This window comes from Nocardia sp. NPDC006630 (genome assembly GCF_040611495.1).
GTDB lineage: Bacteria > Actinomycetota > Actinomycetes > Mycobacteriales > Mycobacteriaceae > Nocardia.
On sequence record NZ_JBEXOK010000017.1, the window covers coordinates 57,672 to 115,342 of the forward strand.

48 protein-coding genes and 1 riboswitch (2 of these 49 cut by a window edge) are annotated in these 57,671 nt (G+C 67.8%); of the genes, 28 read left to right on the plus strand and 20 right to left on the minus strand.

The window, feature by feature from the left end:
• Positions 1 to 1,038, plus strand: partial view of a BTAD domain-containing putative transcriptional regulator gene (locus ABZX86_RS37140; protein ID WP_297623671.1) — the 3' portion only. The gene continues 81 nt to the left of window position 1, outside the view; 1,038 of the gene's 1,119 nt are visible here — the last part of the coding sequence; its start codon lies beyond the left edge, outside the window; the stop codon is at positions 1,036 to 1,038.
• Positions 1,039 to 1,045: 7 nt separating this feature from the next.
• Here ABZX86_RS37140 and ABZX86_RS37145 read toward each other — a convergent pair whose 3' ends face one another.
• On the minus strand, positions 1,046 to 1,324 hold the full coding sequence (locus ABZX86_RS37145; protein ID WP_355130655.1) for a hypothetical protein: 279 nt from the start codon (positions 1,322 to 1,324) through the stop codon (positions 1,046 to 1,048).
• A 177-nt stretch (positions 1,325 to 1,501) separates the two neighbouring features.
• On the opposite strand from ABZX86_RS37145, the gene ABZX86_RS37150 reads away from it, so the two are divergent.
• The gene (locus ABZX86_RS37150; RefSeq protein ID WP_355130657.1) at positions 1,502 to 2,968 is read left to right on the plus strand and encodes a DUF4185 domain-containing protein; all 1,467 of its coding nucleotides are present in this window, start codon (positions 1,502 to 1,504) and stop codon (positions 2,966 to 2,968) included.
• A gap of 69 nt (positions 2,969 to 3,037) precedes the next feature.
• On the opposite strand, the gene ABZX86_RS37155 is transcribed toward ABZX86_RS37150, so the two are convergent.
• Together ABZX86_RS37155 and ABZX86_RS37160 are read right to left on the minus strand one after the other, a co-directional pair.
• Positions 3,038 to 4,087, minus strand: coding sequence for a fused (3R)-hydroxyacyl-ACP dehydratase subunits HadA/HadB (locus ABZX86_RS37155; protein WP_355130659.1), 1,050 nt, complete (start codon positions 4,085 to 4,087; stop codon positions 3,038 to 3,040).
• Between the two features lie 243 nt (positions 4,088 to 4,330).
• The gene (locus tag ABZX86_RS37160) at positions 4,331 to 4,798 is read right to left on the minus strand and encodes a hypothetical protein (RefSeq protein WP_355130661.1); all 468 of its coding nucleotides are present in this window, start codon (positions 4,796 to 4,798) and stop codon (positions 4,331 to 4,333) included.
• A gap of 2,520 nt (positions 4,799 to 7,318) precedes the next feature.
• Here ABZX86_RS37160 and ABZX86_RS37165 point away from each other — a divergent pair.
• Positions 7,319 to 7,753, plus strand: coding sequence for a DUF3151 domain-containing protein (locus tag ABZX86_RS37165; protein ID WP_355130663.1), 435 nt, complete (start codon positions 7,319 to 7,321; stop codon positions 7,751 to 7,753).
• A 61-nt stretch (positions 7,754 to 7,814) separates the two neighbouring features.
• Positions 7,815 to 8,909: an FUSC family protein gene (locus ABZX86_RS37170; RefSeq protein WP_355130764.1), complete on the plus strand. Its 1,095-nt coding sequence runs from the start codon at positions 7,815 to 7,817 to the stop codon at positions 8,907 to 8,909.
• Here the strand turns inward: ABZX86_RS37170 and ABZX86_RS37175 are convergent.
• Together ABZX86_RS37175 and ABZX86_RS37180 are read right to left on the minus strand one after the other, a co-directional pair.
• Positions 8,906 to 9,688, minus strand: a complete 783-nt coding sequence (locus tag ABZX86_RS37175) for a site-2 protease family protein (RefSeq protein WP_355130664.1) — start codon at positions 9,686 to 9,688, stop codon at positions 8,906 to 8,908. The genes ABZX86_RS37170 and ABZX86_RS37175 overlap by 4 nt on opposite strands.
• 43 nt (positions 9,689 to 9,731) lie before the next feature.
• Positions 9,732 to 10,391, minus strand: a complete 660-nt coding sequence (locus tag ABZX86_RS37180; RefSeq protein ID WP_355130666.1) for a hypothetical protein — start codon at positions 10,389 to 10,391, stop codon at positions 9,732 to 9,734.
• A 298-nt stretch (positions 10,392 to 10,689) separates the two neighbouring features.
• On the opposite strand from ABZX86_RS37180, the gene ABZX86_RS37185 reads away from it, so the two are divergent.
• The gene (locus ABZX86_RS37185) at positions 10,690 to 11,979 is read left to right on the plus strand and encodes an adenylosuccinate synthase (RefSeq protein ID WP_355130668.1); all 1,290 of its coding nucleotides are present in this window, start codon (positions 10,690 to 10,692) and stop codon (positions 11,977 to 11,979) included.
• 372 nt (positions 11,980 to 12,351) lie between these two features.
• Here ABZX86_RS37185 and ABZX86_RS37190 read toward each other — a convergent pair whose 3' ends face one another.
• A complete protein-coding gene (locus tag ABZX86_RS37190; RefSeq protein WP_355130669.1) occupies positions 12,352 to 13,848 on the minus strand; it encodes a PLP-dependent aminotransferase family protein in 1,497 nt (498 codons plus the stop codon).
• Positions 13,849 to 13,909: 61 nt separating this feature from the next.
• Here ABZX86_RS37190 and ABZX86_RS37195 point away from each other — a divergent pair, with 61 nt between their 5' ends.
• Both ABZX86_RS37195 and ABZX86_RS37200 read left to right on the plus strand, forming a co-directional pair.
• Complete coding sequence (locus tag ABZX86_RS37195) at positions 13,910 to 14,212, plus strand: hypothetical protein (protein WP_355130671.1); 303 nt, start codon at positions 13,910 to 13,912, stop codon at positions 14,210 to 14,212.
• A gap of 53 nt (positions 14,213 to 14,265) precedes the next feature.
• Positions 14,266 to 14,826: a methylated-DNA--[protein]-cysteine S-methyltransferase gene (locus ABZX86_RS37200; protein WP_355130673.1), complete on the plus strand. Its 561-nt coding sequence runs from the start codon at positions 14,266 to 14,268 to the stop codon at positions 14,824 to 14,826.
• A 109-nt stretch (positions 14,827 to 14,935) separates the two neighbouring features.
• Here ABZX86_RS37200 and ABZX86_RS37205 read toward each other — a convergent pair whose 3' ends face one another.
• From ABZX86_RS37205 to ABZX86_RS37215, 3 genes are all read right to left on the minus strand, one after another.
• Positions 14,936 to 15,976, minus strand: a complete 1,041-nt coding sequence (locus ABZX86_RS37205; RefSeq protein WP_355130675.1) for a hypothetical protein — start codon at positions 15,974 to 15,976, stop codon at positions 14,936 to 14,938.
• 513 nt (positions 15,977 to 16,489) lie between these two features.
• Positions 16,490 to 19,114 (minus strand): LuxR C-terminal-related transcriptional regulator, encoded by a 2,625-nt coding sequence (locus ABZX86_RS37210; protein ID WP_355130677.1) that lies wholly within the window; start codon positions 19,112 to 19,114, stop codon positions 16,490 to 16,492.
• A 65-nt stretch (positions 19,115 to 19,179) separates the two neighbouring features.
• Positions 19,180 to 20,001: a helix-turn-helix transcriptional regulator gene (locus ABZX86_RS37215; RefSeq protein WP_355130679.1), complete on the minus strand. Its 822-nt coding sequence runs from the start codon at positions 19,999 to 20,001 to the stop codon at positions 19,180 to 19,182.
• A 101-nt stretch (positions 20,002 to 20,102) separates the two neighbouring features.
• Here ABZX86_RS37215 and ABZX86_RS37220 point away from each other — a divergent pair, with 101 nt between their 5' ends.
• A complete protein-coding gene (locus ABZX86_RS37220; protein WP_355130681.1) occupies positions 20,103 to 20,645 on the plus strand; it encodes a YceI family protein in 543 nt (180 codons plus the stop codon).
• Between the two features lie 73 nt (positions 20,646 to 20,718).
• Here ABZX86_RS37220 and ABZX86_RS37225 read toward each other — a convergent pair whose 3' ends face one another.
• The 4 genes from ABZX86_RS37225 to ABZX86_RS37240 all read right to left on the minus strand — a co-directional run bounded on the left by ABZX86_RS37225 (position 20,719) and on the right by ABZX86_RS37240 (position 25,162).
• The gene (locus tag ABZX86_RS37225; protein ID WP_355130683.1) at positions 20,719 to 21,369 is read right to left on the minus strand and encodes a hypothetical protein; all 651 of its coding nucleotides are present in this window, start codon (positions 21,367 to 21,369) and stop codon (positions 20,719 to 20,721) included.
• Positions 21,370 to 21,575: 206 nt separating this feature from the next.
• Complete coding sequence (locus ABZX86_RS37230) at positions 21,576 to 22,673, minus strand: CaiB/BaiF CoA-transferase family protein (RefSeq protein WP_355130685.1); 1,098 nt, start codon at positions 22,671 to 22,673, stop codon at positions 21,576 to 21,578.
• A gap of 103 nt (positions 22,674 to 22,776) precedes the next feature.
• Complete coding sequence (locus ABZX86_RS37235; protein ID WP_355130687.1) at positions 22,777 to 23,643, minus strand: amidohydrolase family protein; 867 nt, start codon at positions 23,641 to 23,643, stop codon at positions 22,777 to 22,779.
• A 76-nt stretch (positions 23,644 to 23,719) separates the two neighbouring features.
• Positions 23,720 to 25,162 carry an FAD-dependent oxidoreductase gene (locus ABZX86_RS37240; protein WP_355130689.1) on the minus strand — a complete coding sequence of 481 codons (1,443 nt, stop codon included), beginning with the start codon at positions 25,160 to 25,162 and terminating at the stop codon, positions 23,720 to 23,722.
• A 285-nt stretch (positions 25,163 to 25,447) separates the two neighbouring features.
• Here ABZX86_RS37240 and ABZX86_RS37245 point away from each other — a divergent pair, with 285 nt between their 5' ends.
• The 5 genes from ABZX86_RS37245 (at position 25,448) to ABZX86_RS37265 (ending at position 29,012) form a co-directional block, all read left to right on the plus strand.
• On the plus strand, positions 25,448 to 25,882 hold the full coding sequence (locus ABZX86_RS37245; RefSeq protein ID WP_355130691.1) for a hypothetical protein: 435 nt from the start codon (positions 25,448 to 25,450) through the stop codon (positions 25,880 to 25,882).
• A gap of 84 nt (positions 25,883 to 25,966) precedes the next feature.
• Positions 25,967 to 26,082, plus strand: a riboswitch (SAM riboswitch).
• Positions 26,083 to 26,096: 14 nt separating this feature from the next.
• A complete protein-coding gene (locus ABZX86_RS37250) occupies positions 26,097 to 26,519 on the plus strand; it encodes a rhodanese-like domain-containing protein (RefSeq protein WP_327142644.1) in 423 nt (140 codons plus the stop codon).
• Positions 26,520 to 26,556: 37 nt separating this feature from the next.
• Positions 26,557 to 27,771 (plus strand): O-succinylhomoserine sulfhydrylase, encoded by a 1,215-nt coding sequence (locus tag ABZX86_RS37255; protein WP_355130693.1) that lies wholly within the window; start codon positions 26,557 to 26,559, stop codon positions 27,769 to 27,771.
• A gap of 106 nt (positions 27,772 to 27,877) precedes the next feature.
• Positions 27,878 to 28,519, plus strand: coding sequence for a type 1 glutamine amidotransferase family protein (locus ABZX86_RS37260; RefSeq protein ID WP_355130695.1), 642 nt, complete (start codon positions 27,878 to 27,880; stop codon positions 28,517 to 28,519).
• Between the two features lie 49 nt (positions 28,520 to 28,568).
• A complete protein-coding gene (locus ABZX86_RS37265) occupies positions 28,569 to 29,012 on the plus strand; it encodes a MarR family transcriptional regulator (RefSeq protein WP_355130697.1) in 444 nt (147 codons plus the stop codon).
• Positions 29,013 to 29,201: 189 nt separating this feature from the next.
• Here ABZX86_RS37265 and ABZX86_RS37270 read toward each other — a convergent pair whose 3' ends face one another.
• On the minus strand, positions 29,202 to 30,002 hold the full coding sequence (locus ABZX86_RS37270) for an HAD-IIA family hydrolase (RefSeq protein ID WP_327142640.1): 801 nt from the start codon (positions 30,000 to 30,002) through the stop codon (positions 29,202 to 29,204).
• A gap of 237 nt (positions 30,003 to 30,239) precedes the next feature.
• Between ABZX86_RS37270 and fgd the strand changes: the two genes are divergently transcribed.
• Positions 30,240 to 31,250 carry a glucose-6-phosphate dehydrogenase (coenzyme-F420) gene (gene fgd, locus ABZX86_RS37275; protein ID WP_327142639.1) on the plus strand — a complete coding sequence of 337 codons (1,011 nt, stop codon included), beginning with the start codon at positions 30,240 to 30,242 and terminating at the stop codon, positions 31,248 to 31,250.
• A gap of 116 nt (positions 31,251 to 31,366) precedes the next feature.
• On the opposite strand, the gene ABZX86_RS37280 is transcribed toward fgd, so the two are convergent.
• A complete protein-coding gene (locus ABZX86_RS37280; RefSeq protein WP_355130699.1) occupies positions 31,367 to 33,268 on the minus strand; it encodes an ABC transporter ATP-binding protein/permease in 1,902 nt (633 codons plus the stop codon).
• A gap of 140 nt (positions 33,269 to 33,408) precedes the next feature.
• Between ABZX86_RS37280 and pta the strand changes: the two genes are divergently transcribed.
• Positions 33,409 to 35,490, plus strand: a complete 2,082-nt coding sequence (pta, locus tag ABZX86_RS37285) for a phosphate acetyltransferase (RefSeq protein WP_355130701.1) — start codon at positions 33,409 to 33,411, stop codon at positions 35,488 to 35,490.
• Positions 35,487 to 36,683 (plus strand): acetate kinase, encoded by a 1,197-nt coding sequence (locus ABZX86_RS37290; RefSeq protein ID WP_355130703.1) that lies wholly within the window; start codon positions 35,487 to 35,489, stop codon positions 36,681 to 36,683. Before pta ends, ABZX86_RS37290 begins: the two co-directional genes overlap by 4 nt.
• A gap of 186 nt (positions 36,684 to 36,869) precedes the next feature.
• Here ABZX86_RS37290 and ABZX86_RS37295 read toward each other — a convergent pair whose 3' ends face one another.
• The 3 genes from ABZX86_RS37295 to ABZX86_RS37305 are packed head-to-tail and all read right to left on the minus strand — an operon-like array spanning position 36,870 to position 41,645.
• Positions 36,870 to 39,296, minus strand: a complete 2,427-nt coding sequence (locus tag ABZX86_RS37295; RefSeq protein ID WP_355130705.1) for a tetratricopeptide repeat protein — start codon at positions 39,294 to 39,296, stop codon at positions 36,870 to 36,872.
• A gap of 1 nt (position 39,297) precedes the next feature.
• The gene (locus ABZX86_RS37300; protein WP_355130707.1) at positions 39,298 to 40,317 is read right to left on the minus strand and encodes a glutamate ABC transporter substrate-binding protein; all 1,020 of its coding nucleotides are present in this window, start codon (positions 40,315 to 40,317) and stop codon (positions 39,298 to 39,300) included.
• Complete coding sequence (locus ABZX86_RS37305) at positions 40,314 to 41,645, minus strand: hypothetical protein (protein ID WP_355130709.1); 1,332 nt, start codon at positions 41,643 to 41,645, stop codon at positions 40,314 to 40,316. Before ABZX86_RS37305 ends, ABZX86_RS37300 begins: the two co-directional genes overlap by 4 nt.
• A 134-nt stretch (positions 41,646 to 41,779) precedes the next feature.
• Between ABZX86_RS37305 and ABZX86_RS37310 the strand changes: the two genes are divergently transcribed.
• Both ABZX86_RS37310 and ABZX86_RS37315 read left to right on the plus strand, forming a co-directional pair.
• Positions 41,780 to 42,454, plus strand: coding sequence for an NUDIX domain-containing protein (locus tag ABZX86_RS37310; RefSeq protein WP_355130711.1), 675 nt, complete (start codon positions 41,780 to 41,782; stop codon positions 42,452 to 42,454).
• A 3-nt stretch (positions 42,455 to 42,457) separates the two neighbouring features.
• Positions 42,458 to 44,638, plus strand: a complete 2,181-nt coding sequence (locus tag ABZX86_RS37315) for a molybdopterin-dependent oxidoreductase (protein WP_355130713.1) — start codon at positions 42,458 to 42,460, stop codon at positions 44,636 to 44,638.
• A 100-nt stretch (positions 44,639 to 44,738) separates the two neighbouring features.
• Here ABZX86_RS37315 and thiE read toward each other — a convergent pair whose 3' ends face one another.
• On the minus strand, positions 44,739 to 45,443 hold the full coding sequence (thiE, locus tag ABZX86_RS37320) for a thiamine phosphate synthase (protein WP_355130715.1): 705 nt from the start codon (positions 45,441 to 45,443) through the stop codon (positions 44,739 to 44,741).
• A 137-nt stretch (positions 45,444 to 45,580) separates the two neighbouring features.
• On the opposite strand from thiE, the gene thiO reads away from it, so the two are divergent.
• From thiO to ABZX86_RS37350, 6 genes are all read left to right on the plus strand, one after another.
• Positions 45,581 to 46,699: a glycine oxidase ThiO gene (thiO, locus tag ABZX86_RS37325; RefSeq protein ID WP_355130717.1), complete on the plus strand. Its 1,119-nt coding sequence runs from the start codon at positions 45,581 to 45,583 to the stop codon at positions 46,697 to 46,699.
• Positions 46,696 to 46,908, plus strand: a complete 213-nt coding sequence (thiS, locus tag ABZX86_RS37330) for a sulfur carrier protein ThiS (RefSeq protein ID WP_355130719.1) — start codon at positions 46,696 to 46,698, stop codon at positions 46,906 to 46,908. Before thiO ends, thiS begins: the two co-directional genes overlap by 4 nt.
• On the plus strand, positions 46,901 to 47,665 hold the full coding sequence (locus ABZX86_RS37335) for a thiazole synthase (RefSeq protein ID WP_327142627.1): 765 nt from the start codon (positions 46,901 to 46,903) through the stop codon (positions 47,663 to 47,665). Before thiS ends, ABZX86_RS37335 begins: the two co-directional genes overlap by 8 nt.
• 143 nt (positions 47,666 to 47,808) lie before the next feature.
• The gene (locus tag ABZX86_RS37340) at positions 47,809 to 48,753 is read left to right on the plus strand and encodes an ATP-binding cassette domain-containing protein (RefSeq protein ID WP_355130721.1); all 945 of its coding nucleotides are present in this window, start codon (positions 47,809 to 47,811) and stop codon (positions 48,751 to 48,753) included.
• On the plus strand, positions 48,753 to 49,511 hold the full coding sequence (locus ABZX86_RS37345; RefSeq protein ID WP_327142625.1) for an ABC transporter permease: 759 nt from the start codon (positions 48,753 to 48,755) through the stop codon (positions 49,509 to 49,511). Before ABZX86_RS37340 ends, ABZX86_RS37345 begins: the two co-directional genes overlap by 1 nt.
• 543 nt (positions 49,512 to 50,054) lie before the next feature.
• A complete protein-coding gene (locus ABZX86_RS37350) occupies positions 50,055 to 50,831 on the plus strand; it encodes an adenylate/guanylate cyclase domain-containing protein (protein WP_355130766.1) in 777 nt (258 codons plus the stop codon).
• 27 nt (positions 50,832 to 50,858) lie between these two features.
• Here the strand turns inward: ABZX86_RS37350 and ABZX86_RS37355 are convergent, their stop codons facing one another.
• Positions 50,859 to 51,014 carry a hypothetical protein gene (locus tag ABZX86_RS37355; protein WP_327142624.1) on the minus strand — a complete coding sequence of 52 codons (156 nt, stop codon included), beginning with the start codon at positions 51,012 to 51,014 and terminating at the stop codon, positions 50,859 to 50,861.
• Positions 51,015 to 51,168: 154 nt separating this feature from the next.
• Between ABZX86_RS37355 and ABZX86_RS37360 the strand changes: the two genes are divergently transcribed.
• From ABZX86_RS37360 to ABZX86_RS37375, 4 genes are all read left to right on the plus strand, one after another.
• Positions 51,169 to 52,884, plus strand: coding sequence for an acyclic terpene utilization AtuA family protein (locus ABZX86_RS37360; protein ID WP_355130724.1), 1,716 nt, complete (start codon positions 51,169 to 51,171; stop codon positions 52,882 to 52,884).
• A gap of 79 nt (positions 52,885 to 52,963) precedes the next feature.
• Positions 52,964 to 54,112 carry an acyl-CoA dehydrogenase family protein gene (locus ABZX86_RS37365; protein ID WP_355130768.1) on the plus strand — a complete coding sequence of 383 codons (1,149 nt, stop codon included), beginning with the start codon at positions 52,964 to 52,966 and terminating at the stop codon, positions 54,110 to 54,112.
• The gene (locus ABZX86_RS37370; RefSeq protein ID WP_327142622.1) at positions 54,109 to 55,713 is read left to right on the plus strand and encodes a carboxyl transferase domain-containing protein; all 1,605 of its coding nucleotides are present in this window, start codon (positions 54,109 to 54,111) and stop codon (positions 55,711 to 55,713) included. Before ABZX86_RS37365 ends, ABZX86_RS37370 begins: the two co-directional genes overlap by 4 nt.
• Before the next feature lie 8 nt (positions 55,714 to 55,721).
• On the plus strand, positions 55,722 to 57,671 hold the 5' portion of the coding sequence (locus ABZX86_RS37375) for a biotin carboxylase N-terminal domain-containing protein (protein WP_355130726.1). 45 nt of this gene lie beyond the right edge of the window; only the first 1,950 of its 1,995 coding nucleotides appear in the window; it begins with the start codon at positions 55,722 to 55,724; the stop codon falls past the right edge of the window.

The following is a 57,671-nucleotide window of genomic DNA, read 5'->3' on the forward strand; positions in this document are numbered from 1 at the left end:
CGCGCACTGCTGGCGGCATTGACGGTGAACCGGCGGCGTGCGGTGTCCTCGCAGGCCCTGGCCGATATCGTCTGGAACGACGAACCGCCGGACTCCTATCAGGCCAGCCTGCAGGTGTTCGTCTCGAATATCCGGAAGACGCTCCGCAATGCGGGCATCGATCCGGCCGCCGTGCTGCGCACCGAATCTTCCGGGTACCGGCTCGAAATCCCCGATGAGAATTGCGATATCGGGCGTTTCGAGAGCATTCGCCGATCCGGTACCGAGGCCGCCAATGCGGGCGATCACGAGGGCGCGGCGCGACTGTACGCGGCGGCCCTGGCCGAGTGGACCGGGCGCGCGCTGGACGATCTGCCGGGGCTGTCCTTCGCCGAAAGTTTCGCCACCGCAATGGATGAGGAGCGGCTGCTGGTCGCCTCCGCCCGGGTCGATGCCGAAATTGCCTGCGGGCGAGCCTCATCGGTGGTCGGCGAGCTGGTGTCCATGACCAATGCGCATCCGCTGCGGGAACCGCTGTGGGCGCAGCTGATCACGGCGCTGTACCTATCGGGCCGGCAGGCCGACGCGCTGGAGGCCTGCCGCCGGGTGCGCGGTGTGCTCTCCGATGAGCTCGGCATCGATCCGGGTCCGGCGCTGGTGGCGCTGGAACAGCAGGTGCTGCGGCAGGAACCCTTGCTGACCGGGCAGATCGCCGAGGTCGAGCGGTTGGCCAAGGCCATGACCGAGACGGTCACCGAAATGCCGCGGGCGGTGCGGGCGGGCCAGTTGCTCACCGCGGAGGGCCGGGTGCTGCCCATTGCGGTGGGCGGTATGAAGATCGGCCGGATGACCGACAACGATCTGGTGCTGGACGATCCCAAGGCCAGTCGGTACCACGCGCACATCACGCCCAGCCGGGCCGGATTGCTCATCAAGGATCTGCATTCGGCGAACGGGGTGTACATCAACGAGGCGGCCATCGAGAGTGCCGCGGTGCTCGCCGACGGTGACGCCATTCGGATCGGCGCTACTGTCTTCATCTTTCAAGCCACGCGCTGACGGGCGGTCAGGCGGCGCCGGCTTTGGCCAGCAGATCCACCGTTTCCCGCAGCGCCTGCCGGTCTTCCATATCGGGTGGCCGGTAGCCGCCGCTCACGGTGACGGTGATGGTGTCGCCCGCGCACAGCTCCAGATCGTCGAGGCACAGCGGCAGCATGCCGACGAATAGCCGGTGTTCCTTGCAGGTCAGAATGATGTGCGAGGTATGGCAGCTGGTGAGCTGAGCGAGTTCCTCGGCCAGTTCCACGCTGATCGGCCCGGTCAGGGTTACGTCCTCCACGTACACGACCCCACTGTATTACGCTGCTGCCCAGTTGGTTTCGGTTCGTATTTATCCGCGCGGCGATCCGCTGGATATCGATTCGATCGATCTTGGGCGAGTGCCGGTCGTTCGCCGGGGGCGGCGGGTAGGGTCTGCGGCCGGATGTGTCCGGTGGGCCCGAATTGGCGAGAGGTTGTGTGCATGGCCGAGCGGCTGCTGGCCGCGGTGGGAGCGGTGGTGTTCGGGGCAGGTGTGCTGGTGTCCGCGAACCCGTCGATCGCCGTGGCTGCTCCGGCGGAACCCGGTGCGGTAGCGACGATTCCCGGTATCGGGGCGTGCCACACCGACCCGAAACCAGCGCATGAATCGCTGGTGCCCAAAACCGTGGAGGTGCCGGTCTCGTATCCGGTGGTCACGGTGGATCCCGGGCCCGCGGTGGAGAGCACCAAGCGGGTCAAGATGGAGCTGCCGACCGATCCGTGCATCAATCCGTGCCCGGATCTCACCGATCAGCCGGTGCCGCCGCCCGGTCCGGCTGAGCAGCTGGGGATTCCGCGGCTCATCATTCATCCGCAGCCGTTCAATTTCGCCTTCCCCGACCCGAATCCGCCCGCGGTGCCGCCCGGCCCCGATCCGGTGTTCCCGAGCATCGAGGCCGCGGCGCAGTCCCCGGCCCGGCCCGCGCCGCAGGTATCGGACGTGCACGAGGTCGCCAAGCTGACCGGGGCAGATTCGGTCAACCGCACCGATAAGCGCTGGCAGGTGCAGGGCACCGATCTGGGCATCATGTGGGAGAGCGCGCCCGGGGAGGTCGCCGTCGCCTTCGGTGACACCGTGGGCCGCGACTTCCATCCGCCGGGCGGTATGGGTGAGGACTGGCGCAGTAATCTGCTGGCCTTCAGCACCAATCGCAATCTCGCCGACGGGGTGGTCTTCGACCGCATGGTCACCGACGACCGCTGCCACGCCAGCGAACTGCTGAGCAGCCGCAAAATGGACAATATCGAGATCACCACCATCCCGACCTCGGGCTTCGCCATCGGTGATCGGCAGTACATGAGCTATATGTCCATTCGCACCTGGAACAGCATTCCGGGCACCTGGTACACCAACTACGGCGGCCTCGCCTACTCCGACGATCACGGTGAAACCTGGACAAAAGACCCACATGCCAAGTGGGACAATATCTTCGGCGTCTCGAACTTCCAGGTGGCGGCCATGGTGCCGCAGGGCGATTTCGTCTACATGTTCGGCACGCCCAATACCCGGCTGGGGTCGGTCGGGCTGGCCCGGGTGCCCAAGGATCAGGTTCTCAACACCACCGCCTACCAGTACTGGCGGGACGGCCAGTGGACGCCGGTCGGCGGATACGCCGCTGCCACACCGATTGTCGACGCACCCGCCGGCGAACTGTCGGTCCGCTACGACGCCGATCGCAAGATCTGGCAGATGAGCTACCTGGACACCGCCAAGGCATCTCTCGTTGTGCGCGAATCGGATTCACCCCAGGGCGTCTGGTCCGACAGCACCGCCACCGTCAGCGCCCTCCAATTCCCGGAACTCTACGGCGGTTTCATCCACCCCTGGTCCACCGGCAAAGACCTCTACTTCACCATGTCCACCTGGAGCGACTACAACGTCTACCTGATGCACGCCACCCTGGAGTGAGGCGCGCACAGAAAACGGGCGGCCGCGCGAAATGCGCGGCCGCCCGTTGTGGTCAGACCGAGGGGGAGTTCAGGACAAGCGCACGTCGGCGACGGCGCGGCCGAAGAGCTTCTTACCTTCCGAGGTGGCGCCGAGAACGATGGTGGCGGAACCGGTTTCGGCGTTCACGGACTTCACCTTGCCGGTGAACTCCACGAAGGTGGGCGCCGTCTGCTCGACCGGGACGAAGCCGGAGAAGCGCACGCTGAACTTGGAGAGGGCGGCCGGATCGCCCAGCCAGGACACCAGGTAGCTCGCGGTCAGGCCCATGGTGAGCATGCCGTGCGCCACCACGGTCGGCAGGCCGACCAGGCGTGCGGCGGCGTCGCTGAAGTGAATCGGGTTGGGATCGCCGGAAACTCCGGCGTAGTTCACCAGATCGCCACGGGTGACGGGCATTTTGGCGGCAGGCAGTTCGGTCCCGGCCACCAGGGTCGCGGCGGTGGGTGTGGTGTGCACCGGGCGGGCCGGGGCGGGGTCGCGGAAATCGGTGACCTCCTCCGGCGCGAGCAGGATGAGCCCGGTCGGATCGGTGGCGCCGGAGTCGTCGGGGACGTGGCCGTGCATGACCACGCCGATCACCGTCTCCGCGCTCGCCGGATCGATCTCCACGCCGCGGCGGGCCACGATGGTGGTGGTAGCCACCAGCACCGGCAGGGCGTCGGCGTCGGTCAGCGTCACCTTGACGGTGATGAAGTCGTTGTCGCCGTAGGAGCGGATCTGCTCGATGCCCACATCCACCGACAGCAGGTCACCGGCCAGAATCGGGCGGTGGTACTCGAAGGTCTGATCGGTCTGCAGGAACTGCGAGACGTCGTACTCGGTGAGCACGGTGCCGATCAGTGCGCGGGTGGTGGCGGCGCCGATCACCGAGGCGAAGGTCGGCGAGGCGATCAGACCGGAGTAGCCGATCGCGAGGGCATCGTCTTCCCGGTGGTGGGCGGGGTGATCATTTCGTACGGCGCGCGCGAATTCGCGGACCTTCTCACGGCCCACGTCATAGTGATCGCGGACGCGGAAGTGCCGTCCGACCAGATCGGTGGCGGTGGTGGCGGCTAGCGCCTCGGCCGTCTCCGGCATGGTGTTCAGCTCCCTGCAAAGTTCGAAACCTGGTGGGCCGGTGGCGGATCGGTGTCAGCGCAGCCGACGGCCGAAGCCGCGCATGCGCCGACGTGCCGTCATGGCTGGCCCAGACAATCCGCGCTATATTACCGGCGTGTTGGTCTGCTGACCAGGTGTTTGTGATGTTCATCGCGGGCAGGTGCGCGAATGCGTCACCCGCCCACAGGGAACATCTGCAGGTCGATGTGGAGCGTTAGCAGATCAGTGTGGAGTGTTGGCTGGATCGCAGACTTTCCAGCCGTCGGTGGTGTGCTGCAGATTGAACGTGCGCGATGACGTTTTCGCCGGATCCGCCTCGGTGTACACCGTGGCCTGCGCGATCGCGGAATCTCCGGTGATCTTGACGGCGTCCACGCTCTTCACCACCGGAATGCTCTTCTGCTCCTTCGACGTTCGGTACACCCCGGCGAACTGATCCGCCGAAATATTCTGGTAGAAGTCGTGCTGCGTGCCGCAGGTGATACCGCGCAGCTTGTCCAGATCACCGGCCGCCAGCCCCGCCGTGTACGTCGAAATCGACGCCGTGACCTGCGAGTCCGGCGAATTGTCCGACGAACCCTTCGCCACTGCGATCACCACGCCGATCACCACGAGCACCGCCACGGCCGCCGCGGCGATAATCCAGACCCGCTTCTTGGATCCGCCACCGGCCGCCGCAGGCTCCGCCACTTCACCGGCAGCAGGCACCCGCTGCGGCGCGGCAATGACCCGAGTCGCGTCCTGTCCTGGCCCCTGAACACCCGCAGCGCCCTGCTGGCCGCCACCGGGACCCTGCGCGCCCTGGCCGCCACCGGGACCCTGAGGCGCGCCCTGGCCACCGGCGGCCTGAGGGCCAAGGCCACCCTGGCCGCCACCGGGCCCTCGAGGTCCACCCGGGCTCTGAGGTCCGTTCGGACTTTGAGGTCCGCCGAGGCCCTGAGGTCCATTCGGACCTTGAACTGGACCGGCACCCTTGGGTCCGTTCGGACCCTGTGGTGCGCCGGGACCCTGGGGTCCGTTCGGACCTTGGGGTGCAGCGGGACCTTGAGGTCCGTTCGGACCTTGCAGTGCACTGGGTCCCTGAGGTCCGTTCGGACCCTGCGGCGCGCCCGCCCCGACCCGCTGCGGGCCCGGCGGAACGGCGCGCGGTCCGCGAACCGGATGTGCGGGCATGGTCGGCTGCATATCGGCAGGCGAAGGCGCACTTGCCGGTTGGCGCGGCGCATTCGGCCGCGGCGGCGGCGAAGGCCGCGTCTCCTCGACCCCGCCCACCTGCTCCGGCGCATTCCCGCGCGGACCGACATTGCGCGGCCCCGCATTCAAGCGCGGCGACGCCGGCGGCTTGCTCACCGCCCGCCCCTGCGGCCCCGAAACCCGAATCTTCTCGGTAGCCTGCTCACCCGTAACGATCGGCAGCAGCGTAGTGGCGTCCCCGGACCCATCCGGAACCTTCGACAGCGCAACGGTTTCCGAATCCGCCGCCCTCGAATCCGCACCGCCCCCGGCATTCCCGCCCGTGCCATCCGAGTCGGCAGCCCCGTCCGGCCCCGTGCCCTTCGCATCGCCGGACCCCGGCGCACCATCACCGGTCCCGCCCGCACCTGACGCACCGCCCTGCGCCGCCGCAGCCGGTTGAGCTACCTCGCCCGCCGCGCCACCCGCCTGGCTGGAATCGCGCCCGCCCTGCGTCCCAGCACCGGCGACATCGCCACGTGAGCCACCCTGCCCACCACCGGCATTCCCCCCGGAACCGGTGGCCGCAGTATCGGACTGACCGCCCGCATCTTGCTTTCGATCATCACCGGGCGCATCCGAAGGGCCCCGCCCAGCTGCTCCAGCCGCCGCGCCCGCCGCCGCCGCAGCCGCCGACTTCCCGCCCGCGCCAGCGCTATCCGCCTGTCCGGCGGCACTATTCGCCTGCTCACCCACACCGCGCGCCGACCCGGTCGGCGCATCCTGCCGTTGAACAACTTTGAACTGCGTAGTGACATCCGCAGACGGAGGCGGATTCCCCGGCCCCGCCGGCGTAGTCGACCGCCCAACCTGCCGCGCCCCGAAAACCTGCGAAGCCCCCTGCTGCCCGCCGCCGCCCTGCGCGGCCGGGCCACCCTGCGGGCCCGAACCACGCTGCGCGGCAAAGTCACTCTGCGAGCCTGGGCCGCCCTGCGAACCGGAACCGCCTTGAGAACCGGGCCCACCCCGCGGCGCCGAACCGCCTTGTGCGACAGAGCCACTCTGCGAAGCGGGGCCACCTTGCCGCGCGGGATCACCCTGCGAGCTCGGGCCGCCCTGCGACGTGGGACCACTCGCCGACGCCGGGTTGCCACCCTGCGGAGCCGAGCCACGCTGTGCGGCAAAGCCACTCTGCGAAGGACCGCCATCCTGCCGCACGGGATCACCCTGCGCTGCGGGGCCACCCTGTGAGCCGGGGCCGCCCTGTGAGCCGGGGGCGCCCTGTGAGCCGGGGGCGCCCTGCTGGGCGGGACCGCTTGCCGACCCTGCGTTGCCACCCTGCGGGGTCGCGCCGCGCTGGGGGATCGAACTACCTTGTGCGGCAAAGCCACTCTGCGATGGTCCGCTACCTTGCCGCGCGGAATCAGCCTGTGCGGCGGGGCCGCCCTGCAACGCCGGGCCACTCGCCGACCCGGCGTTGCCACCCTGGGAGGCAGCGCCGCGCTGCGGGATCGAACCACCTTGTGCGGCAGCGCCACTCCGAGAGTCGGGGGTGCCCTGCTGGGTGGGACCGCTCGCAGACCCGGCGTTGCCGCCGGGGGTCGAACCACCTTGCGGGGCCGGACTACCCGGCGCGGCGGGGTTGCCGCCCTGGCCCGGGCCGCTCGGCGGGGTTGTGCCCGCGCGGGGGGTGGTGGGGATGCGGGTGGTGGGGCCTTCGGCCGGTTCGTACTTGATGGTGGCGAAGTTGGATTTGCCCTGCGGGGTCGGGGGCAGGGGGGAGGGGGCGACGCCGCGGGTGCGGATGATTTCGGTGGCGGCGGTCGGTGCCGGGTTCGACGATGCGGGCGGCTGCTTGCCGGCCGGCGCCTGGGGAGTGTCCTGTTCGGCGCCCGTGCCCGGGGCTGCCGGGCGGGCAGGGTCCTGTGGCTGCTGGTCGTCGTTCGAGTCGGACACGCGCTACCCCTCGCTTCGGCGGAACTGTGATTCGACGGTCAGCCTACTGAGCATTTCGATGGTCGGTGCAGAATGATCGGCATGACGTCCTTCGGTGATCTGCTCGGACCGCAACCGGTACTCCTCCCGGAAAACTCGGATGCGGAGGAAGCGCTGCTGGAGAACCAGGATCCGGTGCTGGTCGCAGCCGCGCATCCGACGGCCTCCATTGCCTGGGCGTACCTCGCCGAGGCCGCTCTCATCGCCGGCGCCGGCGAGGTGAACGCCGACACGCTGGCGGCCTACGCCTTCGCCCGCACCGGCTACCACCGCGGCCTGGACCTGTTGCGCCGCAATGGCTGGAAGGGCTTCGGCCCGGTGCCGTGGAGCCACGAACCCAACCAGGGTTTCCTGCGTGCCGTCGCGGTGCTGGCCAAGGCCGCCCGCACCATCGGCGAGAACGACGAATACGCCCGCTGCCTGGACCTGCTCGAGGATTGCGACCCGCGCGCCGCGGGCGAACTCGGGCTCGACTGACACTTTGACCAGTGGCCTGGGCACCACCTTCGACGCCGCCAAGGACAGCGGTGTGGCACGCATGCGCACCGCAGCCGCCCGGGTTCGTCTCTCGCTGCTGCCGATCGTGCAGTGCGCGGTCGGGGCGGGCCTGGCCTGGTTCATCGCACATAAGATAATCGGTCACCCACAGCCGTTTTTCGCGCCCATGGCCGCCATGATCTCGATCGGTGTGTCGTTCGGCGCCCGTCTGCGCCGGGCGGTCGAGTTGATCGCCGGTGTCTCCGTCGGCATCGGCATCGGCGACCTGTTCGTCTCCTACTTCGGCACCGGCGTCTGGCAGATCTCGCTGCTGGTGATCTTCGCCATGTGCGCGGCGGTGTTCCTGGACGGCGGACCGGTCATCACCATGCAGGCGGCGTCCTCGGCGGTGCTGGTCGCCACCCTGATCCCGCCGCACAGCGGAGCTTCGCACTTCCGCATTGTGGATGCCCTGGTCGGCGGCATGGTCGGCATTGTCGTGGTGGCGGCGATCCCGCTGCATCCGGTGCGCCGGGCCAGACAGCAGGCGGCCGACATTCTCGGTGTCATGGGCAAGGCGCTCACCGATGCCGCGGACGGACTGCTGGAGCACGACGCCGACAAGATCAAGGCGGCGCTGGAGGCGGTGCGCGGCACCCAGACTCGTCTCGACACCCTGCGCAGCACTCTCGCGGGCGGCCGGGAGATCAGCAGAATCTCACCGCTGTACTGGAATTCGCGCGCCCGCCTGGAGCGCATTCAGGACACCGCGGACCCGATCGACAATGCCGTCCGCAATACCCGCGTATTGCTGCGCCGCGCACTGTCTCTCGTGCGTGACGACGAGGTCCTCAACCCGAGCCTGACCCTCGAGGTGGAGCAGCTCGGCAAGGCCGTGGAGGTGGTCCGCGAAATGGTCCTCGCCGATCCCGGCGAACAACCCGATGCCGCGGAGGCCACCCGCGTCCTGCGTTCGGTCGCCAAGGGCGCCACCAAGGACATGGTCGAGGGCGCGGGCATTTCCGCGCACGTGGTGTTCGCTCAGATCCGTTCGATCCTGGTAGATCTCATGCAGGTGTGCGGTATGCGCAGGCTCTCGTCCATCGCCCTGCTGCCGCCGACCGTGCCGAATCCCTATGTGACGCCGATCGATTAGGTCCAGAAGCGCGTCAGCGATCCGCCCCAGCTCGACCAGATCGACGGCACGCCCGACAGGCCGAACAGCGCGCGAATGCCGTCGAAGAACGCGATATTGATCTGCGGCACGAACAGCAGCGCGATCAGGATCAAGAGTCCGTACGGCTTGATCTGATCCATGGACCGCCGCGTCTCATAGCTCAGCGACGGCTCCAGAATCCCGTAACCGTCCGTGCCCGGCACCGGGATCAGATTCAGCACGGTCGCCATGATCTGCAGGAACGCAAGGTAACTCAGGCCGAACCAGAATGCGGCGTGCGAGGACGAACTGCCCCACAGCCGCACGATGATCAGCAGCACGATCGCGCACGCGGCATTGACCGCCGGACCCGCACCGCTCACGGTCCGCTGCGTCCGGGCGTTGAAGGCCCCCGAATTCACGTACACCGCACCACCCGGCAGCGCGAACCCGCCGATGGCGATGAACAGGATCGGCAACCCGATCGACAGCAGCGGATGACTGTATTTCAGCGGATTCAGCGTGAGATACCCGCGCAATTCCACATCCCGGTCCCCGGCCCGCCACGCCACATACGCGTGCGCGAACTCGTGCAGGCAGAGCGAGACGATCCAGCCCGCCACCACCATGACGAAAACGCCGAACTGGGCCTGGCGCGAGAGCAGATCGGAGATCCACGCCACCACGCCACCCGCCACGGCAATCGCGATGACCAGCAGGAAGATCGGGCTCGGCCGCACGGCCCCCGGGGTTCGGCCGAGCGCGCGGGGAGAGCTCATCGGACTCCTTGTATGAGAACCCCGGTGCGCCACCGGGAGCGGATCAGCGGACCAGCAACCACGGTTCGTGATGCCGGTAGAAAGTGGAGCGCCGCACCGGCTTATCGGTGGTGATGCCGTCGCGGGTGACGATGGCGCCGCGGGTGCCGAGCTGCATGGCCCGGCCTTCCACCCAGCGCTTCTTCCGCAATCCGCGGTGCACGCTCGCGTGCAGGCCGGGCAGCTCCAGTGTGGGGGAGACCAGCAGGGCGGCGACCTTTCCGGTGAAGAGCCGCGTGTCGTCCACGTACGCTTCGCCTTCCAGCTTGCCGCCGTCCTCGGCGACGAGGGTGGCGCGGCCGATGAGCACCTTGCCGGTGTCGTCGCGAATCAGCGGGGTCTCCTGTGGCTTGCCGTCGAGCGCGCGTTTCGCGGCGGCGCTGCCGGTGCCGGTCTCGTAGGCCCGGGAGCCGTAGGTGCGGTCCACGGGTACGTAACCGATCTCGACGCCGAGCCGCTCGGTGCGCATCAGGTGGGTCAGCACGGCGGCCAGGCCGGCGTCCTCACCGAGCACGATCAAGCGGGGGAGACTGTCGGCGGCCATGACGGGCAGCAGCTCGTCCAGCACCGTGGTGTCCGGAATCGCCGAGGTCTGGGTGAGGGGGAGAGAGGCGAGAGCGATCGGTACCGGTGCGCCGTCGCAGCGGAGAACATGGGTACTCAACTGCCGTACACCCTCCTCTGACCTGACAACACCATCGCCTCGCTGCGTTCTCGCGGACCCCCTGCCGGTCCGGCTACCCGTGCCACCATAGCCCCGGTTCCAGGGCCGTGCCGCGTGCCGTGTCCAATTTGCGACACCGGTCCGTTCTGGACGGCGATCGCCCGGTGAAGCCCGTGGGTCGGGCGTTAAACCGGTGGTCGAAGGGCATCTATTAGACTGTGCGTCCGGCCACCGCCTTCTGACGGCGGGTAGCTGCAGCATCACCGGTGCTGCGCGTCGAACCCGTAGGAGACTCCTAATGCCGGCAATCGTGCTGATCGGCGCCCAGTGGGGCGACGAGGGCAAGGGCAAAGCGACCGATCTGCTCGGTGGCCGTGTCCAGTGGGTAGTGCGGTACCAGGGCGGTAATAACGCGGGTCACACCGTGGTGCTGCCCAATGGCGACAACTTCGCACTGCACCTGATTCCCTCCGGCATCCTCACCCCGGGTGTGACCAACGTCATCGGCAACGGCGTGGTGGTCGATCCGGGCGTGCTGCTCGACGAACTCGCGGGCCTGGAACAGCGCGGCGTGGACACCTCCCGCCTGCTGCTGTCGGCCGACGCGCACCTGATCATGCCGTACCACGTGGCCATCGATAAGGTCACCGAACGCTTCCTCGGCAACAAGAAGATCGGCACCACCGGCCGCGGCATCGGGCCCTGCTACCAGGACAAGGTCGCCCGCGTCGGCGTCCGCGTGGCCGATGTGCTGGACGAGAAGATCCTCACCCAGAAGGTCGAGGCCGCACTGGAATTCAAGAACCAGGTGCTGGTGAAGATCTACAACCGCCGCGCGCTCGACCCGCAGCAGGTGGTCGACGAGGTGCTCGAGAAGGCCGAAGGCTTCAAGCACCGCATCGCCGACACCCGCCTGCTGCTGAACCAGGCCATCGAGGGCGGTGAGATCGTGCTGCTGGAAGGCTCGCAGGGCACCCTGCTCGATGTCGACCACGGCACCTACCCGTACGTCACCTCCTCCAACCCGACCTCGGGCGGCGCGGCGGTCGGTTCGGGCATCGGCCCCAACAAGATCGAGACCGTGCTCGGCATCCTGAAGGCGTACACCACCCGCGTCGGCTCCGGCCCCTTCCCGACCGAACTCTTCGACGAGTCCGGCGTGTACCTGGCCAAGACCGGCGGCGAGGTCGGCGTCACCACCGGCCGCGCCCGCCGCACCGGCTGGTTCGACGCCGTGATCGCCCGCTACGCCACCCGCGTCAACGGCATCACCGACTACTTCCTCACCAAGCTGGACGTCCTCTCCAGCCTGGACACCATCCCGATCTGCGTGGCCTACGAGGTCGACGGCGAGCGCGTCGAGCAAATGCCCACCACGCAAACCGATTTCCACCACGCCAAGCCCATCTACGAGGAAATGCCCGGCTGGTGGGAAGACATCTCCGGCGCCCGTACCTTCGAGGAACTACCCCCCAACGCCCAGGCCTACGTCCTGCGCCTGGAAGAACTCTCCGGCGCCCGCATGTCCTGCATCGGCGTAGGCCCCGGCCGCGACCAGACCATCGTCCGCCACGACATCTTGAGTTGAATTTCACGGAGATCACTTCTCCCTGAATGACTTTCGCCCCTGCTGCCTGAAAATGCAGCGGGGGCGAGTCATTTCGGACAAGCACTCCAAACCGACCTTCGTGAGCCGTCCCTCGATGGCCGCGCAACCGGACAGCCTGTGCCCCTATCGAACAGCACGCGTCGCTATCGAACAGCCACTACATGGGTTGTTCAGCCGGCGTGCGGGCTGCATGGTGCGATCGCGGCCGGGCGCATCCTGTGTCGCGACCGTGCGGCCTGTGTCGTCGCCGAATATCCGGCGTCGACATCGAACAGCGGGCGTCGCTGTCGAACAGCCGCTGCCTGGGCTGTTCGGCTGGTATGTGGGCGGTGTGGTGCGATCGGGAGTCGGTCAGTAGCAGGTCAGTGGTGTCAGCGGCTCTACGGCGTGGGGGGTGAGGGAGTTGTAGGCGGCTGCCAGGCACTTGACGCCGATTCGGATGTCGGCTTCCTCGTGGGTGAAGGGGAGGCGGAGGAAGCGTTCGAAGGCGCCCTGGACGCCGAAGCGGGGGCCCGCGGCGAGGAGGACGCCGTGGTTGGGGGCGGTGGCGGCGAGGGCGGTGGAGACGGGGGCGGGGAGTTGGGCCCAGAGGGACATGCCGCCGGCGCCGGGGGAGACGCGCCAGTCGGGGAGATCCTCGGCGAGGGCGTCGAGGAGGGTGGCGCGGCGGGAGCGGAGCTGTTGCCTTCGGACGGTGAGGATTTCGTCGGCGTGCTGGAGCAGGTGGACGGTGGCCAGCTGGTCCATGACGGGGGTGCCGAGATCCATGGTGGAGCGGGTGCCGAGGAGTTTGGTGATGAGGGATTGGTTGGCGCGGACCCAGCCGACGCGCAGGCCGCCCCAGAAGGATTTCGACGCCGAGCCGATGGTCACGATCTCCGAGCCGCGCGCGAATGCCGCTACCGGAGGCATGATTTCGTCATCGGTGAGGTGCAGATCCACCATCGATTCGTCGACGATCACCGTCATGCGGGTTTCGCGGGCGATGGCCGCCAGCTCGGCGCGGCCCTCGGCGGACAGCAGCAGTCCGGTCGGATTGTGGTAATCCGGCACCAGGTACGCGATGCTCGCCGCGGTTTGCCTTGCGGCACTGCGGATTCCGTCCAGATCCCAGCCGTCCGGGCGCAGCGGCACCGGCACCGGCCGCGCGCCCACATCGCGAATGGCCTCGATGGCATTGGGATAGCTGGGGTGATCGATGAGCACCCGCTCCGCCGGAGTGGTGAGCACATTCAGCAGTAGCCGCAATCCGTGCTGCGCGCCGAGGGTGACCAGGATCTGATCGGGATCGGTGGGCAGCCCGCGCTCGGTGTACCGCCGGGCCAGCGCCTCGCGCAGCATGAGCATGCCGACCGGGTCCATGCCGTGCGTTCCGAGATACGTCGGAAGTCCTTGCAGCGCAGTGGTGTACGCATCCATCATCTCCACCGGAGCGGACATGGCGGCATATGTCATATCGATGGTCGGCAGCTCCGGCTGCGCCATCATGGCGAGCAGGCTGCGCGCCGGTTTGGTGCCGTCGTGCACCACCGTCGGCGGCAGCGCCACCGTGCTGCGCGAACCCTGCCTGCTGATCAGATAACCGTGCTCGCGCAGCAGCGAGTACGCGGAGGTGACGGTGGTGCGGCTGACGCGCAGGCTGGTGGCCAGATCGCGTTCGCTGGGCAGGGCCACGCCCAGCGGCGCGCGCCCGTCGTGAATGAGCAGCCGGACGCTCTCGGCCAGCGCGACATACGCGGGCCGGGTGGTGCGCCTGCTGTCGGTCGCCGGGGCGGCGCCGGGTTCGTCGTGCCGCCACCGGCCCAGGTCGCGGGTAAGGCTGGCCGCGCCGATCACTCGTATCGCCATAAAGGCCAGTATCCGGGTACTGGATATTTTCTTCAAGTCCAGACCGGACCACTATGGGGTGATGATCGTAATGCTCGCTTCGCTGCTGGTTGTCGCGGCCTTCGCCGGGATCGTCTACCGATTCGCTCCCAAGCCGGACGAGCGCTGGGGCGTGCTGCTGGAGCGGTACCGTCCGCATGCGCCGATGTCAGACTGGTCGGTCGCGGAATATGAAGGGGCACGGCAATACTCCGACCTCTCCGCGGCGGCCGCGCACCAGGATGTCCTCGAACCCGAACGTCCGGTGCGCCGTGTTCGCCGCCATGCGCCGGCCCGCCCTGATCTCGCGAATATCCCGTGCCGTGGAGAATCAGTCCAGTTCTAGAGAACTGGACTGATGCAACTGGACTTGTCGGTACCTCGGTGCACACTGGCTCTATGTCGCAACCCGACCGCCCGCTCGCCTCGGCGGCGCTCTTCGACACCGCCATCGGTACCTGCGCCCTCGCCTGGAGCGCCGCCGGAGTGCTGCGCTTCGCCCTCCCCGAGGCCGATCCCGCGGCCACGCTCGCGTACATCCTGCGCCGCCACCGCACCTTCGATGTCCGGGAAGCCGCGCCCACTCCCGACATCGCCGCGGTCATCGAGAAAATCCGCGCCCACCTCGCCGGTGATCTCGACGACCTGCACTGGATCCCGCTGGATACCAGTCCTTTCAACGATTTCGACCGCGCCGTCTACGCCGTGGCCCGCGCCATCGACCCCGGCCACACCCTGAGCTACGGCGATATCGCGCACCGCATCGGCGCCCCCGGTAGCGCCCAGGCCGTAGGCCAATCCCTGGGCCGCAACCCCATCCCCCTGATCATCCCCTGCCACCGCGTGCTGGCCGCCGATCACGCCCTGCACGGCTTCTCCGCTCCCGGTGGCCTGGACACCAAACAGCGCCTACTCGAAATCGAGCGCACCCCAGGCTTCGGCGAACCCACCCTCTTCTGATCTCGCTCGGCAGATTCCACGATTCAGGCGAGAATGCCGATGGCATGAAAAAGCGCCTGTGCCATACGAATTCGTATGACACAGGCGCTGTGGTTCGCGCTGGATGTAGCTAGAACGCGCCACCGAGGAAGCCGCCGCCGGCACCGCCCGCGGCACCACCGACAACGCCGCCGACCACGGCTGCGGGAATGCCGACGATGGCGGCTCCGGCCGCTCCACCGACGCCTGCGCCGATCAGCGCGCCACCGATCGGGCCGCCGACAGCGTCGATGGGCAATGTCCACGGCAGGACGGTCGCCCCGATCGCGCCGAGGCCGGCCCCGATGCCTGCGCCGATAGCCGCACCGACAATCGCGCCCGGTACTGCACCCATGATCGCGGCCGGAACACCGGCGATCAGGGCGCCGCCGGTGGCGCCCGCTGCTACGCCGGCGAGGGTGCCGCCGGCGATGCGGTCGGAGCGGGTGGGGTTGATGCCGATGGAGTTGAAGCCGGTGGCGATGGCGGCTTCGGCGGTGGCCGCGGTGGTGTTCACCGGGTTCAGGATGTTGTCGGGGAGTTGATCCGGGGCGGTGGTGGTGAAGTTGCCCAGGCGCAGGGTACGGGGCGGGGGTGCGATGGGGGCCACGGGGGTGACGACGGTGGGCGCGTGCAGTTCCTGCCAGTTGATGGCGGGGGCGGCCTCGGGCTGGGGGATGGCGCGGAAGTTCGGCGGGACAGCGTAATTCGCGCTGGTGCCGCCGCTCGCGCCCGGTGCGGCGGGCTGGGGCACGGTGGTGACGCCGGGCTGGATCGGTCCGGGGCGGGATTGCAGGCGGTCGGCATTGGTGGCGGGTGCGGCCACGCCAGGCTGCGCGGTGCGCGGATTGGCGAATTGTGGTGCGGTCGCACCGTTTCCGGGCGCCTGCGCTAAGCCCTCACCGCGCGATTGCGCACCAGGGGACTGCGCGGCGCCGGGAGCCTGTGCCCCGCCCGGTGTCTGCGAGCTGCTCGACGGCCCGGTGACGGTGCCGTTGGCGCTACTCGACGGTGCGGCGCTCTGCGGTTCGGTGGCACTCGAGCACGCCACGGCGAGGGCGAGCGGAAGCGTGCCCACCATCATCGCGCGCCGTGCCGCGCCGGTCTTCCTATCGAAATTCCGACGAGTCACGCCGGATCACCACCCTCATCAGTAATCGGATCTACATCTGTTGATCAATGCGCACATCGACTTCCCGCCCCATCCGATTCGATGGTGCGCGCCGCCGATCGCCGCTGTACCCGCCTCCGGAACTTCGCACCCCCTCGCCTGCGCGAGTCGCGATCGGCCGCCGGAGTCAGGGTCGAAACCGCACACGCCACCGGTCGCAGAGCGGACCCGATGACTGCGGCGATGCCGAAGCATCCGCGCCATAGGTTCCCGAGGGGCTTGCCGGACTCTGGCCCGGGCGAGGGAATGGGAAGCTCAGTCGCAAGATCCGCTGCCTACGACTCATGCCGAAACACCACCCTCATCAGATTGGAACCGTCACCCGGAGACCGGGCTCGGTCACCTTCGCGGGGGATGGTAGCTGATGAGAAACCAGTAATTCCAGATCGGAATCAATCGATCCGATCGATGACGTCATGCGGCGAGACAAATCCCACAAACGCTGGTAGAAGCTTTTTACGGGCGCTGTACTGGTCAGCTTTCCGATTTGCCCACAGATGACCCGCCACGCATGAGCTCGGCCAGCGCCTCCCGATCGGTGACGTCGAGCTTGATGCAGGCGCGATAGAGGTGACCCTCCACCGTGCGCACCGAGACGGTGAGCCGATCGGCGATCTGCCGATTGGACAGCCCGGCGGCAACCAGGCTCGCGATCTCCCGTTCCCGCGAAGTGAGCGGCAACGGCTGCGCGGACTGCCGCAGCGCGGGCGTACTGGCCCCGCCGCACGCGGCGGCGAGCCGGTTGGCGGTGGCCGCGGATTCCAGCAGCCGGCGGCGATCACCCGCGCGCTCGTGTGCGGACGCGGCCTGCGCGGCGGCGTCGGCCGCCGACAGCAGCACCCCGATCTCCTCGAATTCGGCTGCGGCAGTGTCCAACCCGGCCCCGTCGTGCGCCGCGACCGCCACCGCGTGCCGGGACTGGACCTGCACCAGCCGCCCATCCACCCGAGCGGCCAGATCCGCGAGCCGGCCCGCCACCGAATGATCACCGAAGCGGGCCGCGGTGTGCAGCGCCATGGCCTCGATGGCGTGCTGATGTGAGCGCGCCGCCGCATCGGCCGCACCGAGCGCCAGCCGGATCGCGGGGGTCACGGTGCCCTCGGCGCCGGCCTGCCAGGCCTTGGCGATCTCCAGCATCGGTTCGTACACGGCACTGTGCCGCCCGCCGCGCTCGATGGCGGCCGCAATGGATTCGGCCGCGTCGGCGGCGCGCCCCACCGCCGAATACGCCTCGGCCAGACGAAGTCTCGCGGGGAACATCCAGGCGGCCGCACCCTCGGTGGTGAGCGCGGCGAGCGCCTGTTCGAGATTGTCGATGCCCTGCGGGAACCTGCCCTGCGCCACATCGACGGTGCCCTGCAGGATCTTCGTCATACCCCAGGCGAGGTACTGGCCGGGCGAGGAATAGGTGTAAGGGCTACTGGCACAGCGCCTTGCGGCATCCAGATCCCCGGTGAAGGTGAGCGCCAGCACTTCCGCGTGCGCGGACATGAACCGATTGAGCCCGTCGATATGCGATTCGATGGCATGCCCGCGCTGCGCGTACTGCCGGGCGGCATCACCACGTCCCATGAGCGCCAGGGCGAGTCCGCCGCCGAAGGCCGCCCACCAGACCGCCCACGGCGGCGCGTCCTCGGCGGCCATGACGGGTTCGGCCAGCGCGAAAGCCTCGTCGAGCTTGTTCTCATTGACCGCGCACGCGGAGGCGAGCCCGTCCAGCGTCGCCACGATCTTGGGATGCTTCGCCCGGCTGCGCACCGAGTCCAGCACTTCGTCCGCGCGATCGGCATCGCCCATGGACCACAGCAGATTCGAGACGCGGGTACTGCCCCAGCGGGCCAGTTGCACCTCGTTCAGCTGATCCGGATCGAAGACCGCGAGCGTGCGCTCGGCCTCGATGCGATGCCCCTGCCACAGCAGTGCGCGCGCCAGCAGATCGGCGGCCTCGACACCACCGCGCCGCTCCACCGCAGCCCGCGCGAACCGTTCTCCCAGAGGCAGATTCGCCAACCCGATGGCATCGGCGGCCGCGGCCTCGAACAGCTCGAGATCGGCGGATTTGTCACTGTCCAAAGCCAATTCGGCGAGCCGGATGCGATCGGGAGCGGAATTGATGGGCCGTTCCCGCAGCGACGTGTACAGCCGCCCGCGCAATCGCCGCGCCGAGGCGATGCCGAGCCGCCGCCGGATCACCTCGCCGAACAGCGGATGGTTGTACCGCACCAGCAATTGCCTGCCGTGCTCGACAATCCTTATGACACCGCGTGATTCGGCGGTCTCCACGGCTTCCTCGCCCGCGAGTTCGGCCAGCACATCCAGATCGATCGGCTCACAGAAGGTGAGCAGCTCCAGCACCCGCAGCACCGATTCGGGCAGCTGCTCCACCCGATCCTCCAGCAGCGCAGCCAATTCCGAGGTGACGGCCGCCCGCCCGCGCAACTGCCACACGCCCTTGACCTGCCGCAGCGTGCCCGCCTCCAGCGCGCCCTCGACCAGATGCCGCAGGAACAGCGCGTTCCCGCCGGAGGATTCCCACATGAGATTGGCGGTGAAGCCCTCCAGCTGCCCGCCGAGCATATTCTCGACCAGCTCCACGCTCTGCCGCTGACTGAACGGCGACAGATCGATGCGCAGCAGATGCCCGTCCTTCCACAGCGAGGTCACCGCATCCGGCACCGGCACCCCGCTGCGCACGGTCGCCACAATGTGCGCGGCCTTGTCGATGGCGAGCTGCAGCAGCAGGGTGGCGGACAGCTGATCGAGCAGGTGGGCATCGTCGACGCCGATGATGGTGTGCCCGTCCGCGAGCAGCGCCTCCCGCGCGGCCGCCATGAAGGTCACCGGATCGTGCGCGGTGTACACGCCGACCATATGCGCGAACACACCGAGCGGAATGCTGCGTGCGGATTCGGTCCCCGCGACCCAGCGAATATTTCCGGCACTGCCGTTCACCGCGGCCGTGGCCAGCCGGGCCAGCGTGGTTTTGCCGACCCCCGCGTCTCCGGTGAGGACCGCTCCGACGAAATCAGTGCCGGTCAGCGCGGACGTGATCGTTTCGAGCTCGTTCTCGCGTTCGACCATCGGCCAATTCCGAGCCATAGGTCAACTGTAGTTCGCCCGCCCTTGGTGAGCGGGGGGAACGAACGGGCCCACAATGCCGAGATTTATTCGTTGACCAGCCGCAATCCGGGCGCCTGCACCTTGCGGCGATCGACCAGCCACACCTGGATGCTCAGGTCGGCGGCCGGGTCGAGGGTTTCGATTTCCACCTCGACGTGCCCGCGCAGCGGATGCTCGATGAGCAGCACCCGGCTGCGATAGTCGATAACCCGGTGTTCCCGCCAGCGCCGATCGAATTCCGGATAGCGCTGCAGGGCGGTGATCCGCGCTTCGAGACTGCGGTCATCGGTGAATCGGGTCTGCGCATTGCGCAGTGCGGAGGCGGCGATATCGGCGGCATCTGACCAATTGCTGAAATAGCGCTGCGCGTCGGGGTGTGCGAAGAGATAGTTCGCGAAATTGCCGCCCGCGGATTCGTCGAACAGGCCGAGGGGTTCGGCGAAATCACGCCAGGACGGATTCCAGGCCAGCAGATCCATCCAGCGCCCGAGCACGAAGGCCGGTGTGGGGTGCATGGAGTCGATGACCGCGCGCAGCGTCTCGGAGACCTGTTCGCCGGCCTGGCCGGCGGTGGGGCAGGTCTCCTTCTGCTCCATGCCCAGGGCGAGCCTGCCGAAGTGATGCCGTTCGACTTCATTGAGCCGCAGTGCGTCCGCGAGCGCGCCCAGGACCGAGGTGGAGGGATTGGTATCCCGGCCCTGCTCGAGGCGGGCCAGATAGTCTGCGCTCACCCCGGCTAGCGCGGCGACCTCTTCACGGCGCAGTCCTGGCGTGCGACGACGCCGGCCGGAGGGCAGGCCGACCTCTTCGGGCTGCAGTTGCGCGCGCCGCGCAATGAGAAACTCGGCGAATTCGGATCGGGACACCCCTCCATGGTGCCCTGTCCTGGTCCCGTTAGCCCCGCCCTGCCAATGCCAGGATCAGGACGGTGTGGATATCCGGACTGAAGTCCGGTTAGGCTTCCGGCATGACGACTTCTGAGCAGACCGTGATCGCCCCCGGCTCCTGGACCCTGGATACCGCCCACTCCTCGGTCAACTTCACCGCCCGCCACCTGGGAATCTCCAAGGTTCGCGGCCGTTTCAACAAGTTCGAGACCAGCTTCGTCGCCGACGATGCCGGCAAGGCCGTCATCGAGGCCACCATCTACCTCGACTCCTTCGACACCGGCAACGAGCAGCGGGACGGCCACGTCCGCAGCGCCGACATCCTCGACACCGCGAACCTGAGCACGCTGCACTTCAAGGTCACCGAGCCGGTCGCCGTCGCCGCCGAGTTCGAGGTCACCGGCGAGGTCACCCTCGGCAATGTGACCAAGCCCGTCACCCTCGACGTCGAATGGGGCGGCGTTCAGGTCCACCCCGGCGACCAGAAGCAGCACGCCGGCTTCAATGCCACCGGCACCATCAAGCGCAGCGAGTTCAATATCGCCGCCGGCCTCCCCACCGCCATGCTCGGCGACAAGATCGCCATCGAGCTCGACATCCAGCTCGTCGAGCCGTCCGCCTGATCCCTCCGGCGTAAATCAGCGAAATGCCAAGCGGCGGCACCCATTCGGGTGCCGCCGCTGGATTTTGTTGTGATTACGGGGTGACTCCGGCCGCGCCGGCTCCGGCACCCACCGCGGCACCGATGCCCGCGCCCACCGCTGCGGCGGGCAGGCCCAGTGCGGCCGCGCCGAGCGCGCCACCGCCAACCGCGCCGAGTGCCGCGCCGACGGCAATGCCACCGGCCGCGCCGGCGGCCTCGGCGGCCAGCCCGGCCACCAGCACCGGTCCGTCGATGGTGCACCAGGTGGTGACACAGCCGACGACCGCAGCGGTCAGCGCCGCGACGCCGGGTGCGCCGATGCCGACCAGGAATCCGGCGCCCGCCCCGACCACGCCACCGGCGACGGCTCCACCAGCGCCGCCGATGAGGGCGGCGGGAACACCGGCGGCGAGTGCGCCGATCCCCGCTCCGGCCAGGGCGGCATTACCGACCTTCACCGGATCCGGGCCGGGCGCATCGACCGGTGCGGCCGGAACCGGCTGGGCGGCAATCGGTTCGGCGGAAATCGGTGCGGCGGCTGCCGGCTGCACCGGCAGCGGTGCGGATACCGCGGCGGGCGCGCTGATCGCCCGATCGATCGGTGCGGCCTGTGCCATACCGGCGCACACGACCGCGACGGCGACAGGCATGGAGAGAACGGCCGCGGTGCGACCGGCGAGCAGCGTCGAACGACGTGAGAACAAAATTACCCCCGAGTAAGTTTTGCAGAGGGCTCCGACGCTATCGGTTGGCAATCTAGATACTCAAGCTAAAGACCGGATTAAGACCTGTGATCTGTGCCGAATCCCGCTCCGGATCATGTAAATCGGCTATCACCCTCGTGGTTCAAATCCACAGCGGCGAAACCCAATCGGGTTTCGCCGCTGCTAGTTCGATGTGACTCGAAAAGCTAGTCCGCCCAGACGCTTTCGATCGGGGTGCCCTCGTTCGGCGGCGGGGTCGGGATGCCGCCCGGTGTGCGGGAGAAGCGGGGCGCGGGTGCGTGCTGCACGACGCCGTCGATCTCGATGAGGCCCGAGCGCGCCACGATGTGCGGATTCTGTTCCGCCTCGGTGAAGGTCAGCACGGGGGTGGTGCACGCGTCGGTGTGCTCGAAGATGGCCCACCACTCGTCGCGGGTCTTGGTCTTGAACTTCTCGGTGAACAGCTTGCGCAGCTGGTCCTGGCCGTTGGGGTCGATCTGGTAGGGCAGGCCCTCCGGATCGATCTCCAGGCCCTTCAGCATCTCGGCGTAGAACTGCGGTTCGATGCAGCCGACCGCCATGTACTTGCCGTCGGAGGTCTCGTAGGTGTCGTAGAAGGCCATGCCGGTGTCGAGCAGGTTGGTGCCGCGCTCATCGGACCACAGGCCCATGCCCTTCATGCCCCAGATCATGTGCGAAAGGGCAAGCGCCCCATCGATCATGGCGGAGTCGATGACCTGACCCTTACCCGAGTTCTGCCGTTCCACCAGCGCGGCCAGAATGCCGAAGACCAGGAACATGGAGCCGCCGCCGAAGTCGCCCACCATGTTCAGCGGCGGCACCGGGCGTTCGCCCTTGCGGCCGATGGCATTCAGCACACCGGTCAGCGAGATGTAGTTGATGTCGTGCCCGGCGCGATCGGCCATCGGCCCGTCCTGGCCCCAGCCGGTCATGCGGCCGTAGACCAGTCGCGGATTGCGCGCGAGCGCCGCATCGGGACCCAGGCCCATGCGCTCGGTGACGCCCGGCCGGAAGCCCTCGATGAGCACATCGGCCTTCTCGACGAGCTCGAGCACCTTCTCGATATCGGCCGGATCCTTGAGATTCGCCTCGACGATGGTGCGGCCACGCCACTGCGGCCGTTCCATGAGTCCGGGGAACTGGTTCGGCCGCTGCACCCGGACCACGTCCGCGCCGAGATCCGCGAGCAGCAGCGCCGCATGTGGACCGGGGCCGATCCCGGCCAGTTCAACAACCCGGACGCCCGCGAGCGGGCCCTGCTTGGCGGTGGATAGAGTGCTCACGACCTACCTCGGTTCATCGTCGATCCAGTGCGCACCGGCTCACAACACCGGTGTTGACGGTATGACAATAACGCGAGGGTGCGGACGGACGGCAAGCCCGGTACTAGCGCTCGATCTTCGGCAGCGGCATGGTGTCCGGCGGCGGGGGCAGTTCGGAGCGGTGCAGGCGCAGCGTCGGCGATTGCGGGGTGAACAGCGGCAGCGTCGGCGTCGGATCCGCGAAGCGGGGTTCCTTGGCGGGCAGCCGGTAGAAGGCGCGCGCATTGTCTTCCAGCACCCGGTGCAGGTCGGCACCGACCGCATCGGCGATCACCTTGATATCCCGGTCCAGGAACGGCCGCCCGGCGCGGGTGCCGGGCAGATCGGAGCCGAACATGAGCGCCTCCGGATTCACCGCGTGAATCCGGCGCAGCGCGGCGCCCACATTCATCGAGACGCGGCCGAATCCGGACGCCTTCACCTTCGCCCCGCGATTGACAAGATTCAGCAGGTACGGCAGGCAGTCGTCGGACATGCCGAGGTGATCGATGGACAGCGTCGGCAGTTTGGTGATGACCGGTTCCAGCGATCCGAGCATGGACCCGTCGATATACAGCTCCACATGCCAGCCGACCAGCTCATAGGCCCGCAGCGCCAACATGGTGAGCCCGACGATATCGCCGCCCGCGCGCTTGAAATTGAACCGGATCGCACGCACGCCGGCGCGGTCCAGCTCGATGATCTCCTCGTCGGTGGCGTCCTCGCTCAGATTCGCGACGCCGACCCAGCCCTCGCCCAATTCGGCGAGGGCGGCCCGGAGAAAAGTGTGCTCGTTGCCCTGGAAGGAACCGGCGACCACCGCGCCACTGTCGATATCGAAGCGCTGCATGCGCCGCCGATAGTCGGCAATGGTGTACGGGTCGGGCAGGTAGCCCTCGTTCTCGGCCAGCGGGAACCGCGGGTCGAAGATGTGGAGATGGGCATCGAACACGTGATCAGCATGCCTCACAACGGTGACAAGTGCGGAAGACCTTGTCCACCTGGCGGATTCAGCCAGGTCAGGGCTATCAGGAAACCTTGTCCGGCTCGCTCGCGCGAATCATGTCCTCGCGCTCGACAACCTTCACCCGCTCGCGGCCTTCCGGCTCGCCCAGGGCGCGCTCGTGCGCGTCCAGGCGGTACCAGCCGGCCCAGGTGGTGAAGGGGACGCCCTTGCTCTCCAGGAACGAGGTCACCGCGTCCAGCTCCGGCTCGGCAGCCGGGGTGAAACCGGCGGCGTCGTCGAGCAGGCAGGCGATGGTCTCGTTCGCGTCGCCCTTGGTGTGGCCGATGAGGCCGACCGGGCCGCGCTTGATCCAACCGGTGACGTAGGTCTGCGGCATGAAGCGCGCCGCGCCGTCGGCATCCTCGTCGAGGAGGACGCGCCCGGCCTCGTTGGGGACGGTGCCGGCCTGGTCGTCGAACGGCAGGGCCGGAATGTTCTGCGACAGGTAGCCGACCGCGCGGTACACGGCCTGGACGTCGAAGTCCTTGAAAGTGCCGGAGCCCTTGACGTTTCCGGTGCCGTCGAGCGCGGTGCGCTCGGTGCGCAGGCCGATGACCTTGCCGTCGGCGTCACCGAGGATCTCGGCGGGGCTCTCGAAGAAGTGCAGGAACAGCTTGTGCGGGCGGTCGCCCACATCGCGAATGGCCCACTGCTCGAGGGTGTTGCAGATCATGTCGACCTGCTTCGAGTGCCGGCGTGCGGCCTCTGAACCCTCGTCGTAGTCGATGTCCTCGGGGTCGACGATGACCTCGATGGTCGGGGAGTGGTCCAGTTCGCGTAGCTCGAGCGGGGTGAACTTGGCCTGTGCGGGGCCGCGGCGTCCGAAGACGTGCACCTCGAGCGCCTTGTTCTCCTTCAGGCCCGCGTACACGTTCGGCGGGATCTCGGTGGGGAGCAGTTCGTCGCCGGTCTTGGCGAGCACGCGCGCCACATCCAGGGCCACATTGCCGACGCCCAGCACGGCAACCTTTTCGGCGTCCAGCGGCCAGGTGCGCGGCACGTCCGGATGCCCGTCGTACCAGGAGACGAAGTCGGCGGCGCCGAAGCTGCCCTCGAGCTCGATGCCCGGGACCTCGAGCGCGCGGTCGGCGTTCGCGCCGGTGGAGAAGATGACCGCGTCGTAGAAGCGCTGCAGGTCTTCCAGGGTGATGTCGACGCCGTAGTCGATATTGCCGAGCAGGCGGACCTGCTCCTTGTCGAGCACCTTGTGCAGGGCGGTGATGATGCCCTTGATGCGCGGGTGGTCGGGGGCGACGCCGTAGCGGATCAGACCGAACGGTGCGGGCATCCGCTCGTAGAGGTCGATGCTCACGTCGGCGTCGGACTTCATCAACGCGTCGGCGGCGTAGATTCCGGCCGGACCGGCGCCCACGATCGCAATGCGGAGCGGGCGGGTCACCGCACCGTGGTGCGAGTCGGACACCGCCCCGGACTGCGTATCGGTCGCTGCACTCTGTTCGGTCATTCTCACGCGCACCTTTGGTTGGAACTATCTGTCGTCAAGTCTCAGCCGTCGTTCTTAGCTTAGGCTAAGTTGACGCCCTCGCCCCGGGTGCCTCCGTTGGATCCCCGAAGCTGCAGCGTTGCTGCCTGGTATCGCTATTCCCGCGCTCGCGCGGAAATTCAGCTGATTCTATCGGTGGAAGGAACCCCCCGCCCGCGCCGGTGCGGTGAACTGTACGAATGCCCATCCCGCTCGCTGACCGGTGCGGCGGACCGCGCGCTCCGGCGCTACGGGCATGATCTACCCATGAGCGACGTCGATGACCAGGCGGTTCCGATCGATCAGGACGAGGCCAGGAGCATGCTGCCGTTCCTGTTGGCGGCCGGCATCCTGGTGCTGGTGGTTATCGGGATCGTGATCGCCACCCTGATGTCGCCGGCTGAGAAGAATCTCACAGATTCCGGTCAGCTGGCCGTCGCCGCCCGAAATTTCATCCAATCCCGCAGTGACGGTGGCGCACTCGATCCGGCCGTGGTGTGCAAGGGCTTCGACGACAACCGCTCGCCGCTGAAAACCGCGGTCGAGGGCGGCCCGAAACTCGACATCGTGGGGCTCGCCGACTCGAAAATCGACGGCGATCGCGCGACGGCCGCGGTCACCTTCCGCGCCGACAGCCACGATACGACCGCCACCTGGGCTTTCACCCGTGCCGACGGCAACTGGCTGGTCTGTAATTCCTGAGGGTCGATGGCCCCGTGTGACAGGCGGGACAAACCGACCGCAGTGGTTTGACAGGGGGGCATGATTTTCGGCAATCTCAACCCAGGTCATGAGTATCAGCGCGAAGCCCCGGCTGGCTGATCGGCAACCCTCCTCCGCGGCGGGGTGCTCCGGGTGACGACCTGGCCGCGCATCGGGCAACGGTGCGGCAAGTGCGGATTCACAGGAGGTCGATATGAGTTACGCGGGTGACCTGACGCCGAAGCAGGCGTGGGAACTGTTGCGGGACAATCCGAATGCGGTGCTGGTGGATGTGCGCACCGAAGCCGAGTGGCGCTTTGTCGGCGTCCCCGATACCAGTGGCATCGGGCGGCCGACCGCACTGATCGAATGGGTCGACGCCACCGGCACGCGCAATGCCCGGTTCGTGGACCAGTTGAAGCAGGCGCTCGCCGATCGTGAGCCGGATTCGGAGGCGCCGGTGATCTTCATCTGTCGCTCCGGCCAGCGCTCCATCGGTGCGGCGACGGCGGCGACGGGCATCGGGCTCGCACCGGCCTTCAATGTCCTCGAGGGTTTCGAAGGCGCGCTCGACGCGCAGGGACACCGCGGCAGCGAGGGCTGGCGCGCCGATGGGCTGCCGTGGAGGCAGTCATGAGGGCGCGCCGATGGGGCTCTATCGATTGGAGGCAGTCATGATCACCGGTGGTTCGTTCGAGCGACCGCTTCCCGAGGGCGTCGGCCCGTCCACGCTCGGCGTGCGAGGTGGCTTGCGCCGCTCCGGTTTCGATGAGACCTCCGAGGCGCTGTTCCTGAATTCGGGCTTCGTCTACGAGAGTGCCGAGGCCGCCGAGGCCGCGTTCACCGGCGATATCAAGCATTTCGTCTACTCGCGCTACGGCAATCCGACGGTCGCCATGTTCGAGGAGCGCCTGCGCCTGCTCGACGGCGCCGAAGCGTGTTTCGCCACCGCCAGTGGCATGTCCGCGGTCTTCACCGCACTGGGTGCGCTGCTCGGCGCGGGTGACCGCCTGGTCGCCGCCCGCAGTCTCTTCGGTTCCTGCTTCGTGGTGGCCAATGAGATCCTGCCGCGCTGGGGTGTGGAGACCGTCTTCGTCGACGGCGAGGATCTGGCGCAGTGGGAAGAGGCGCTCTCGGTGCCGACCCAGGCCGTCTTCTTCGAGACCCCGTCCAACCCCATGCAGACGCTGGTGGATGTGCGCGCGGTCTGCGATCTCGCGCATGCCGCGGGCGCACAGGTGGTGCTGGACAACGTCTTTGCCACTCCGCTGCTGCAGAAGGGCTTCGATCTCGGCGCGGATGTGCTGGTGTACTCCGGCACCAAGCACATCGACGGCCAGGGCCGGGTGCTCGGCGGCGCGATTCTGGGTTCGCACGAGTACATCGACGGTCCGGTGAAAAACCTTATGCGCCATACCGGTCCGGCGCTGAGCCCGTTCAATGCCTGGACGCTGCTCAAGGGTCTGGAGACCATGCCGCTGCGGGTGCGCCAGTCCACCGAGTCCGCGCTGCGGATCGCCGAATTCCTGGAGCAGCATCCGGCGGTGTCCTGGGTGAAATACCCGTTCCTGCCGTCACATCCGCAGTACGAGCTGGCCAGGAAGCAGATGTCCGGCGGCGGCACGGTGGTGACCTTCGAGCTGAAGGCGCTGCCGGAGGAGGCCAAGAAGCGGGCGTTCGAGGTGCTCAACGGCCTGCGCATCATCGACATCTCCAATAACCTCGGCGATTCGAAGACGCTGATCACGCACCCCGCCACCACCACCCATCGGGCGATGGGGCCGGAAGGCCGTGCGGCCATCGGCATTACCGATGGCGTCGTCCGCATCTCCATCGGTCTCGAGGATGTCGAGGATCTGCTGAACGATCTGGGCAACGCGCTGAGCTGATCGGAATCAGCTTCAGGGCCGGAACTGTCGATGACGGTTCCGGCCCTTGTTGTTTGCGCGCATCGAATCTTTGACAGGATGCTGTCAAACATGACAGTATGCTGTCATGACGAAAACAGTGCACCTCGCCGTCTACGACACCTTCTCCGACTGGGAAGCCGGGCACACCACCGCGCATATCCATCGCCCGCTGTGGCATCGCGAGCCGGGCGCCTGGCAGATCCGGACCGTCGGCTTCACCACGGATGCCGTCGTCTCGATGGGCGGTCTGCGGGTGACCCCCGATATCGCTCTCGACGAACTCGACCCGGCCGACAGTGCCATGCTGATCCTGCCCGGGTCGTCGACCTGGGAGGCCGGCGAGCTGAAGGCCTTCGCCGATAAGGCGGGCGATTTCCTCGCGGCCGGTGTTCCGGTCGCCGCCATCTGCGGCGCGACCTTCGGCCTGGCGACCGCCGGGCTGCTGGATGACCGCCCGCACACCAGCAATGCGGCCGAATACCTTGCCATGAGCGGATATTCGGGCGGCGACAACTTCGTTCCCGAGCCCGCGGTGATCGCGGGTGATCTGGTCACCGCCAGCGGTACTACACCGGTGGACTTCGCCCGGGCGATCTTCGAACGCCTGGACATCTTCGAACCCCACGTCCTCGACGCCTGGTACCGCCTCTACGCGCACAATGAGCCGGCGGCTTTCTTCGCCCTCGCCGAGTACGAGCAGAGCCGGGCAACCGATCCGGCGGCATGATGAGGGAGAATTCCCCGGCAGCGCCCGCCCCGGGCGGACAGGAGGCGAGATGAATCCCGAGCAGGAGCTGTTCAGTACCGCCGCCATCACCTCGTTCAAGCTCAACGGCCAATTCCTCACCATTGCAGAGGAATTGGCGCGTCCGGCCGATATCACCGCCGCCTGGTGGCAGGTCCTGGGCGCGGTACTGCACGAGCCGCTGCCGGTGGCGGGCATCGCCCGCGAGATGGGTATCACCCGCCAGAGCGTGCAGCGCATAGCGGATCTACTGGTGGACAAGGGTTTTGCCGAATACCGCACCAACCCGGCGCACCGCCGCGCCAAACTGGTCGCCATTACGGAGGCCGGTCACGAGGCGGTACGTCGCATCGGCCCGCGGCACGCCAAATTGGCCGCCCGCCTCACCGCCCAGCTGGGCGTCGAACAGTTCACCCGGATCGTCGAATCGCTCACGACCTTGTCAGCCGCGCTCGACTCCTTCGAAACCGACTGAGCGCCGGCCCGACCGACCCGGTAGGGCTGCGGGGACGGACCCCCGTCATCCCGGCATGCTTTTAGCCGGGATCTATACGGCCGCTGTGGATCCCGGCCAAAAGCGCGCCGGGATGGCGAGGGTGTGCGCTGGGGGTGACGGGGGTGTGCGCCGGGGTGACGGGGGTGTGCGCCGGGGTGACGGGGGCTGTCAGGGGGCGAAGGGGTCCTTGGTTTTGCCGACCAGGTCTGCAACGGAGTGCAGGATGGCGGTCGGGCGGTAGGGGTACTGCTCGACGGTGGAGTGGGTGGAGATGCCGGTGGTGACCAGGATGGTGCGCAGCCCGGCTTCCAGTCCGGAGATCACATCGGTGTCCATGCGGTCGCCGATCATGACGGTGGACTGCGAGTGCGCGTCGATGCGGCGCAGCGCCGAGCGCATCATGAGCGGGTTGGGTTTGCCCACGTAGTAGGGCTCTTTGCCGGTGGCCCTGGTGATGAGGGCGGCGACCGAACCGGTGGCGGGCAGAATGCCCTCGCGGGACGGGCCGGTGGCGTCCGGATTGGTGGCGATGAAGCGCGCGCCCGCCGAGATCAGCCGGATGGCGGTGGTGATGGCCTCGAACGAGTAGGTGCGGGTCTCGCCGAGCACCACGTAGTCCGGTTCGCTGTCGGTGAGTACGTAGCCGATTTCGTGCAGTGCGGTGGTGAGCCCGGATTCGCCTACGACATAGGCGGTTCCGTTCGGCCGCTGATCGCGCAGGAAGGTCGCGGTGGCGAGCGCCGAGGTCCAGATGGATTCGATCGGAATGTCGAGACCGGTGTGCTGCAGCCGGGCCTGCAGATCGCGCGCGGTGTAGATGGAGTTGTTGGTCAACACCAGGAACGGGATCTCATTGTCACGCAGTTCGGCGAGGAACTGGTCGGCGCCGGGCACCATGTGGTTCTCGTGCACGAGAACGCCGTCCATGTCGGTCAGATAGGACAGGATCGGTTCGTCGTTTGAGGTCACGGGTCAATTGTCCGCTATCACGATCGAGTGTGGCGGCAGGAGGGCGGTTTCTTTACCGTCCGGTTGGTTTCTCTAGCGGAATACCCGTGCTCACACGCCGGTTCGACCACGTGGGTGCGACCCCCGACACACCTCTGACTATGGTGCGAAGAGACCGTTCGCCGGGCGCATGTTCGGCGGCAGTGCGGGAGGTTGGCCCGCACAAACCAAGCGCAGCAAGGCGACAGGAGTGGCGCGGTGAAGGATCTCAAGCTCGGATACAAGGCGTCGGCGGAGCAGTTCGGCCCCCGGGAACTGGTGGAGATCGCGGTGGCGGCCGAGGAGCACGGCCTCGACAGCGCCACGGTGAGCGATCATTTCCAGCCCTGGCGGCACAATGGCGGGCACGCCCCGTTCTCGCTGGCCTGGATGGCCGCGACCGGTGAGCGCACCGAGCGCATTCAACTCGGCACCTCGGTGCTGACCCCGACCTTCCGCTACAACCCGGCGGTGATCGCACAGGCGTTCGCGACCATGGGCTGCCTGTACCCGGATCGCATCATGCTGGGTGTGGGTTCCGGTGAGGCGCTCAATGAGATCGCCACCGGCTACAAGGGTGAATGGCCGGAGTTCAAGGAGCGTTTCGCGCGCCTGCGCGAGTCGGTGGATCTCATGCGCGCTCTGTGGACGGGTGACCGCGTCGACTTCGAGGGCGAGTACTACAGCACCGTCGGCGCCTCGATCTACGACGTGCCCAAGGGCGGCATCCCGGTCTACATCGCCGCGGGCGGCCCACTGGTGGCCCGGTACGCCGGCCGCGCCGGTGACGGCTTCATCTGCACCTCGGGCAAGGGCATGGACCTGTACACCGAGAAGCTCATGCCCGCCGTCGCCGAGGGCGCCGCGAAGGTCGGCCGCACGGTCGAGGATATCGACCGCATGATCGAGATCAAGATCTCCTACGACACCGATCCCGCACTGGCGCTGGAGAATACGCGCTTCTGGGCGCCGCTGTCCCTGACGCCCGAGCAGAAGCACTCCATTACCGATCCGATCGAGATGGAGGCCGCCGCCGACGCACTGCCGATCGAGCAGATCGCCAAGCGCTGGATCGTGGCCAGCGATCCGGACCAGGCCGTCGAACTCATCAAGCCCTACCTGGACGCGGGCCTCAACCACCTGGTCTTCCACGCCCCCGGTCACGACCAGCTCCGCTTCCTGGACCTGTTCAAGCGCGACCTGGGCCCCCGCCTGCGCGCCCTGGCCTGACGCGTTCGTCACCGCCTGACCCTCCGTCATCCCGGCGTGCCTTGGCCGGGATCCACCACTGCCGCTGTGGATCCCGGCCAAAAGTGTGCCGGGATGACGGGGTGTGTTCTACACGATCAGACCGATACCGGTGCGTCCAATGGCGTGAGCTCCCACCCGCCGCCGCCGGTGATATCGAGCCGCTGATTGTGATGCCGATCCACCGTGCTGCGGTGGGCGACGCTGACCAGCACGGTATTCGGTGCTTCGGTCCGCACCAGGTTGTAGAGCGTGTACTCGAGCCCCTCGTCGACAGCCGAGGTGGCCTCGTCGAGGAACGCGAGTTTGGGCTGCAGCAACAGGATTCGCGCGAAGGCGATGCGCTGCTGCTCGCCGGGGGAGAGCGTCGAACCCCAGTTGTCGTCCTCGTCGAGCCGGTCCGCCAGGTGCCCGAGGCTGACCTTGATCAGGATCTCCCGCAGGGCCACATCGTCGAGCGCGTCCGGAGTGACCGGGTAGGTGATGGCGCCGCGCAGATTGCCGAGCGGCAGGTACGGCCGCTGCGACAGGAACAGGGAGTCGTCGCCCAGCGGTCGCTGCACGGATCCCGTTGTATAGGGCCACAATTCGCCGATGCTCCGGAGCAGCGTCGTCTTGCCGACACCGGAGTCACCCTTGATGACAAGCGCGTCTCCGGGGACGAGCCGCAGGGACAGGTCGGTGATCAGCGGCGTGCCGTCCGGCTTGTTGACGTCTACCCCCGTCAGTTCGAGGCCTTCGAGCAGTTCGGCGGTGTCGATGGTCGGTAGATCCCGGGCTTTGTCATCGGCGTCCTGTAGTCCGTCGAGACGGACCAGGGTGGCGCGAACGTAGGTGAACGCGTCGTAGGAGTTCTGCGGCATCGAGACGGCCCCCTGCAGACTGGTGAACGCGCTGCCCGCCTGTTGCATATTGCCGAGTGTGGTGGTGCCTGCGAGTACCTGCGGCCCCATGACCAGGCCGACGAAGACGGCAGAAGTCTGGTTGGTCAATAGGTTCCAGCCGTAGAACTTCACCAGCCGGAAGATGCGCTCCCAGGTGTTCTCGATAACGGCATCGAACCGGTAGTTCAAGCCTGCCCGCTCTTCGTTCTCACCGTGGTAGAAGGCAACGTTCTCGGCGTTCTCACGCAGTCGCACCAGCCCGAAGCGATAGTTGGCCGTAAGGCGCTGGAACCAGAAGTTCAGCTTGATCAGCGGGTGCCCTATCCAGAACGCGACTACGGTGGCGAGCAGGGTGAAGATGAACACCGCGAACACCAGTCCTCGCGGTATGTGCTGGCCGAAGAGGTCCATCGGAAGGGACAGTTTCCACAGGATCGGCGTGAACGACACCACCGTGAGTCCGCTGCCGATCACGCCGCCGCCACTGACGCCGTACGGACCGACATTGCCGCCGAAGCTCAGCGCGAACATGCCGTTCACGAAATCTTGCACATCCTGCTGGATGCGCTGGTCGGCATTGTCTATGGTGTCGTCGACGAACCTGTTGCGGTAGTAGGCCTTACCGGTCATCCAGTCATCGAGGTAGCGCGTGTTCAGCCACTTCCACCAGTGGATCTGAAAGGCATTGTTCAGCCAGTACGTGACCATGCCCATCGCGACGTAGATGGTGGCGAGCACGCCGAATACACCCATGCTCTGCCAGAACAGGGTTTTGGCATGATCGGCGTCCGCCGCATTGTGCTCCGCCAGGGCTTGCACCCCGAGCTGGAGCGAGGAGTACATGTCGTTGTAGTAGTAGGTGAACAGGCCGCTGATACGCACGCTGTACACAGCGAGTAATACGACGATCGCCAATAGTCCCCAGGCGGGCCAGCTTTGGCGGCCCCTGAAATATCCGCCGCTGATCCGCCAGAACATGCGGCCCCAGCCCGTGAATTTGATGATCACTGTCGCGACCACGAGGAAGATCGCCGACGTGATGACGAATCCCTTCGCGATCCACCACAGGCTGTTGAAAAGCTCGTGTCCCCAATCGAGACCGGAAGCGCCTACCATGCGCGGCAGCGTAATGGCAGTTGCTGGGAATCTCGTGTCAACCGGTTAACGGCGTGCAACGCGGTCTCCGGTGTGGCACGCGGCACTTGTTCTCCCGTGCACGCGCGGATCCACACATAACGGTCGGTAGGCTCTCGCTCATGACTGCGGCACCGGTCTCGAGTGTGTACATCGCGTCGCCCGAGGGCGACACGGGCAAATCGACCGTGGCGCTGGGGGTGCTGCAGGCACTGGCCGCCACCACCCCGCGTGTGGGCGTGTTCCGCCCCATCACGCGGTCGGCGACCGAGCGGGATTACATCCTCGAGTTGCTGCTCGAGCATTCCACCGCGGACGACGACTACGACCAGTCCATCGGCGTGACCTATGAACAGGTGCACGAGGATCCGGACGGGGCGATCAGCGAGATCGTCATGCGCTATCACGCCATGGCCAAGCAGTGTGATGCCGTGCTCATCCTCGGCAGCGATTACACCGATGTCGCCAGCCCCAGCGAGCTGCGCTTCAATGCCCGCATCGCGGTGAATCTCGGTGCGCCGGTACTGCTCGTGGTGCGCGGCGCCGAACGCACGACCGCGGAGCTGATGCAGCTGGTGGAGCTGTGCCGCACCGAGCTGGTGGCCGAGCACGCCAAGCTGGTCGCGGTGATCGCCAATCGCTGCGAACCCGATCAGCTGGAGGCCGATACCGAGGCGCTGCGCCAGGCGGCCGCGGTGCCGTCCTGGACGCTGCCGGAGGTGCCGCTGCTGCAGGCCCCCACCATGGACGAGCTGTGCCATGCCATCGACGGCGAAATGTACAGCGGCGACCCGGAATTGCTGCAGCGCGAAGCACTGGACGTGATCATCGGCGGCATGACGATCGAGCACATTCTGGAGCGGCTCACCGACGGCGTCGTCGTCATCACACCCGGCGATCGCTCGGAGGTGCTGCTGGCACTGGTGAATGCCCATGAGGCGGAGGGTTTTCCGTCGCTGGCCGGCATCATCATGAACGGCGATATGGAGCCCGCGCCGTCCATCGCGCGACTCATGGCGGGTTTGAAGCCGAGGCTGCCGATCCTCTCGACCGCCCTGGGCACCTTCGCGACCGCCAAGGCCGCCGCCCGCACCCGCGGCCGGGTGTCGCTGTCCAGCATTCGCAAGGTCGACACCGCGCTCGCCCTCATGGAGGAGCGGGTGAATGCCCGGGAGTTGTTGGAGCAGATCGAGATTCCCATCCCGGACGTCACCACCCCGCAGATGTTCGAGTACCAGCTGATCGAGCGCGCCCGCGGTGACCGCAAGCGCATCGTGCTGCCGGAGGGCGACGACGACCGCATTCTGCGCGCCGCCGGCCGGGTGCTGCAGCGCAAGATCGCCGACCTCACCATCCTCGGTGACGAGACCGCCGTGCGTAATCGCGCCGCCGAACTCGGGGTGGATATCGAGGCCGCCGAGGTGCTCGATCCGCTGACCTGTCCGCTGCGTGACGAATTCGCCGAGGAGTACACCCGGCTGCGCGCGCACAAGGGTATGACGGTGGACCGCGCCCGCGAATACCTGGCCGATATCTCGTATTTCGGCACCATGATGGTGCATATAGGCGTCGCGGACGGCATGGTGTCCGGCGCCGCGCACACCACCGCGCACACCATTCGCCCGGCATTCGAGATCATCAAGACCACACCCGGCGTCTCCACGGTGTCGAGCGTGTTCCTCATGTGCCTGGCGGACCGGGTGCTGGCCTACGGCGACTGCGCGGTGGTACCGGATCCGACCTCGGATCAGCTGGCCGATATCGCCATTTCCTCGGCGAAGACCGCCGCCCAGTTCGGCATCGAGCCGCGGGTGGCCATGCTGTCGTACTCGACCGGTGAATCCGGCTCGGGCGCCGATGTGGAGAAGGTGCGCACCGCGACCAAGCTGGTGCACGAGCGTGCGCCGGAATTGCTGGTGGAGGGCCCGATTCAGTACGACGCCGCCATCGAACCGACCGTGGCGCGCACCAAACTGCCGGATTCGGCGGTGGCCGGGCAGGCGACGGTCTTCATCTTCCCGGACCTGAATACCGGCAACAACACCTACAAGGCGGTGCAGCGCAGCGCGGGCGCGGTGGCCATCGGCCCGGTGCTGCAGGGTCTGCGCAAGCCGGTCAACGATCTCTCGCGCGGCGCGCTGGTCGCCGACATCGTCAATACCGTTGCCATCACCGCGATTCAGGCCCAGCAGGAGGCGCAGTGAAGGTCCTGGTAATCAATTCGGGATCGTCGTCCATCAAATACCAGCTGCTGGACCCGGAATCGGCGGGCGTGGTCGCCTCGGGTGTGGTGCAGCGCATCGGCGAACCGGTCGTGGCGGGCTCGCCCACCATCGAACACCAGAGTGACGGAAAGACTTTCGAGCACGACGGGGAGGTGGCCGATCACGCCGCCGGACTCCGGCTGGTCTTCGATATCTTCGCCGAGAGCGGGCACGATCTGGCCGATGAGGGCCTGCGTGCGGTCGGCCACCGCGTGGTGCACGGCGGTGAGGTGTTCTACGAGCCGACACTCATCACCGATGAGGTGGTGGAGGCGATCTCCAACCTGTCCTCCCTTGCCCCGCTGCACAATCCGGCCAATGTGGTCGGCATCGAGAGCGCCCGCAAGCTGCTGCCGGACGTGCCGCAGGTGGCGGTGTTCGACACCGCCTTCTTCCACGGTCTGCCCGCCGCGGCCAAGACCTATGCCATCGATGCGAAAGTCGCTGCCGCGCATGGTGTGCGGCGCTACGGCTTCCACGGCACCTCGCACGAGTACGTCTCGGGTCAGGTCGCGGAATTCCTCGGCCGCGACCGCGGCGAGCTCAATCAGATTGTGCTGCACCTGGGTAACGGCGCATCCGCCTCCGCTATTCGCGGAGGTAAGGCCGTAGACACCACCATGGGCCTGACCCCGCTCGAGGGCCTGGTCATGGGCACCCGCTCGGGTGATCTCGATCCCGGCATCATCTTCCACCTGATCCGCACCGCCGATATGGACGTCGACGATGTGGACGCCCTGCTCAACCGGCAATCCGGTATCAAGGGCCTCTCGGGTGTGAACGACTTCCGGGAACTCGGCCGCCTCATCGAAACCGGTGATGCCGCAGCACGACTCGCCTTCGATGTCTACATCCACCGGCTGCGCCGCTATATCGGTGCGTACCTGGTGGAACTCGGCCGCGTGGACGCCATCACCTTCACCGCGGGCGTCGGCGAGAACGATGCGAAGGTGCGCGCGGCGGCCCTGGCCGATCTCGGGCGCTTCGGCATCACGGTCGATCCGGAGCGCAATACCGCGAAAGATCGCTCCGCCCGGTACATCTCACCCGAGGGCGCCGAGGTGGCGGTACTGGTGGTGCCCACCAACGAGGAGCTGGCCATCGCCCGCGCGGCCGCCCGCCTGGTCGGCTGAGCTTCATACAATCCTCACGATCGCGCTGACAGAGTGGCACTCGGTTCCGGTTCCTCCGGCGCCACCGGAACCCGTGTCGCACACGCACAGCTGCGGTAGGAACTGACCTTCCCTCGCCAGAACCGCCGACGCCTCGGCTGCCCCGAGGGTCACCGCAGCGCGGCACGGGGACCTTCCGGTCCCCGGTCAGAACCAGGATTTGGCGCGCACCGCATTGGCGAGATCCACCAGCGCGTAGCGGTGGGTGCGCCCGGGTGCGGAGCGGGCGATGCCGCGCAGGCCGGTCTCTATGCCGCGCCGCAGTTCTCGTTCGGTGAACGGTGCGCCGAAGATCTCGGCGTCCGATGTGTTCGGAATGCGACCGGCCTGCAGCCAGCCCAGCGCGGTCCCCAGCACGAGGACGCGCAATTGCGCCGAGCGGCCTTCACCGGCCGGCAGCGCCTGCACCCGGGCGGCGGCCACATACAGCGTTGCCTCATCGATTTCCCCGACCGGAGCCGAGGTCAACAGCATGAGCACGGCGGTCATCCGCGCTTCGGCATAGTGCCGGGACGCGGGCGGAACCTCGTCCAGGGCGTGCACGGCGGCATTGATATCCCCGGCGGCCGCGAGCTGCCGGGCCAGGCCGAAGGCGGCGCTCACCACACCCCGGTCGGTGCGCCAGACGGTGGCGTAGTAGTTCTCGGCGTAGGCGCGCCACTCCTCCGGATCGGGTGAATCCCAGTGCTGGAGTGTGAGTTCGGCGGTAGCGGCCAGGGCCAGCTTGGGTGCGATCTCGCCCGGAACGGCCTGCAGCACCGAGTCGAAGTGCGCGAAGGCGCGCTCGAAATCCTGTTCCAGCAGTTCGGTCATGCCGAGATACCAGTCGGTGCGCCAGTCCGCGGCGTCCGGGGTGCCGGTGAGGCGTTCCAGCACCAGGCGGGCGGCGGCGGGCTCGAACAGATCGAGATGCGCGCGGGCCTCGGCCAGCGTCACCTCCATCTCGAAAGTATCCGGCGCACCGGCGGGTTCGGCCGCCGCGCGCTGGCGGGAATGCCGCAGTTCGTCCAGCGCGTGCCGGGGTTCCGGATGCGCCGCGCCCGCCAGCAGCGGTGCGGACGGGTCGGCGGGATCGATGATCGGCACCGGCAGCGCGGCCACCACATCGCGCGGGCGCAGCAGCGTGCTGCGGGCGATGCCGTCGATGATGCCGTCGGTCTGCGCGACGAACTCCCCGGTCCCGAAACTGGTGCGGGGCGGGCTGAACAGCGTGGACAGCTGCGGATGCTCATTGCCGAGTTCGACGGCGAGGATTTCCCGCAGCACGCCCATGAGCTGACTGCCGAGCAGCCGGGCCGACCCGAATCGGCGATCCGGATCCGGATCGGTGGCGCGCAGCAGCAGCCGGTGGAAGAACTCGTGCCGGGCCAGCACCGGCTGATCCTGCGGGTTCGGGATGCCGTCGACGTAGGCGCCCTTCTCCATCGGCAGATTCAGCGTGAGCACGGCCAGCGTGCGGCCCACCGTATAGATGTCGGAGGCTGCGGTCGGCCCGGTCTGCGCGACCTCCGGGGCCTGATAACCCCTGGTGCCGTACAGGTTTCCGTACGCCTCGAACTGCGCCACCGCACCCAGGTCGATGAGTTCCACCCGCTCGGAGGTGACCATCACATTGTCGGGTTTGAGATCGTTGTAGGCCAGCCCGCCGGAGTGCAGATACTCCAGTGCCGGAAGGACTTCCAGCACATAGGCAATGGCCTCGGCCACCGGCATGCGCTCGGGCCGCACATGCTGATCGAGCATATCGCGCAGCGAGTGCCCGCCCACGTACTCCATGACGATGTAGCCGATGGGGGAGCCGTCCGGCCCCGGATGCTCCACGAAATTGTGGATCTTCACAATGCTCGGATGCGCCACCTCGGCCAGGAACTGCCGTTCGGCGACCGCCACCGCCTGTGCCTCGGCATCACCGGAGTGCAGCAGGCCCTTGAGCACCACCCACCGGTCGCTGACATTGCGGTCGATGGCGAGATAGATCCAGCCCAGGCCGCCGTGTGCGATACAGCCCTGGATCTCGTACTGGCCCGCCACCACATCACCCTGATGCAGTGACGGCCGGAAATCATAAGGCGCACCGCATGTTTCACAGGTGCCCGCGGCGTGCGCCGGATGTGTCGCGGTCGCCCGTCCCACGGGTTTGCCGCAGCGCCAGCAGAATCGGCGACCCTCGGACACCTCCGGATCGGCGAGCACCGCCTGTTCCGGATCCACCGGCGCGACCGCCGGAATGGGGACCAGTCCGGCCCCGAGCCGCGGCACCACCGGCCGCTGCCGCGACATCCGCGCCGTGCGCTGTGACGGCCGAGTCGGGGTCCGGCCCTCTCCTTCGTGTCCGTCGAGACCGGAACCCGGGGAAACACCTTCCACCGCAACTGCTTCCGGCTCCGACGGCACGCCGGTACCGTCCTCGCCGAACCGCTCGGTGGAACGGGTCGGCGCCCCGTTCATATTCTCGGTGGCCTGGGTGATCGGGTGCGCCTCCTCGATGCGCTCGGTGGCCTGGGTCGGCGGTGCCTCCGCACCCGCGTGCTGCGCGAAGTGGGTCGGCTCACCGATATCGTTCGGGTCGCTCATATCAATCCTGATACCTGGGCGGCGGCGGGATCGCGGCATCGCCGAGTTCGCTTGCGAGCCAGCGCTGATAGCTGCGGTTCCAGGTGCCGTCACCGCGAATGCGCTCCAGCGTCGCATTGACGGCGCGGACCAGATCGTCGGAGCCCTTGGAGATGCCGATGCCGTACTGCTCGGTGCTGAGATCGGGCCCGACCACCTCGGTCTGCGGATCCTGTTCGGACAGTCCGGCGAGCAGCGTGTCATCGGTGCTGATGGCATCGGCCTGGCGCTGCTGCAGCACCACCAGGCAGTCGGCCCAGCTGGGCACGGTGACGATGGAGGCGGCGGGCTGCTGACTGCGGACCAGATCGATGGAGGTGGTGCCGGGCACCACGCACACCCGTTTGCCCGCCAGATCCGCGAGCCCGGTGATGCCGGAATCGCGCACGGTCAGCACCCGCTGATGCGCCTGCAGATAGGAGGTGGAGAACGTAACCCGTTGCCGCCGGTCGCAATTGATGGTCATGGTCTTCACCACGACATCGACGGTGTGCTCCTGCAGTGCGCGTTCCCGCTCGGCGGAACCGAGAATGCGGAATTCGACGAGATCGGGATTGCCGAGCAGATCCCGCGCCACCTCCCTGGCGATATCCACATCGAATCCGGCCAGCGCCCCGGTGGTCGGATCGCGGAAGCTGAACAGATTGCTGCCCGGATCGAGCCCGACCAGCAGTCGCCCCCGATTGCGGATGGCATCGAGATCGGGCCCGGTCCGAGCGCCGGTCGGCCGCAGGCTGGCGGTCGGGTCACCGCAGTTCACCGGCACCGGTGGCGCGGCCGCATTGGCCGGTGCGACCGTGGCCCCCGAGGGCAGCGGCGGTTCGGCATAGCTGGGCACCCGCGGCAATTGCGGTGCGGGAGTGGAATTGTCGGCACAGGCCGAAGTCAGTGCGACCGTGCAGAGGGTCAGCGCGGCCACCGCCGGTCGCCAGGTCGCCCGGGCGATACGGCCGCCGTCGAAGGGAGTGCGCCGCCGGCTCATCGGTACTCCCGCAGGCGCGGCCACAGCCCGGCCGCCACCAGCACGGCCGCCGCGGTGCTCAGCACCAGTGCGCCGGGCGCCAGCAGATCGAGGGTGCGGGCGGCATGGGAGGCATTGGTGCGCAGCGTGTTCCGGGTATCGGTGATGCCGTCGCCGAGTGCGTGGTCGAGGGTGTCCACCTGGGCGGTGGCCTCGTTCGCGCCGGGTCCGGTGGCGACCGCGCCCGCGCCGATGAAGTCGCCGCGCGAGAGTGCGTCGTTCATGCGCTGATGCGCGGCGCGCCAATGACTCAGGGCGTCGCTCGCGGTCTTCACCTCGCTCGCGCCAGGTGCGTCCTTCGAATAACCGGCCAGAATGCCGCTCAGTTTAGTGGTGGCCTGGTCGAAGGTGTTGTCGTATTCGGCGCTGGTATCGCGGCGCACCAGCTTCAGGGTTTCGGCGGCGCGGGCCTGCTGCGCGAGAATGCGGCTCTCGGTGAGCGCCGCGGTGGGGACGCTGCCGTCGTCGCGGGAATGGGTGGTGGAGACCGCGGAGATGACGCCCGCCAGCACCGTCCAGCCCAGCAGCGCCACCATGATGGCGGTGGCCAGCAGCAGTCCCGGATTGAGCACCCGATTCCAGCGCCGGAACAGGAACAGCTGTGCCGTGACCAGGGCCGCGACCGCCAGCAGCGGCAGGATGATCGCCGACCAAGGCGGCTGCACATGATGGTGCTGGGTCGCGGCGATGGCGGCCGAGCGATGCTCCTGCAGTTCCTGCGCCATGGGCAGCATGGTCGACTGCATGAGGTTGGACGCCTCGCTCAGATAGGCCGCGCCGACGGGCAGGCTGTTGCGATTGTCGGTGCGGGCCGTCTCCACCAGTCCGCTGTATACGGGCAATCTGGTGGCTATCCCGGAGCGCAGATCGGTGTCGGTGTCCCCACCGCTGCGATCGGACTGCGTCACCAGCTCCGCCGCCGCCTCGCCGATGGCCTGGTTGTACCTGTCCCGCACCGGTTTCGGTTCCAGCCCGCCGGAGATGAACGCGGTGCCGGCCGAGGCGTCGGCCACCGACAGCGAGGTGTAGAGCCGCTGTGCCGAATAGGCATCCGGCTCGGACTGATCCAAAAGCACGTCGAGCGCGTGCTGACGATGGTTGACCGCGGTGGCGGTGACCACCCCGGCGGCCACGCACATGCCCAGCAGCACCAGCCCCACCGCGATCAATTTCGCCGGTGAGGAGTGCGCGAACGTCCGCATATCGGTCTTCGAGAACCGCTCCCGGACGGCGGCGGCCGCGGCCCGCGGCGACAGCTCGTCGAGCCGCAACTCCTCGTTGCGAACCATGTTCACCTCCCACTGACCGAAACCGGACGATCGACTTGATGCTGTCGAATGAGCTTATTGTGGACGTACCTGTGCCGTGACGCGGGAACACCCGGCAGTCATCGCGGCGCGGTCCGAGGATGGGATTGCGAAGTATGCGTGGTGACGGCGACGGCTGGGCCGAGAGCCCCGATGGCACCCGTCAGTGGGGACGCTTCGGAGCTGCCGGACTGTTGCTGCGCGCACCGCTCGTGGACGGGGGATCGGCGGTGCTGCTGCAGCATCGGGCCGCCTGGAGTCATCAGGGCGGCACCTGGGCGCTGCCCGGCGGCGCGCGCGACAGCCACGAGACCACCGTGCACGCCGCGGTCCGCGAGGCCGAGGAGGAGGCGGGCATCACCGCCGGATCCATCCGGGTGCGGGCCTCCCGGGTCACCGCCGTCGCGGACAGCGGCTGGACGTACACCACGGTCATCGCCGACGCGCTCACCCAATTGCGCACCCAGGCCAATCTCGAATCCACCGAATTGGCGTGGGTGCCGGAGGACGAGGTGGACGCGCGGCCGCTGCATCCCGGTTTCGCGGCCGCCTGGCCGCTGCTGCGCGCCACCCCGACCCGGGTGAGCCTGGACGGACTGGACGATCCGGCGGCGGTGGCGGCCGCATTGCCACGCACCCTGGAACTGTCCGATGCGGAGTTCCTGTGGCTGTGCTCGGGCGGCGACGGCGATGCCCGCACCGCGCGGATCGGTGCGGCCGAGCCGCGCCCCGATGCGGCCGATATGGCCGGAAATGTGTTGTTCCTCACGCTCGCCCAGGTGTTGTCTTGAGACGTGACCCAGCGTGAGATTCCCACGTACTGCCGGATCTGCGAACCGCTCTGCGGGCTGATCGCCACCGTCGAGGACGGGAAACTGGTGCGGTTGCGCGCCGATAAGGAGCACCCGCTATCGCTGGGCAATGCGTGCCCGAAGGGCATCGCGTTCACGGAGATCCAGAACGATCCGGATCGGGTGCTGTATCCGATGCGGCGAACGGGCGAGGGTTTCGAGCGCGTCTCGTGGGCGGAGGCGCTCGACGATATCGGCGCCCGGCTGCGCGCGATCATCGGCGCGCACGGACGGGAAAGTCTCGGTTGGTATTTCGGGAATCCGTCCTCGTTCTCCTATTCACATACGCTGTGGCTGGTCGGTTTTCAGCTGGCCGCCGGTCTGCGGCATATGTATTCGGCGGGCTCGCAGGACATCAACAATCGCTTCGTCGCCAGTGAGCTGCTGTACGGCTCGCTCACCTCGGTGCCGGTCCCGGATCTGGAGCGCACCGATTTCCTGCTCATGCTCGGCGCGAATCCCGTTGTCTCACACGGTAGTGCGATGAGCATGCCGCGAATCCGGGAGAAGCTCACCGCGATCACCAAGCGCGGCGGCCGGGTCGTGGTGGTCGATCCGCGCCGGACGGAGACCGCGCGCCTGTTCGAGCACGTCGGTGTGCGGCCGGACAGTGATGCCTGGCTGCTCGCCGCGCTGCTGCAGGTCATTTTCGCGGAGGGCCTGGCCGATGCGCAGGCGCTGCGCCGCCAAGCCGCCGGGGTGCGCGAATTACGCGATGCCGTCAGCCGATTCACCCCGGAGGCGACCGCCGTCGTGACCGGCGTGGAACCGGACCGGGTGCGCGCACTCGCTCGCGATCTGGCCCGCGCCGGCAGCGCCGCCGTCTACGGCCGCACCGGCACCTGCCTGGGCCGCCACGCCACCCTGGTCGCCTTCCTCATCGATGCGCTGGCCCTGGTGACCGGCAATCTGGATGCTCCCGGCGGCTCGGTATTCGGTAAGGAACTGGTGGCCGTCTCCAAGCTCAATGCCCGCCTCGGCCTCATCGGCTACGGCAAAAACCGTTCCCGCATAGGCGATTTCCCGGATGTGCTGGGCACCTTCCCGGCCGCCATCATGGCCCAGGAGATCACCACTCCGGGCCCGGGTCAGCTGCGCGCGCTGTTCACCTCGGCGGGCAATCCGGTGTCCTCGGTCCCCAATGGCCGCGAATTGTTCTCCGCCCTGGCGCAACTCGACCTGTTCGTCTCGATCGACCTCTACATGAACGAGACCAATCGAATGGCGGACTACATCCTGCCCGCCACCACGTTCCTGGAGCGCGATGATCTTCCGCTGCCCTTCACGGCGCTGTCGCCCACCCCGTACACCCAGTACACCGAGCGGGTCCTGGAGCCGTACGGCGAGGCCCGCGAGGAATGGCGCATCATCGACGATATCGCCACCCGAATCGGCGTGCAGCCCTTCATGATCGGCCCCAAGGCCGCCGGTGGCCTGCTGAGCCGCCTGCGCGGTCTGCCCGGCGGCCGCAATGTCCGGCCCACTCCGAAGGTGCTGGCCGACCTTGCCATTCGCACGGGTCCGTACGGCGATCTGTTCGGCCTGCGCCGTGGTGGCCTGAGCCTCCGCATGCTGCGCCGCCACCCGCACGGCGTGGTGCTCGCCGATGCCGTCACCACCGGCGTGCTGCGAGAAGTGGTGCAGCACAAGGATAAACGGGTCAACTTGGCCCCGGGGGAGATTCTCGCGGAACTCCACGGCCTCGAAACCCCGGAGGTGGACCCGGCCTATCCGCTGCGCGTCATCGGCATGCGCGAGCTGAAATCCCACAACTCCTGGATGCACAATTCCGAGCTGCTCATGCGCGGCGATCGCACCCATGCGGCCCGCATCAACCCGAAAGATGCTGCCGTGGCCGGTATCTCGGAGGGCGTCCGGTGCCGGGTCAGCTCCGCGCACGGTTCGATCGAAGTGACGGCCCGCCTCACCGAGGATATGACGGAGGGCACCGTGGCCATCCCGCACGGCTGGGGGCACAGCGGCGGCTGGCAGCGCGCGAACGCCGCGGGCGGCGCCAATGTCAACGACCTGATGTCGTCCGACATCGCCGATGTCGAACGCCTCGCGGGCATGTCCAACCTCAACGGCGTCCCGATCCGCCTGGACCCATTGCCGGCCGGCTGAATTCGCCCGTCATTCCGGCGTGCTTCCGGCCGGAATCCACAGCGAGCGGCCGATCCACCACGGTCCCGGCCGAAGCCATGCTGGGACGAAGGGGTGGTTCTCAGCGGTCGAGGTTGTCCAGAATGCGCTGCTTCAGGGCGCGGGCGGCGGCCTCGGGGTCGGCGGCGGCGGTAATGGCGCGCACCACCACGATGCGGGTCGCACCGGCGGCGAGCACCTCGGGCAGTCGTACGTCGTCGATGCCGCCGATGGCGAACCACGGGCGGGTGGTGTGCGATTCGGCCGTGGAGCGCACGAGGTCCAGCCCCGCGGGCTGGCGTCCAGGCTTGGTCGGAGTCGCGTACACCGGGCCGGTGGCGAAGTAGTCGATATGTTCGTCGACCCCCGCGAGCCCGGCTTGAGCGCGATTGTGGGTGGAGCGCCCGATCACGACATCCGGGCCGAGAATTCTGCGGGCGTAGAAGGGCGGTAGATCGCCCTGGCCCAGGTGCAGCACATCGGCGCCGGCGGCGAGGGCGATATCGGCGCGATCGTTCACGGCGATGAGCGCCCCGTGGCGGCGGGCGGCCGCCTTCAGTTCGGCGAGGACGCCGAGTTCGGCCTTGGCCTCGAGGGAGCCGAACTGCTGCTCCCCGGGCGAACCCTTGTCGCGTAGCTGGATGATGTCGACACCGCCCGCGAGGGCCGCATCGGCGAAGGCGGCCAGATCGCCCTTTTCCCGCCGCGCGTCGGTGCACAAATACAGGCGCGCGTCGGCCAGACGTTCGCGCGGTGCCGCAGGGCGGCCAGGGTGGGAGGGCTGCACGTTTCAGACCGTAGTCGCGCTACCGTGGGCATGTGGAATGCCTCGCGGTCAATTACGCGTGAACAGGCGTTTACGTCAGATGTGCTTACAGATGCAATTGCAGTTCCCGGTTTGTCCGGGTAGTGAGGTGGAACCAGATGCGGACCCTGGCCGTCGTCGGCGGAGGTGTGATCGGGCTCTCGGTGGCCTGGCGGGCCGCCGAATCGGGCTGGACGGTCACCCTGCTGGACCCGGCGCAGGGGACGGGAGCCTCCTGGGTCGCCGGCGGCATGCTCGCCCCGCTCTCCGAGGGCTGGCCGGGTGAGGACGGCGCCCTCGAATTCGGGGCCGCCTCGCTCGCCCGCTGGCCCGATTTCGCGGCCCGCCTGCGAGCCCGCACGGGTGCGGACCTGTTCACCGCGAGCCGCACCCTCACCGTCGCCCTCGACGCCGCCGACGCGGCCGATCTGCGCACCATCGCCGACTGGGTCAATGCCCGCGGACATGCCCTGCAACTGCTGGATCGGGCCGGTGTCCGTGCGGCCGAACCCGGCCTGGCCCGCACGGTCCGCGCCGGACTGCTGGCGACTTCCGAACCGGCCGTGGACAATCGCGCCCTGGTGACCGCCCTGCACGAGGCCTGCCTCGCCGCCGGGGTCGAATTTCGCGCCGAGCAGGTGACGGCCCTGGAGGATCTCCCGCACGATCGGATCGTGCTCGCCGCGGGCGCTGCCGCCGCAGCACTGTGGCCGGGCCTGCCGGTGCGCCCGGTGAAGGGTGAGATCCTGCGCCTGCGCCGCCGGCCCAGCGCACCCGTCCCGCCGCAGGGCGTGATCCGGGCGCGCGTGCACGGCCGCCCCATCTACCTGGTCCCGCGCGCGGACGGAATCGTCTTGGGCGCAACCCAATACGAGCAGGGTTTCGACACCGCCGTGACGGTCGCCGGCGTCCGCGACCTCATCACCGATGCCGAGGCGATTCTTCCGGGCATCGGCGAATACGAATTCGCCGAAGCCGCAGCGGGTTCCCGTCCGGGCTCACCGGACAGCGTCCCCCTGATCGGCTACCTGGACAATCGGGTGATCGCCGCGACCGGCCACGGCCGCAATGGAATTCTGGGTACGCCCGTCACCGCCGATGCGGTGCTCGCCCTGCTCGCCGATACCGAACTGCCCGAGGCCGCGCCCGCCGACCCCGGTCGCTTCGCCCGTACCGGCACGGCCGATATCCGGCCTGCCCGCACCGATGCCCCGACTTCTCCAGGAGGAATTCGATGACCGCTATCCCGATCGGCGTCACCGTGAACGGTGAGGACCACTCGTTCGCCGAGTCGCTCACGGTGCGCGAGCTACTGGAACAGCTGAAGCTGCCGTCCCAGGGCGTCGCGGTGGCGGTGGACGGTTCGCTGTTCCCCAAATCCAATTGGGATCAGCAGGTCGAACGCGGCTGGGAGATCGAGGTTTTGACGGCGGTGCAGGGTGGCTAGCCCGATCGGACCGCTGGTGATCGCGGGCCGCGAATTCGGCTCCCGCCTGATCATGGGTACCGGCGGGGCGGAGAACCTCACGGTGCTGGAGGAGGCGCTGATCGCCTCGGGCACCGAACTGACCACGGTCGCCATGCGCCGGGTGGACGCCGCCGGCGGCACCGGGGTGCTGGATCTGCTGAAGCGCTTGGATATCGCGCCGCTGCCCAATACCGCGGGCTGCCGCACCGCCGCCGAGGCCGTGCTCACCGCGCAGCTCGGCCGCGAGGCCCTCGACACCGACTGGGTGAAGCTCGAGGTCATCGCCGACGAGCGCACCCTGCTCCCGGACGCCATCGAACTGGTCAGTGCCGCAGAGCAATTGGTGGACGACGGTTTCACGGTGCTGCCCTACACCACCGACGATCCGGTGCTGGCCCGCCGGCTCGAGGACATCGGCTGCGCCGCCGTCATGCCGCTGGGCTCGCCCATCGGCACCGGCCTGGGCATCGGCAATCCGCACAATATCGAGATGATCGTCGCCGCCGCGGGCGTCCCGATCATTCTGGACGCGGGCATCGGCACCGCCAGCGATGCCGCGCTGGCCATGGAACTGGGCTGTTCCGCGGTGCTGCTGGCCACGGCCGTCACCCGGGCCCGCCGGCCCGCGCTGATGGCCGCCGCCATGGCCCATGCCGTGCAGGGCGGTCTGCTCGCGAGGGAGGCGGGCCGTATTCCGAAGCGCTTCTGGGCCCAGGCGTCCTCGCCCGCGGTATGACCGCTCGAAATTGCGTTGCCGCAGCTCCCCGTCCAGGGGGATGATCCTCGGGGGAGCTCGGGACCAGGTCATCCTCGAGGGGGATGCGACGCGCGACCTCGGGTCGATAGTGCCCGGCCGCATCTTCGGGAAGACTGGGCGTCATGATCGAACTGAGGGGCCTGACCAAACACTACGGGCAGACCGTCGCGGTGTCGGATCTGACGTTCACCGTGCGTCCGGGACTGGTGACCGGCTTTCTCGGCCCGAACGGGGCGGGCAAGTCGACCACCATGCGGATGATTCTGGGGTTGGACGAACCGACGTCCGGTACGGCGCTCGTCAACGGTAAGCCGTATCGAGCTCTGAAGCGCCCGCTGGAAGAGGTCGGCGCGCTGCTCGATGCCAAGTGGGTGCATCCGAACCGTTCGGCGCGTGCGCATCTGCGCTGGATGGCGGCATCCAATGACATTCCCGCCTCCCGGGTGGAGGAGGTGCTGCGTCTGGTCGGCCTCTCGGAGGTCGCCAATCGCAATGCGGGCGGTTTCTCGCTCGGCATGTCGCAGCGACTCGGCCTGGCCGGCGCGCTGCTCGGTGATCCGAAGGTGCTGCTGTTCGACGAACCGGTGAACGGCCTTGATCCCGAAGGCATTCTGTGGATTCGGCGTTTCATGCAGCGGCTCGCGAGCGAGGGCCGCACCGTGCTGGTGTCGAGCCATCTGCTGTCGGAAATGGCGCAGACCGCCGAACAGCTCATCGTGATCGGCCGCGGCAAGCTCATGGCCGATGTGTCCACCAAGGATTTCATCGAGCGCGCCTCGGAACACTCTGTGCGCGTGCGTAGTCCGCAGCTGGATCAGTTGCGCAGCGTGCTCACCTCGGGCGGTATGACGGTGCGCGAGGAGGGCGCGGACGCCGCCGGCGCCGCCCTGATCGTCACCGGCGTCACCTCCGACGCGGTCGGAAAACTGGCCGGCGCCAACGACATCACGCTCTACGAGCTGTCGCCGCAGCGCGCCTCGCTGGAGGAGGCGTTCATGCGGATGACAGGCAGCGCGGTGGAATACCACGGCGAAGGTTTCGACCAGGTGATGGGAGGGGCGCTCTGATGGGCGTGCTCGCAGCGGAACGTATCAAGCTCACCTCGACCCGGTCACCGTGGTGGTGCTCGGCCATTATCGTGGCGCTGGGTCTGGGCTTCGCCGCGCTGATCGCGGCGGTCAATCGCAACCCGAAGGCCGATTCGCCGCCGCTGAGCGTGACGAACGTCGTCGGCGGCGTGAGCGGCTTCGGCGTGCTGGTGCTGATGATTCTGGCGTCGCTGGCGGTGACCAGTGAATACCGTTTCGGCACAATCAAATCCACCTTCCTGGCCACCCCGAAGCGCGATAAGGTGCTCACCACCAAGGCGCTCATGATCGGCGTGTACGGCGCGGTGCTCATCGGGGTGCTGACCCTGCTGGCCTTCGGCCTGGCCAAGATCATCACCGGTTCCAGCGGCGGTTCCGCGCTGGAACTCTCGACCTCGGCCAATGCGCGGGCGATCTACGGCCCGGCCATCTACGCCTTCCTCGCCGTGCTGCTCGCGGTCGGTATCGGCGTCCTGGTCCGGCAGACGGCCGCCGCCATTTCGCTGATCATCCTGTGGCCCACCGTGATCGAGTCGCTGCTGAGCGCCTTTGGTAGCTTCGGCCGGAACGTGGGTGCGTTCATGCCCTTCGCCAACGCCTCGCACTTCTACTCGGTGTCCGACGGCGGCAGTACCGATTGGCACTGGGGCCCGTGGGGGAGCCTGGTGTACTTCGCGGCCTTCGTCGCGATCATTTTCGGCGCGGCATTGTTCATGGTGAACAAGCGCGACGCATAGACCCTGCCCGGGGATGCCGCCGGCCACTGCCCGGTTCGGCGGCGATCATCGGCCCGATACGGACTGGTTCCGTATCGGGCCGTTGTATGTGCGCAGAAGAGTCATGTGCGCAGAAGAACAGTGTGTGAAAACTATCGCTCCATTACCCACTCGCCTGGCTATCCAAACCACGCGTCGGTAGCATCGTTCCAGCAACCAAAACACTCCATACATCGGCGGGCCCAACGATGTGGCCGCTCAGACCGATCGGAAGGTGTGCAGGTGGCAATCATTCATCCATCCGGAGATCAAGCCCTGAGATACGCTCTGGGCGTGAGCGAGCGACCCTCCGACGACGGCGAACGCGCATCCGACGCCTCCCGTTCGGAAGGATTGGGCACCGATCGCAACCGGTCGCGTGAGGCGAACGGTGCTCGCGCGCGTGATGCGCGTGCCCCCCGTATCGACCCCGACCTGGTGATCCCGCTGGTCCCGACCGAAACGGTCGACGACAGCGACGAGTCCGATGCCGCTCCGGGCCGCCGGCGTTTCCCCGGTGGTCAGTTGTCGGGACTGGTCTCCGCCGCGAACGCGCACGGCGATCTCATCGGCGCGATCCGCAAGGCCCGCGAAAGTCTCCCCGGCGATCCCGGCTTCGGTGATCCGCTGTCGGTGTCCGGCCCCGGCAGTGCGCGCGCGGTCGCCCGCGCCGCGGACAAGCTGACCGGTGATTCGCCCAGCGCCGCACGCGAATTGGGGCTGGGCGCGCTGCAGGTCTGGCAGGCCATGCTGGAACGGGTCGGCAAGGGTCGCGGCACGCAGGAGATCACCATCATGTTCACCGATCTGGTGGCCTTCTCCAGCTGGTCCCTGACCGCCGGCGACGAACAGACCCTGGAGCTGCTGCGCCGGGTCGCCAAGGCCATCGAGCCGCCCATCGCCGATCGCGGCGGCACGGTCATCAAGCGCATGGGCGACGGCCTGATGGCCGTCTTCCCGTCCGCCGACCGGGCCGTACGGGCCGCGGTGGCGGCCAAGGAGAACCTGACCGGCGTGACCGTCGGCGGCTACCGCCCGCAGATGCGGATGGGCCTGCACACGGGCACCCCGCGCGAGATCGGCGGGGATTGGCTGGGCCTGGACGTCACGATCGCCGCACGGGTCATGGAGGCCGGTGGAAACGGCAACACCATGCTGTCGGCGGCCACCCTGGACTCCCTGCACGATGAGACGCTCGAGGAGCTGGGCTTCGGTGTGAAGCCCTATCGCCGCAGTTTCTTCGCGGCTCCTCTCAGCGGCGTGCCCGAGGATCTGCGCATCTTCCGGCTCGACGCCGAGTAGCCGACGAGCCGAGTAGCTAACTATTAGCTAAATCACGTAGAGGATCGCGCCCGCCACCGCCAGCACTCCGGCCACGCCGAGTGCGATGGCGAGCGGGCGCAGGGTCTTCCAGGTCGAATAGGCCCCGCCGAGCAGGAAGCCGGCCAGGGCAAGCAGCACGATCACGCTGACATCTGAGGACACCCGACCCAGTTTGCCTGGTGGCTCGGCTCCCGGGTGCGGCGGTGTCGGCAATTAACAAGCACGCAGGCTTGATTTTTTTCTGGGGCGATGTGACCCTGTAAGCGACCGCGGCGAAGAGGCTGCGCGAACGCGGTGTGCACAGGGAGGCCCAGTAATGAGTCAGCTCGGCGATGATCCGGAGCTCATTCGGATCGGCAACTGCTCCGGCTTCTACGGGGACCGGATGAGCGCTATGCGCGAGATGCTCGAGGGTGGGGAGCTGGATGTGCTCACCGGCGACTATCTCGCCGAGCTCACCATGCTGATCCTGGGGCGCGATCGTATGAAGGACGCGAACCTGGGTTATGCCAAGACCTTTGTGCGGCAGCTGGAGAACAGCCTCGGGCTGGCCCTCGAATCGGGTGTGCGCATTGTGGCCAATGCCGGTGGGTTGAACCCGGCGGGGCTGGCGCAGCGGGTGCGGGAGGCCGCCGAAAAGCTCGGGCTGGCACCGAAAGTCGCGTATGTGTCCGGTGACGATCTGCTGCCGCGCGCCGCGGAGCTGGGGTTGGGGGCGCCGCTGACGGCCAATGCGTACCTGGGCGCCTGGGGTATCGCCGAATGCCTGAACGCGGGCGCGGACATTGTGGTGACGGGGCGCGTCACCGACGCCGCCCTGGTCGTCGGTCCCGCCGCCGCGCACTTCGGCTGGGGGCGTGGGGATTACGACGCGCTGGCCGGAGCCGTGGTGGCCGGACACGTCATCGAGTGCGGAACACAGGCCACCGGAGGCAATTTCGCCTTCTTCACCGAGATCGCCGATCTGATGCGCCCGGGCTTCCCGATCGCCGAGGTGCGCCGCGACGGCAGCACGGTGATCACCAAGCATGCGGGCACCGGCGGCGCGGTCACCGTGGACACGGTGGAAGCGCAGCTCATGTACGAGATCCAGAGCGCGCGCTACGCCGGACCGGATGTGACCACCCGGCTCGACAGCATCGCGCTCACGCAGGAGGGACCGGATCGGGTCCTCATCAGCGGTGTGCGGGGTGAAGCGCCGCCGCCGCGAACCAAGGTGTCGCTCAACACCATCGGCGGTTTCCGCAACGAGATGGAATTCATTCTCACCGGCCTCGATATCGAGGCGAAGGTCGAACTGGTGCAGCGGCAGCTGGAAGCCTGGCTGCCGGTGCGCCCGGCGGAGCTGGACTGGACGCTCGCCCGCCTGGACCGCCCCGATGCCGAGACCGAGGAGCAGGCCAGCGCGCTGCTGCGCTGTGTGGTGCGCGATCCGGACCCGAACAAGGTCGGCCGCGGATTCTCCGCTGTGGCAGTGGAATTGGCGCTGGCCAGCTATGCGGGCTTCTCGCTGACCACGCTGCCCGGCAATGGCTCGCCCTACGGCGTGTTCACCCCCGGATACGTGGATGCGAAGGAGGTTCCGCACCTCGCGACGCTGCCCGACGGCAGCACGGTGGACATCGCCCCGGCGGGGGAGACCCTGGAACTGGCCGAGGTGCCGGAACCGGCACTGCCGCAGCTACTTCCGCAGGGCGAGACCCGCCGTGTCCCACTCGGCACCATCGCGCTGGCGCGCAGTGGTGACAAGGGCGGCAATGCCAATATCGGCGTCTGGGTGCGCACCGACGAGCAGTGGCGCTGGCTGGTGCACTCGCTCACCGTCGACGAGCTGCGCCTGCTGCTGCCGGAAACCGCGAAACTGCCCATCACCCGGCACGTACTGCCGAATCTGCGCGCGATCAATTTCATTGTCGAGGGCCTGCTCGGCGCTGGCGTGGCCTATCAGGCGCGCTTCGATCCGCAGGCCAAGGGGCTCGGGGAATGGCTGCGAGCCCGGCACATCGAGATACCTGTGGAGCTTCTGGCATGAGCGGTCAGGGCCCGAAGGAGGCAGCCTGCGTAACCACGCAGGTCCCCCGAGCATGCCGAAAGGGCACAGCATGAGCTACGTGAACCAGTGGGAGACGCCCGAGCGGCGCGAATTGCGCGCCACCGTGCGCGGATTCACCGAGCGCGAGGTGCTGCCGTACCTGAACGACTGGGAGCGGGACGGCCTGCTCCCGCGTGAGCTGCACAAGAAGGCCGGTGCGCTGGGCCTGCTCGGCATCCAGTTCCCGGAGTCCGCGGGCGGTGCCAGCGGCGATCCCATCGACGCGGCCATCGTGTGCGAGGAAATGCACTACGCCGGTGGCTCGGGCGGCCTGTTCGCCTCGCTGTTCACCTGCGGTATCGCGGTGCCGCACATTATCGCCTCCGGCAATGCCGAGCACATCGAGCGCTGGGTGAAGCCGACCCTCGCGGGCGAGCTGATCGGTTCGCTGGCCATTACCGAGCCCGGCGGCGGCTCCGATGTCGGGCACCTCACCACCAGCGCGGTCCGCGACGGCGACGAGTTCATCGTCAACGGCGCGAAGACCTTCATCACCTCCGGTGTGCGCGCCGACTACGTGGTGACGGCCGTGCGCACGGGCGGCAAAGGCGCGGCAGGGGTTTCGCTGCTGGTGGTGGAGAAGGGCACGCCCGGATTCACCGTCAGCCGCAAGCTGGACAAGATGGGCTGGCTCTGCTCCGATACGGCGGAACTGTCGTATGTGGATGTGCGCGTACCGGTCTCGAATCTGGTCGGCCCGGAAAACTCCGGATTCGCCCAGATCGCCAATGCTTTCGTGAGCGAGCGGGTCGGCCTGGCCACCCAGTCCTACGCGCACGCGCAGCGCTGCCTGGACCTCACTCTGGCCTGGTGCCGCGACCGCGAGACCTTCGGCCGCCCGCTCATCAGCCGTCAGGCCGTGCAGAACACGCTGTCGGAGATGGCCCGTCGCATCGATGTGGCCCGGGTGTACTCCCGGCATGTGGCCGAACGCGCCGCGAGCGGTGAGACCGATCTGATCGCCGAGGTGTGCTTCGCCAAGAACACCGCGGTGGAGACGGCCGAATGGGTGGCCCACCAGGCCGTGCAGCTGTTCGGCGGGCTCGGCTACATGCGTGAGTCCGAAGTCGAGCGCCAATACCGGGACGTGCGCATTCTCGGCATCGGCGGCGGCACCAACGAGATCCTGACCGCCCTGGCGGCAAAGCGATTGGGGTTCCAGTCTTGAGTATTCTGCGCACCTCCGTAGACCCGAAGTCGGCGGACTATCAGGCCGCCGCCGAGGCGATGACGGCCAAACTCGACGAGGTCGAGGCCGAGTACGAGAAGAACATCGCCGGCGGCGGGCCGGACAAGATGGCGCGGCATCGCAAGCGCGGCAAGCTGACCGCGCGCGAACGCATCGAACTGCTGCTCGATGAGGATTCGCCGTTCCTGGAGCTGGCGCCGCTCGCCGCGTGGGGCAGCGATTTCCATGTCGGCGCCAGCGTCATCGCGGGCATCGGCATTGTCGAAGGCGTCGAATGCATGATCGTGGCGCCCGATCCGACCGTGCGCGGCGGCACCTCGAATCCGTGGACGCTGCGGAAGAACCTGCGCATGAACGATATCGCGCTGGAGAACCGCCTGCCGGTCATCGGCCTGGTGGAGTCCGGTGGTGCGGATCTGCCCACGCAGAAAGAGGTTTTCGTCCCGGGCGGCCGGATGTTCCGCGACCTGACCCGGTTGTCGGCGGCCGGAATCCCCACCATCGCACTGGTTTTCGGCAATTCGACCGCCGGTGGCGCGTACATCCCCGGCATGTCGGACTACACCGTGATGATCAAGGATCGCTCCAAGGTATTCCTCGGCGGCCCGCCGCTGGTGAAGATGGCCACCGGTGAGGAGTCCGACGACGAATCGCTGGGCGGCGCCGAAATGCACGCTCGCGTCTCGGGTTTGGCGGACTACCTGGCCGTCGACGAGCAGGACGCGATTCGCCTCGGCCGCTCGATCATCCGCCGGTTGAACTGGGAGAAGAAGGGCCCGGCCCCGCGCGCGATCACCGAGGTGATCGAGCCGCTGTACAGCCAGGAGGAGCTGGTCGGCATCGTGCCGGGCGACCTCAAGATCCCGTTCGACCCCCGCGAGGTCATCGCCCGCGTGGTGGACGGTTCCGATTTCGACGAGTTCAAGCCGCTCTACGGCTCCAGCCTCGTGACGGGATGGGCTGAGCTGCACGGTTATCCGGTCGGCATTCTGGCCAATGCCCGCGGCGTGCTCTTCTCGGAGGAGGCGCAGAAGGCGGCGCAGTTCATCCAGCTGGCCAATCAGAAGAACACCCCGCTGCTGTTCCTGCACAACACCACCGGCTACATGGTCGGCAAGGAGTACGAGCAGAAGGGCATCATCAAGCACGGCGCGATGATGATCAATGCGGTGTCCAACTCCAAGGTGCCGCATATTTCGCTGCTCATGGGCGCGTCCTACGGCGCGGGCCACTACGGCATGTGCGGTCGCGCCTACGATCCGCGCTTCGTCTTCGCCTGGCCCAGTGCGAAATCCGCCGTCATGGGCGGTGCGCAGCTGGCCGGTGTCATCTCCATCGTCGGCCGGGCCGCCAATGAGGCGCGCGGCATTCCGTTCGACGAGGCCGCCGACGCCGGTATCCGCGCCATGATCGAGGCGCAGATCGAGGCCGAATCGCTGCCCATGTTCATGTCGGGCCGCCTCTACGACGACGGCGTCATCGACCCCCGTGATACCCGCACGGTATTGGGAATGGCCTTGTCCGCCATCCACAATGCCCCGATCAAGGGCGCCGAGGGCTTCGGCGTCTTCCGAATGTGAGTGCGGTTATGGACATTACGAACGTTCTGGTCGCCAATCGTGGTGAGATCGCGCGCCGAGTATTCGCCACCTGCCGTCGCATGGGAATCGCCACCACCGCGGTGTATTCGGACGCCGATGCCGCCGCACCGCATGTGGCCGAAGCCGATGCGGCCATCCGGCTGCCGGGCAACACCCCGGCAGAGACCTACCTGCGCGCCGATCTGATCATCGAAGCCGCCCGGGCAGCGGGAGCCGACGCCATTCACCCCGGCTACGGATTCCTTTCGGAGAACGCCGAATTCGCGCGCGCAGTCCTGGACGCGGGCCTGACCTGGATCGGCCCGCCGGTCGAGGCCATCGAGCAGATGGGCTCCAAGGTCGAGTCCAAGAAGATGATGGACGCCGCCGGTGTCCCGGTGCTCGCCGAGCTCGACCCGGCCGAGGTCACCGCGGACATGCTGCCGGTGCTCATCAAGGCCTCCGCCGGCGGCGGCGGCCGAGGTATGCGCGTGGTGCGCGACCTCGCCGAGCTGACCGAGCAGCTGGAAGGCGCACGGCGCGAGGCGGCGTCGGCCTTCGGCGATCCGACCGTGTTCTGTGAGCGCTACCTGGAGACCGGCCGTCATATCGAGGTCCAGGTCATGGCCGATACGCAGGGCACCGTGTGGGCCGTCAGCGAGCGCGAATGCTCCATCCAGCGTCGCCATCAGAAGGTTGTCGAAGAAGCGCCGTCGCCGCTCGTCGAGAAGATCGACGGGATGCGGGCGCGGCTTTTCGAGGCGGCCCGGCTGGCGACCGAGGCCATCGGTTACGACGGTGCGGGCACCGTCGAATTCCTGGCCGACGAGAAGGGCGACTTCTTCTTCCTGGAGATGAATACCCGTCTGCAGGTGGAACATCCGGTCACCGAACAGGTGACCGGGCTGGATCTGGTGCGCCTGCAATTGCAGGTGGCGGCGGGTCGCCCGCTGCCGGCGCAGCAGCCCGCCATGCGCGGTCACTCCATCGAGGTGCGGCTCTACGCCGAGGATCCGGCGCACGACTGGCAGCCGCAGAGCGGTCCGGTGCACAAGCTCGAAATCCCGGGCACCATAGGTGAATTCACCGTGCTGACCGAGCCGGGCGTGCGCCTGGACACCGGTGTGGTGGACGGTTCCGTGGTCGGCGTGCACTACGACCCGATGCTGTCGAAGGTCATCTCCTACGCCGACACCCGCGACGAGGCCGCGCACCTGCTGGCATCGGCCTTGCAGCGGGCCAAGATTCACGGCCTGGTCACCAATCGGGACCTGCTGGTGCGGGTGCTGCGGCATCCGGCCTTCCTGGCCGGGGACACCGATACCGCCTTCTTCGCCACGCACGGCCTGGACGTGCTGTCCGCACCGCTGGCCTCGGAGCCCGATGAGGCGCTGTCCATCGTGGCGGCCGCCCTCGCCGATGCCGCCGCGAATCGGCAGGCGGCACGGGTGGTTCGGGGCCTGCCGAGCGGCTGGCGCAATCTGCCGTCGCAGACCCAGTCCAAGTCCTACGAGAGCCGTCTGACCGGTAAGCACGAGGTGCGCTACCGGCTCACCCGCGCCGGTGTCGAGGTGGATGGGCATCCCGGGCTCGAATTGCTGGAAGCCACACCGGATCTCGTGGTGCTGCAGGTGCCGGGGGAGCGCGGTGCGGTCCGCCGCCGCTTCGAGATCGCCCGCTACGGCGATCTGGTGGCCGTCGATTCCCCGCTCGGTCCGGTGGCGGTGCGCCGCCTGCCGCGTTTCGAGGATCCCGCCGATCAGGTGGCCGAGGGCTCACTGCTCGCACCCATGCCCGGCGCCGTCATTCGCGTCGCGGCGGAAGCGGGCAGCCGGGTCGAGAAGGGCCAGCCGATCCTGTGGCTGGAGGCGATGAAGATGGAGCACACCATCGCCGCCCCCGTCACCGGAATTCTCACCGAATTGAACGTCACCACCGGCCAGCAGGTCGAGGTCGGC

Bases quoted from the DNA above. Each gene is read 5' to 3' on its own strand.
- ABZX86_RS37245 (WP_355130691.1), top strand. From the start codon at position 25,448: ATGAGCGACGTCGATGACCAGGCGGTTCCGATCGATCAGGACGAGGCC.
- ABZX86_RS37345 (WP_327142625.1), top strand. From the start codon at position 48,753: ATGGGCGTGCTCGCAGCGGAACGTATCAAGCTCACCTCGACCCGGTCA.
- ABZX86_RS37250 (WP_327142644.1), top strand. From the start codon at position 26,097: ATGAGTTACGCGGGTGACCTGACGCCGAAGCAGGCGTGGGAACTGTTG.
- pta (WP_355130701.1), top strand. From the start codon at position 33,409: ATGACTGCGGCACCGGTCTCGAGTGTGTACATCGCGTCGCCCGAGGGC.
- ABZX86_RS37305 (WP_355130709.1), bottom strand. From the start codon at position 41,645: ATGGTTCGCAACGAGGAGTTGCGGCTCGACGAGCTGTCGCCGCGGGCC.
- ABZX86_RS37240 (WP_355130689.1), bottom strand. From the start codon at position 25,162: ATGACCGAACAGAGTGCAGCGACCGATACGCAGTCCGGGGCGGTGTCC.
- ABZX86_RS37340 (WP_355130721.1), top strand. From the start codon at position 47,809: ATGATCGAACTGAGGGGCCTGACCAAACACTACGGGCAGACCGTCGCG.
- ABZX86_RS37300 (WP_355130707.1), bottom strand. From the start codon at position 40,317: ATGAGCCGGCGGCGCACTCCCTTCGACGGCGGCCGTATCGCCCGGGCG.
- ABZX86_RS37155 (WP_355130659.1), bottom strand. From the start codon at position 4,087: ATGCCGGAGACGGCCGAGGCGCTAGCCGCCACCACCGCCACCGATCTG.
- ABZX86_RS37200 (WP_355130673.1), top strand. From the start codon at position 14,266: ATGTCGCAACCCGACCGCCCGCTCGCCTCGGCGGCGCTCTTCGACACC.
- ABZX86_RS37175 (WP_355130664.1), bottom strand. From the start codon at position 9,688: ATGAGCTCTCCCCGCGCGCTCGGCCGAACCCCGGGGGCCGTGCGGCCG.
- ABZX86_RS37360 (WP_355130724.1), top strand. From the start codon at position 51,169: ATGAGTCAGCTCGGCGATGATCCGGAGCTCATTCGGATCGGCAACTGC.
- ABZX86_RS37185 (WP_355130668.1), top strand. From the start codon at position 10,690: ATGCCGGCAATCGTGCTGATCGGCGCCCAGTGGGGCGACGAGGGCAAG.
- ABZX86_RS37310 (WP_355130711.1), top strand. From the start codon at position 41,780: ATGCGTGGTGACGGCGACGGCTGGGCCGAGAGCCCCGATGGCACCCGT.
- thiS (WP_355130719.1), top strand. From the start codon at position 46,696: ATGACCGCTATCCCGATCGGCGTCACCGTGAACGGTGAGGACCACTCG.
- ABZX86_RS37150 (WP_355130657.1), top strand. From the start codon at position 1,502: ATGGCCGAGCGGCTGCTGGCCGCGGTGGGAGCGGTGGTGTTCGGGGCA.
- ABZX86_RS37220 (WP_355130681.1), top strand. From the start codon at position 20,103: ATGACGACTTCTGAGCAGACCGTGATCGCCCCCGGCTCCTGGACCCTG.
- ABZX86_RS37190 (WP_355130669.1), bottom strand. From the start codon at position 13,848: ATGGCGATACGAGTGATCGGCGCGGCCAGCCTTACCCGCGACCTGGGC.
- ABZX86_RS37195 (WP_355130671.1), top strand. From the start codon at position 13,910: ATGATCGTAATGCTCGCTTCGCTGCTGGTTGTCGCGGCCTTCGCCGGG.
- ABZX86_RS37280 (WP_355130699.1), bottom strand. From the start codon at position 33,268: ATGGTAGGCGCTTCCGGTCTCGATTGGGGACACGAGCTTTTCAACAGC.
- ABZX86_RS37295 (WP_355130705.1), bottom strand. From the start codon at position 39,296: ATGAGCGACCCGAACGATATCGGTGAGCCGACCCACTTCGCGCAGCAC.
- ABZX86_RS37260 (WP_355130695.1), top strand. From the start codon at position 27,878: ATGACGAAAACAGTGCACCTCGCCGTCTACGACACCTTCTCCGACTGG.
- ABZX86_RS37210 (WP_355130677.1), bottom strand. From the start codon at position 19,114: ATGGCTCGGAATTGGCCGATGGTCGAACGCGAGAACGAGCTCGAAACG.
- ABZX86_RS37170 (WP_355130764.1), top strand. From the start codon at position 7,815: ATGCGCACCGCAGCCGCCCGGGTTCGTCTCTCGCTGCTGCCGATCGTG.
- thiO (WP_355130717.1), top strand. From the start codon at position 45,581: ATGCGGACCCTGGCCGTCGTCGGCGGAGGTGTGATCGGGCTCTCGGTG.
- ABZX86_RS37255 (WP_355130693.1), top strand. From the start codon at position 26,557: ATGATCACCGGTGGTTCGTTCGAGCGACCGCTTCCCGAGGGCGTCGGC.
- ABZX86_RS37265 (WP_355130697.1), top strand. From the start codon at position 28,569: ATGAATCCCGAGCAGGAGCTGTTCAGTACCGCCGCCATCACCTCGTTC.
- ABZX86_RS37165 (WP_355130663.1), top strand. From the start codon at position 7,319: ATGACGTCCTTCGGTGATCTGCTCGGACCGCAACCGGTACTCCTCCCG.